Origin of the sequence: Amycolatopsis acidicola (assembly GCF_007713735.2) — a bacterium.
GTDB lineage: Bacteria > Actinomycetota > Actinomycetes > Mycobacteriales > Pseudonocardiaceae > Amycolatopsis_E > Amycolatopsis_E acidicola.
Map to the genome: position 1 here is coordinate 1 of NZ_VMNW02000045.1, position 56043 is coordinate 56043.

Below are 56043 nucleotides of genomic sequence, written 5' to 3' on the forward strand. Positions count from 1 at the left end.
GGGGCGGCTCGCTTCGCGTTGCCGGGTGGCGGTTGGTGTCGTGGTCGGTGGGGTGGCTTGCGTTGCGTTGCGTTGCCGGGTGGCGGTTTGGTCCGTGGTGGGGTGGCTTGCGTTGCGTTGCGTTGCTGGGCGGTGGTCGAGGGTGGGGAAGCCGCCACCCATCCCGCCCGGCATGCTCATCCGTGCGGTCATCGCGCAAGTAGTTGACTTATCACCGACACAAGTCGGTAACTAACAAACCACCCGTCAACCAAGTGTCTCTTCACCGGGAACACACGGGTTTTCCGCCCCGCTGGGCCAAGATCTTTTCCCGAACTGCCGGTATCCGGGGGTGACTCACCGTCGTAAACCCACTACCAGTTTTCTTGATCTGTGTCCATTCCCACGCGCGCTGTACACCTGGAGTTTCCATTTCGTAATGTTCACGGCGCTTTCGCGGTGACCTGCGATCTACCCCGAGGATCAGCGACCGCAAGCCACCGCGAAAACCCCGTTCACGGGTCCCCCGGCCCGCGAACAGGGGCGGTGTGAGTTCGAAAAGGAGCCCCACCCCCGTGGGACGTCACAGCAAGAGCAGCAAGACCAAAACCGTTCTCAAGCGGACCGGCGCGACCGCGGCACTCGCGGGCGCGGCGATCGGCGGTATCGGCATTGCCGGCGCGGGCACGGCCAGCGCTTTCCCCGGGCAGTCCGGCATCGTCAAGTGCGAGAGCGGCGGCAACCCCACCGCGGTCAACAACACGGCCGCGGGCCAGCGCGCCGGACGGCCCGCCGGCCTGTTCCAGATCGTGACGAAGACCTGGCTCGCCAACGGCGGTGGCGCCTACGCCCCGACCGCGGACAAGGCCACCCCGGCCGAGCAGCAGATCGTCGCGGACCGGATCTACGCCAAGCAGGGTTCGGCGCCGTGGGAATGCGGCACCGGCTCCGGCCCGTCGAAGTGGTCCTACTTCGGCGGCGCGACCGGTGGCGGCTCGGCCGACTCCGGATCCGGCGCGAAGGCCAAGGTGAAGGTCGAGGCCAAGGCACAGCCGAAGACCGAGACCAAGAAGTCCACCACCACGCAGTCCGGCACGTCGAAGTCGAACCCGAACGGCGACTACACCGTCGTCGCGGGGGACACGCTCTCGAGCATCGCGAAGAAGGCCGGCGTGTCCGGCGGCTGGCAGCACCTGCAGCAGCTGAACTCGCAGTACATCCCCAACGCGGACCTGATCCTGGTCGGGCAGAAGATCGCCACCAAGTGACCCGCTGAAGGACCGCCTGCCGCGTCCGCATCGCATTCCCCCCAGGCGGCGCGGGCGCGGCAGGCGAGCCGTCGGCGGACCCCCGGCCGGCGGTGCGCTCGGGCATCCGCCCGGGACCGGCGGCGGCGAAAGGACGGGGTGGGCCGGGCCCGCTCGGCGGGAGCTGCGGCCCGCCCACTCCGTTGCCGCTGCGCCGGTTCTCCCACCCCGTTATCGTCGATCCCGGACCACAAGGGCGTGGATGGGAGCGTGCGTCATGACCGCGACGGAGCACTACACGGTCGTCTCACTGGGAGCGCTCGCCGCCGAGTTGCTCGAACAGGCCCGCACGCAGCACGCGCGGCGAACGGCCCGGACGGTCGTTTCGAGCACCTCCATGCGCGCCACGGTCATCGCGCTCGCGGAGGGCGCCCAGCTCGCCGAGCACGACGCCCCGGCGGCCGCCACCGTGCACGTGCTCACCGGCCGCGTGCGCCTGCACACCGAGGACCGCGAGTGGATGCTCGAGGGCGGCGAACTGGTGCAGGTCCCGCCGCAGCGTCATGGCCTCGACGCGCTGACCGACGCCACGGTCCTGCTCACGGTTGCCTTGCGCTGACTAGGAAAACCGGGCACGCAGCTCGTGCTTGACCACCTTGCCCGAGGCGTTGCGCGGCAAGGCGTCCACCACTTCGAGCGCGGTCGGCCGTTTGTACGAAGCGAGTTTGTCCCGGCACCACGCCGTCAGCTCGTCCAGCGTCGGCGCGCTCCCGGCGGGCACGACCACGGCGAGCGGGGTTTCGCCCCAGCGCTCGTGCTTGATCCCGATCACGGCCACGTCGCCGACGCCGGGATGGTCCGCGAGCACGTTCTCGACCTCGGCGCAGTAGATGTTCTCGCCGCCCGAAATGATCATGTCCTTCTTGCGGTCGACGACGTACACGAACCCCTCGTCGTCCACCCGCACCAGATCTCCGGAGTGGAACCAGCCGCCTTCGAACGCCTCCGCGGTCGCTTCCGGGTTGTTCCAGTAGCCGGACATCGTGCCCGGGCCGCGGTAGACGATTTCGCCGATTTCGCCCGGCGGCAGGTCGCGCATCGTTTCGTCGACCACGCGCGCGGCGACCGTGGGGACCGGTTTGCCCACGGAACCGATCTTGCGTTCCGCGTCCGTGCCCTCCAGGACGCACGTGACGGGGGACATCTCGGTCTGCCCGAAGAGCGCGACGATCGCCGCCCCGGGAAACGTGGACCCCATGCGCCGCAACAGATCCACGGTCGCCGGGGCGGCACCCCACGAAACCGTCCGGAGTGTGCGGGCGCGCTCCCGGGTGGCCGGGTCCGCGCACAGCAGCTGCCACTGCGCGGGGACGAGGAAGGTGCTGGTGACCTGTTCGCTTTCCAGGAGGTCCAGCGTGCCAGGGGCGTCGAAGCTGCCGCTGGGCATGATCACCGTGGTGCCGCCGATGAGCACGAGGGGAGCGACGCCGCCGAGCGCTCCGATGTGGAACAGCGGCGAACCGCAGAGGTACACCTCGTCGTCCCCGTGCAGGCGCCACGCCCTGATCACGGTCAGCGACTGCAGCAGCAGGTTCAGATGGGACAACATCGCGCCCTTGGGGCGTCCCGTCGTGCCCGACGTGTACATGATCAGCGCCGTGTCGGCTTCGGCGATCGTGACCTCGGGCGGGACGGCTCCGGCGGCGATCACGTCCTCGTAGGACTCGCCGGTCACCAGGACGGTCAGCCCGGCGCCGGCCGCCTCGCGCGCCTGATCCTCCAGCCCGGGATCGGTGATCAGCACGGAAGCCCCGCTGTCACCGAGGATGTAGGCGATTTCCGCGGGCGCGAGCCGGAAGTTGACCGGGACCGCGATGGCGCCGAGCGCGTTCGCCGCGATCAGGGTTTCGAGGAACTCGGGCCGGTTGGTCATCAGGATCGCGACCCGGTCGCCCCGGCCGACCCCGCGGCCGCTCAGCCACCCGGCGAGCGCCCGCACCCGCCGGTGCAGCTCGCGCCAGCTGAACGACCGGCCTTCGAAGCGCACGGCCGTGGCATCGGGGCGGGTGAAGGCGTGCCGGGTGAGGTGGTCACACCAGTGTGCGCCGTCCATCGGTGTCCTCCGTGCTCGCGTTATACTTAGCGCTCGCTAATCTATGGTCGCTCGGCGGGAAGGTCAACGGCCGCTGCGCTACCGTGCGCCGGTGAACTCCTGGAACTCCGCGGGCAGGCGGCTCGCCCTCTCGGTCGTGGTGGGCGCGCTGGCCGGCGTGCTCGTCGGGGTACTGGCGGACGTGCCGCTGGGTGTGCTCGCCGGCATCGCCGCCGCGGAGGCGGTCTTCGTGGTGACCGGCTGGATCCTGTTGTGGCCGATGGACGCCGGCGCCACCCGGCGCAACACCCGGCGCGAGGACTTCCGGCCAGTGGCCGACGAGATCGCCGTGGTCGCGGCCGCGCTGTGCGGCCTGATCGCCATCGTGGTGCTGATGATCCGCGGCGATTCGGACATCGGGGACGCGGTCGCGCTCGCGGGCGTGTTCATGGCGTGGGCGGCGCTGCACCTGATGTACGCCACGCGGTACGCGCACCTGTACTACCTGGGGAAGGCGGGCGGGATCGACTTCAACTCCGAGGAAGAGCCCACGTACCGCGATTTCTTCTACTTCAGCTACAACCTCGGCATGACCTACCAGGTCTCCGACACCGCCGTCGCGAGCTCGACGATCCGCGCCGTGGTGCTGCGGCACACGCTGCTGTCGTACCTGTTCGGCACGAGCGTCCTGGCCACGACGATCAACCTCGTCGCGGGCGCCGTCACCGGCTGAGCATTCAGTCGTCGCGCACGATCCGCAGTTTCGGGGGCGACGGGTCGACCAGGAGGCGCACTTTGGCGGCGTCCGGGTCGCCGAGCGCGTCGTAGATGGTGAGCGCCCGGCGCCAGTGCGCGGTGGCGTGCTCGGTGTCGCCGCGGTCGGCGAAGGTGTGCCCGATGCCGGTCAGGCACCGCGCCACGGTGCGCTGGTCGTCGAGCATCTTCGCGACATCGAGCGCCTCGCCGAAGCGCTGCACCGCTTGGTCGTGGTCACCGGCGTCGCGGTGGATGTCGCCGAGGCTCAGCAGCGTGAAGCGGCGGCCCGCGTCGTCGGCGTGCTCCTGGATCGCCAGCGCCCGTTCGAGATGGCCGATCGCCTGCCCCGGCCGCTCGGCGCGGCGGGCGGTGTCGCCGAGGTTGTTCAGGCAGATGCCTTCGCCGAGGACATCGCCCGTCGCGCGGAACAACCCGAGCGCCTCGGTGAAGCACGCCTCCGCGTCGCCGAGCCTGTCGACGTCGACGTAGACCACGCCGAGGTTGTTGAGGTTCCAGGCTTTCCCGCCCGTGTTGTCCCCGCCCGCCAGCAGTTCCTGCGCCCGCCGGTGGCATTCGATCGCGTCGTCGAACCGGCGCAGGTCGCTGAAGGCGACGCCCAGCCCGCGCAGGATCGCCGCTTCGCCTTGCTCGTCCCGCAGCTCTTTCGCGGCGCGCAACGCCGTCTCGTGCGTGCCGATCCAGTCCGTCCAGTAACTGCGCACGTAGTAGAACGTCAGCAAAGTCGCCGCGAGCCGCCAGGCCACCGGGCGCAGGCCCGGCTCGCCGGCGGCGGCCTCGATGACCGCGCGGAGGTTCGCGCGTTCGTCCTCGTACCAAGCCAAAGCGCCCGCGTAGTCGGCGAACCCGGGCACGACGACACCCTCGGCGAGCGGGCCGAGCGTGATCTGCCGGGGCGACGTCGGCGCGAGCCTGCTTCGCGCGGCGTCGGCGGCGTGCAGGTACCAGCCGCACAGTCGCTCCAATGCGGACAGTCGCTCGTCCGGGGTCGTCTGTTCGGTGGCGTAGAGCCGGACGAGGTCGTGCAGCCGGTACCGCCCGGCCGACGCCTCCATGACGAGGTGCTCGTCGGCGAGAATTTCCAGCAACTGCCGGGTTTCCGTGACGTCGGCCGGGTCCAGCGCGGTCACCGAGTCCGCCCCGAACTCCACGCCGGGATGCACGGCGAGCAGCCGGAAAAGCCGTTGCGGCCGTTGCGGTAGCGCGCGGTAGGACAGGTCGAACACCGCGCGGAAATCCTGGCGCACGGACAGCTGGTCCAGCCGTTCCCCGCGGGCCGCGTCGAGCCGGTCGACGAGGTCCGCAACGGTCCACTGTGGACGACTACGGAGCCGTCGGGCGGCGATGGCCAGCGCGATCGGCAGGTGGTCGCACAGCGCGGCGAGGCGTGCCACGTGCTCCGGTTCGCCGCTGATCCGGTCCTCGTCCGCGATCCTCGCGAGCAGGTCCCTGGCCTCGCCCGTGCTGAAAACCGTGAGCCGCAGCGGAGTCACACCGTCCAAACCGGACAGCGCGCGCCTGCTGGTGATCAGCACGAAGCAGTCCGGCGTGCCCGGCAACAAGGGCCGGACTTGCTCCTCGCTGACGGCGTTGTCCAGCAGTACCAGCGCCCGCTTCCCGGCGAGGCGTTCACGGTAGAGCGCGGCGCGTTCGTCGAGCCCGGACGGGACGTCGGAGCCCGGAACGCCGAGCAGGTGCAGGAAACCGGCCAGCGCGGTGCTCGCGTCGACCGGGGGAGCGGCGGGGTCGAACCCGCGCAGATCGGTCCAGAGCTGGATTTCGTCGAACAGGCCGCGCCGGACGAGCTGGTGCGCGGCGTGCACGGCGAGCCTCGTCTTGCCGACGCCGGGCATCCCCTCGATCGCGGCGATCCTCGTCCCGGCCTGGCCGGCGAGCGTGTACAGGGCCCGCAGCTCGGCCTCGCGCCCGGTGAAATCGGCGATGTCCCTCGGCAGCTGCCGGTGGGCGCTGACCGGGACCCGCGGGCCGTGCGCTTCGGCGGCCAAGGCGTGCTGCCGCGCCACGGCCTGTCCGCGTTCGCTCAGCCGCGCCAGCTCGGCCTGAAGCTCGGGGCTGACCGGCTGCCCTTCGAGCGGTTCGCCGCGCCAGAGCCGCAAAGCGCGGGCGAGCAGGTCCTCCGCCGCGACGAAATCTCCCGCGCGCAGGGCTTGTTCGCCCTCCGCCGCGAGCCGTTCGAACAGCAGCAGGTCCAGCTCCTCGGGCTGGACGCGCAGGAGGTGGCCGCCGGGCCGGGTTTCGATGCGTGACTCCCCGAGCACGCGGCGCAACGCATCCACGGCTCGTTCCCCGCCGTCGGGAAGGCGTGTCACCTCGTTCGCCCGCATCAGCAACGCGGCCAGCGCGGCCCGTTGCCGTTGACCGTCCACTTCGATCGCCCGCTCGCCTTCGCGCACTTCGAGCGGCCCCAGGAGCGCGAAGTACATTCGCCGGAGTGTAGTGACGCCAGGGGTGTCCCGTGGTCGTTTCGGCGCCACTCTCACCCTCGCCGCTGTGGCCGCCGCCACGCCCCGATTTACACAGTCTGCCTGTACAATTTACACAGTTAGGCTGTACAACTAAGTGCGTGGACGAGATCGAACGGGTCGCCGCCGGCCTCGATGACCTGGTGACCGCCTTCGTGCCCTGGGCACGGCGACTGCGCGCGGAACTGAGCCCGACAGCGGCTTCGGTGCTCAACAAGCTGTGCCGCGAGGGCCCCGCGCGGGTGATCGACCTCGCCGCCGCGGCGGGGATCACCCAGCAGTCGATGACCACCCTCCTCGTCCAGCTGGGGGAGCAGGGCGTGGTGCGGCGGGAGCCGGACCCGGACGACGGGCGCGCGGTGCGCATCTCCGTGACGCCCGAGGGGGAGCGGCTGGTGGCCCGGCGCCGCGCCGGCCGCACGGAGGCTTTCGCGCCACTGCTGGCGGAACTGTCCGCTGATGAGCTCAGTGATCTCGCCGGCGTCCTGCCGGCGTTGAACCAGCTGACCGAAGCGCTGCGACGGTCGCGATCCGGAGTGGAGGTGTCCCGGTGAGTTCATCCGGATCCGGGATTTTCAGGCAGCCGAAGGCGGTGCTGGCCGTCGCGTTCGCCTGCGTGGTCAGCTTCATGGGCATCGGGCTGGTCGACCCGATCCTGCCCGCGCTGTCCGAGCAGCTGCACGCGACGCCGAGCCAGGTGAGCCTGCTGTTCACCAGCTACCTCGTGGTGACCGCGGTGGCGATGCTGGTCACCGGCTGGGTCTCCAGCCGGATCGGTCCGAAGTGGACACTCATCGCCGGGCTCGTGCTCATCGTCGTCTTCGCCGCGGCGGCCGGGTTCTCCGGCTCGATCGGCGGGATCGTCGGGTTCCGCGCGGGCTGGGGACTGGGCAACGCGCTGTTCATCGCGACCTCGCTCGCGGTCATCGTCGCGTCCGCCACCGGCGGGTTCGCCGGCGCGATCGTGCTGTACGAGGCGGCGCTCGGGCTCGGTATCGCGGCCGGGCCGCTGCTGGGCGGCCTGCTCGGGGAGGTCAGCTGGCGCGGGCCGTTCTTCGGCGTCGCCGCGCTGATGGCCATCGCCCTGCTGGCCACGGTGACGCTCGTGCAGGAGGCGCCCAAGCCCGCCAAGAAGATTTCGCTCGGGGCGCCGCTGGCCGCGTTGCGGCACCGCAGCCTGCTCACGATGAGCGTGACCGCGCTGCTGTACAACTGGGGCTTCTTCACGATGCTCGGCTACGCGCCCTATCCGATGGACCTCAGCGCGATCCAGCTCGGCTTCGTGTTCTTCGGCTGGGGCCTGCTGGTGGCGTTCTTCGCGGTGGTCGGCGCGCCGCGGCTGCAGGCCCGCTTCGGCACCGCGCCCTCGCTCTACGGCGCGCTCGGGTTCTTCGCGTTGCTGTTGCTGCTGATCGGGTTGTTCACCGGCAGCCGCTGGACGCTGATCGTCTGCGTCGTGGCGTCGGGCATCGTCGTCGGGATCAACAACACCCTGACCACGCAGGCGGTCATGCTGGTTTCGCCGGTCGAGCGTTCGGTCGCTTCGGCGGCGTACGGCTTCGTCCGGTTCATCGGCGGCGGGCTCGCGCCGTTCTTCGCGGGCAAGATGGTGGACGCCTGGAACATCCACGTCCCGTTCGTCGTCGGCGCGGTCGCCGTCGTGCTCGGGATCGGCGTGCTCGCGACCGGGCACCGGTTGCTCAGCCGCGCGGACGCGGCACAGGCGAAGGAATCCGCGGAGGAGGAGATTCCCGGTGAAGTGGCCGACGAGTTCGGCGGCGCGCCGGGAGCGATCGACGACGAACTACGGCTGGAACACGGCCGGCACGCGAGCGGAGCCTGACCCGGAACCCGGGTCCGCCGCCCGTCAGCGATCGGTGCGGCGGACCCGGTCCGGGCCGGGTCCGCGCGTGTCCAGGGTGAGAAAGCCTTGCCCGGCAAGGTATTCCAGGTGGGCCACGGTTTCGGAGACCGCGCTCAGCCGCATCGCGCCGATCTCCGGCCACGGGCGCGACCAGGTCAGGTTCGTGGCCACGTCCCACGGCGTCGGCTCGCCGAGCTGGGCCAGCACGCCGAGGATTTCCATACAGCGGCGGTCGTGGTGCTCACGCAGCTGCTTGCTGCGCAGGCCGAGCCCGCGGAAGCGGTACTCGTGCGCGGGAAACGCGTCGTGGTCGTCGAAATCCGCCGTGCGGTCGAGAGAATCGAGGAATTGCGCCAGCGGCGGCACTTCCGCGTCCGGCCGCGCGCCGATCGCCGGGGTGATCCGGGGCAGCACGTGGTCGCCGGTGAGCAGCACCTGCGCGTCGGGCTCCTGCAGGCACAGGTGTCCCGGCGTGTGCCCGGGCGTCCACACGGCCCGCAACCGCCTGCCGTGCACCGGAATCAGGTCACCGTCTTCCAGCAGCACGTCCGGCTCGGCCATTTCGCCGGGCGAGCGCGGGCCGCTGGAGAGCATCTTCAGCAGGTCATCGAGATCGGGCTCCGGCGTGCCGCAGCGGCGCAGCCAGGTGGTGAGCTCCGCGAACGGGTCGCCGTGCTCGTGCTGGCGGTGGGGCAGGGTTTCGCGCTCGGCGGGGTGCATGCCGATCCAGGCGCCGGTCCGCTCGCGCAGGCGGCCGGAAAGCCCGTGGTGGTCCGGGTGGACGTGCGTGGCCACGATCCCGGCGACGTCGCCGATGGACGCCCCGGCCGCGGCGAGGCCGGCGTGCAGCGCCGCCCAGCCTTCGTCGGTGTCCCAGCCCGGATCGACGACCACGAGGCCCTCGTCCGCGGGCACGAGGTAGGAAAGCGTGTAGCGCAGCGGGTTGTCCGGGATGGGAACGGGCACCGACCACAGCCCGCCCGCGAGGCGCTCCACCGGGGGCAGCTCCTTGCGGCGCCAGGCCTCCTGCTGGTCCGTGCCCAGTACTTCGATGCCCGGTCCGGCCGACATGGGTCCGTACCCCCTCCGCTTTTTCCTGAACAGGTTTCGTCCAGTAATGACTCCACCCTATGCTAGCCGCGTGGCGTTCAGCAATGATCTCGGTCACGAGGCCCCCGCGGCCGGGCGGCCCCGGGACCCTGAGGTGGACCGCCGGATCCTGAGCGCGGCCGCGGAGGTTTTCGGCGAGGACGGGTGGGGCCGGTTCACCGTCGACTCCGTCGCGCGGCGCGCGGGCGTCGGCAAGGCGTCGATCTACCTGCGCTGGCCCGGCAAGAAGGAACTGCTGGCCAGCGCGCTGGAATCCCGGATCACCGTGGTCGGCGACATCGACACCGGGGCCGTGCGTGACGACCTCGTCCAGCTCGCCGAGCAGATCCTGGCCTCGTACTCCGGCGGCTCGGGGCCCGCGACGATCCGGCTGCTGACCGAGGCCGGCCGGGTGCCCGGCGTCGGCGAGCGCGTCGCGGAATTCCGGCAGGCGCAGGTGCTCGCGGGCCGCGCGATCGTCAAACGGGGGATTTCCCGGGGCGAGCTGAAACGCGGGACCAGCGTGACCCTGCTGCTCGACGCCATCTGCGGCGGCTGCCTCAACCACGCGCTGACGACACCGGCCGACTCGCGCGAGCAGGCGGGGGAGGCGAAGTACGCGCGGAAGCTGGTCGACTTCGTCCTCGGCCCCGTGCTCGCCGGGTGAGGTTGTCCCTTACCGCACCCTTTTTCGGTGGTGTCAGGCCGGATCGGCCAGGATGCCGTTCACGTAGGTGCCCGGGTGGGTGGCGCTGTCCTGGCGCAGCACCGGGAGGTTCGAGGGCCACTGCGCGGTCAGCGCGGTGGTTTCGCCGGGCGGGATGGTCTTGACCGTGGTCGGCGTCCAGTTCTTGGACCCGTTGCTGCCCTCGGAGCCGTCGGTGTCCTTGAGGACGGTGATGCCGGCGGACGCGGTGCCGCCGGGCGTGACCACGTTGTATTTCACGCCGTTGTCGACGCGGGTCAGGTGGTAGGTGTCGCCGTTCGGGTCGTCCGGGCCGACCAGGTCCACTCCCGGAACCCCGTAGAGCCCGCAGTCGCGCGAGGAGTTGTTCTTGTACGTCAGCGGAACCTCGTACTGGCCCGGGTACTGCTGCGATTCCTTCGGCGTACCCAGCGAAACCGAAAGGTCGCCGGTGGTGCAGCGCGGCGTGCTGTCCGTCTGCGCGGCCTGTGCCGTCGTGGTGCTCTTCGACGCCGGGGTGGACTCCGTCGCCGCGAGCGAGCCGGACGCGGCCGTGGACTGCTCCGCGGCCGACGTGGTCGCGGACGCCGGTGCCGCCGAACCGGTGGAGCTCCCGCACGCGCCGAGGGCGCAGGCGCCGGCCACCGCCGCGACGCCGACGGTGAACCGGGTGATCATGCTGTGTGCCATGGAGTTTCCCCTTCCCCCGTGTCCGTTGTGGACGGACACCCTCGTTGCCCCGTGAGAAAGCAACGTATTTGGTCTGCACAAGGGGAGACGGTCACGGAACTGGCGGGTGCAGCGGACGTGGCGCAGGTCACACGAAGTCGGGGCGATCGCGTGCGGAAGCAAAGGGGTTCAGAGCCATCCTTCGAGTGTTCTCACGAAGGTTTCGAAGTCGTCGTTGTGCACGACGTGGCCGGTGCCGGGCGCGACGCGCACAACGAAACCCTCGGCGCGCAATTGTCCGGCGAGGGTTTCGCCGACCATCGGCTGGAGGTCGCCGCGGACGACCAGCGACGGAACCGGTGCCGTTCGCGCGCCGGGATATTCGCGAACCAGTCCGAGGGTTTCCGGGTCCCACCGGGAGAGCGCCGCGTGTTTCTCCCGGACGGCCTCCGCCGGCCACGCCGGATGGAAAGCCGTGAGCTGGTCGAGCGTCCAGCCTTGCTGCGCACGAAGAAAAGCGGCCACCTCCTCGCCGGGCGGCGTGCCCCACGGCGGATCCACGTAAACCGCGCGGGCGGGCCGGAGCGCTCCCACAGCGGCGGCCAGGACGAGACCGCCCAGCGAATGCCCGATCGCCAGTGCGGGATTCGCCGGCACGGCCGCGGTCACTGCCTCCGCCATCCCGCGCAACGTGTATTCGCCGCGGGCGCTTCGGCCGTGGCCGGGGAGATCCGGCGCGAGTACGCGGTAACCCCGCTCCGCCAACGCAGGCCCGAGACGCCACCACGAACCGGAGTCCGTCGTCATCCCGTGCACGAGGACAGCCACTCGCTCGCCGTCGCCCCATTCCCTGAGGTACAGACTCATCGGGCCTCCCGCCACATCCCGTACAGCGTAGGGGCCGTCGCGGCCCGGGTCTCGCTCGTGACACGGAAACCGGCGCCGGTGCCGCGGAAGCCCGGGTGGGTGCCCAGGATCGCCTGGTAACCACGCGGTTCGTGAGGCCGCGCCGCGTCGATCTCCACGGCGAGGTCCCATTGCGGGCGCCCGCGCCCACCCAGCGCGGCGCCGCCAGCGTGCCCCGGCCCGGCACCCTGCCCCGCCACTCCGCCAACGCGGGCGGCCAACACGCCGAGCCTGGCTTGCGGCCCGGCGTGTTGGCCGTTCCTGGGCGTGTGTTGGCCCGTTGCGGGCGTGTGTTGGCCCTTCCCGTGAGTGTGTTGGCCGAGCCGGACGCGGCGGGGGTCAACGGCTTTCCGTCGCGTAGTCGCGGAACGTGCGGACGGCGGGGAGCAGCGGCCGGTCCGCGGACCAGACCAGTCCGATCTCACGGAAGGCTGGCGGCTCGAGGGAAATCTCCACCGTGCCGGGGTTGGGCAGCGGCTCGGACTCGGGCAGGATCGCCACCCCGAGCCGGGCCGCGACCATGCCGCGCAGCGTGTCCGCTTCCTCGCCCTCGAACGAAATCCGCGGCGTGCAGCCCGCGTCGGCGAGGAGGCCGTCGATGATCCGGCGGAGCCCGAACCCCGTCTTCAGCGACACGAACTCCCACTCCGCCAGCTTCGCGAGCCGCACGCGTTTCCGGGCGGCGAGGGGATGTCCCGCCGGGACGACGGCCACCAGCCGCTGTTTCGCGAGCGCGCGGGTTTCCAGGCCGGGGTCGTCAGCGGGCAACGGCGAGGTGAGCACCAGATCCGTTTCGCCGTCCCGCAATCGCTGCACGATCTCCTCGCTCGCGCCCTGCACGAGGGTGAACCGCACGCCAGGGTGCGCGGCGCGGAACCCGGCCAGCAGTTCGGGCACCCGCACGCCGCCCATCGTGTGCAGGAACGCCAGCGAGACGTGCCCCTGCTCGGGATCGGCCTCCGCCAAGGCCGCGCGGTAACCGAGCCGGAGCTCGTTCGCGGCCCGCCGTCCGGACTCCGCCAGCTGCTGCCCGGCCGGGCTGAGCCGGATACCCCGGCCCGCGCGGTGGACCACCGGCGTGCCGAGCCGCGCGCCCATCTCGTTCAGCCAGCGGCTCGCGGTGGGCTGGGGTACCCCGGCCAGCGCCGCCGCGCGCGTGAGGTTGCTCTCTTCGGCCAGCGCGTCCAGCAGCGCCACGCGGGGAGCCAGCCACGTGATGTTCGTGGTCAGCGCGTCGTCCATCGCATTCATCCACCAGTGACTCGATCAAGCCTGTTCTGCGTATTGGACGAATGATAAGCCGCTGCTTACGGTCGGTGCACGTGACAGCGATTCAGACGGCGGTGGAACGGCACCTGCGCGGCACGCCCGGGTTCCGGCGCATCAACCTGGCGCTCTTCGCGGGCGGGCTGGCCACCTTCACCACGCTCTACTGCGTGCAGGCGCTGCTGCCCGCGCTGAGCACCGACTTCGGCCTGAGCCCCGCGGAAGCGAGCCTCGCCGTGTCACTCGGCACGGCCGGGCTCGCGGTCGGCGTGATCCCGCTGACCGCGCTGTCCGGGGTGATCGGGCGGACCCCGATGATGACCGCCTCGCTGTTCGCCGCCGCCGTGCTCGGGATCGCGCAGGCGTTCAGCCCCTCGTTCGCGGTGATGCTCGTCCTGCGGGCGCTGCAGGGGCTCGCGCTCGCCGGGCTGCAGGCGACCGCGATGTCCTATCTGGCCGAAGAGATCGACCGCCGTTCGCTCGGCTACGCGATGGGGCTCTACATCGCGGGCAACGGGATCGGCGGGATGGCGGGCCGGATCATCGCGAGCTTCGTGCTGGACGTGTCGAACTGGCGGTGGGCGCTGGCCGTCGTCGGGCTGGTCGCGCTCGGCTGCGCCGTCGTGTTCCGGGTGAGCATCGTGCCCTCGGCGTTCTTCGTGCCCAGCCCGCCGCGCCTGAAGCACCTGGCGGGCGCGGTCGGCCGCGCGTTCACCGACCACGGTCTGGTGCGGCTGTTCGCCTGCGGCTTCCTGTTGATGGGCTGCTTCGTGACCGTCTACAACTACCTGGGCTTCCGGCTGCTGGACGCGCCGTTCGGGCTGTCCTCGGCGGTGGTCGGGATGATCTTCGTCGTGTACCTGGCGGGCTCGGTCTCCTCGACCGTCGCGGGCCGGCTCGTGGATGTCCTGGGGCGCCCCAGGATGCTGCCCGTCACGGCCGCGCTGACGCTGGCCGGGATCGCGCTGATGATCCCGTCGAACCTCGTGCTCGTCGTGCTCGGCCTGATCATCACCACCGTGGGTTTCTTCGCCGCGCATTCCGTGGCCAGTGGCTGGGTCGGTCCGCGCGCGGCGACGCTGGGCGTGCAGGGGCCCGCGGTGTACTTGTTCTGCTACTACCTGGGCTCGAGCGTGGGCGGCTCGGTGGGCGGGATCGCCTACGGCGAGGCCGGCTGGCACGGCGTGTCGCTCTACACGGGAGCACTCGTGGTGGTGGTGCTGATCGTGGCGCTCACCCTGCGGAAGCTGCCCCAGGCGAAACCCCGCTGACCTCCTGGGCCGTGCGGGTGATCACAGAGTTTCCGCCGAAATGATCTCGTTTGCCGAGGCCATCCCATTGAACAAACATCAATGGGAAGACCTGTTAGCCGGAAAGGGTTGTTTTTTTCCAAACCCGTTGTCAGAATTCGCGGCCATGAGTTACCAGCCTCCCGGCCAGTACGACCGGTACCCGCCTCAAGGGTCCGGCATGCAGCAGGAACGGCGGGATCAGCCCGGCTACGGACGGCGCCCCGAACGTGGCGCGGAAACCCTTGCGAATATCATTCACGTCGTCGTCGGCCTGGTCATTCTCGTGTTCGCGCTGCACGTGCTGTTCGTGGTGCTGCAGGCCAACCACGGCAACGGGTTCGTGCACGGGATCTACGTGACGGCGAAGGCGCTGGTGCTCGGCCTCGGTGACGTGTTCACCCCGGACGACGCGGTTCTCGGCGTCGTGATGAACTACGCGCTGGCCGCCCTGATCTACGCCATCGTAGGGCACCTGATCGTCCGCGCGCTGCGCCGTCGCTGAACCGGGAAGAATCCATGGCGAGACATCGGCTCGACGAGAACGAAAACGACGAGAAATGGGGTGGCCCGGTGCTCGCGGAAGCGCCGGCGCCCTCGGGTTCGCGACGCGCGCGGGAGCGGGAGACCGAGCCGCTTCGGTTGCCGGACAAGGAAAAGAAGGAACAGTCGCGGTGACCATGGAAGTTCTCGTCGCGGGCGCGGTGCTCGTCGGATCCGGTTTCCTCGTGCGCGCGCTGCTGGTGTTGCGGCGCTACATTCTCGGACTGCGCGAAGCGGTCCGGGAAATGGCCAGGATCAATGTGGAGCTCGCCTGCGATCTGTTCGACAAAGGGCATTTCACGGCAGCCGCGGAACACGAATCACTCGCGGCGGGCCTGGAGAATCTCGCGGAAACGGGGAAATAGCGCGCGAAACGCGGTATGCACCCCGTTCATACCGCGTCATGCGAAACAGGTGATTGCCCGCGGGTGCCTCCGGTCATTTCACTGAGGGCATGACCGGATCCCCTCCCGCCACCGATCTCGACCTGTTCGCCGACGACGTGCTCGTCGACCCGTACCCGTCCTATGCCGACTTGTGCGAGCTCGGCGGCGTCGTCCACCTCCCGTCGAACGACGTCTACGCGCTGACCAGGTACGACACCATCCGCGCCGCGCTGAGGGACTGGGAAAGCTTCTCCTCGGCCGGGGCGATCGGCTTCAACCCGGCCGTCAACGAAGCGCTCGAAGGCACCTCCCTCGCCTCCGACCCGCCGGTGCACACGCGGCTGCGCGCCACCCTCACGGCCAACCTCTCGCCGCGGGCGTTGCGCGGACTCAAGGACGGCATCGACGCCAAGGCCGACAATCTGGTCGAAAAGCTTGCCGCCCAAGGTTCCTTCGACGCGATCGACGCCCTCGCCCGCGCCTTCCCGCTCGAAGTCGTCGCGGATCTCATCGGGTTCACCGGGCACGTCCGCGACAACATGCTCCGCTGGGGGCAGGCCGCGATGCAGGTCATCGGCCCGATGAACCAGCGAACCGCGGAGAGCTTCCCGATCGCGGGGGAGCTCTACGGCTGGTGCTCCGAGGTCACCGCCGAGGACCTCGCGCCGGACTCGGTCGGGCGCGGGATCTTCGAGGCCGAGGCCCGCGGCGACATCCCGTCCGGTACCGCAGGCCACATCATCCACCAGTACCTCGGTGCCGGGGTCGACACCACGATCGCCGCGATCGGGAACCTCGTCGCCCTGTTCGCCGCCCACCCCGGACAGCTCTCGCTGGTGCGGGCCGACCCGTCACTGGTGCCCGCCGCGTTCAACGAAGTGCTCCGCTACTGGGCCCCGGTCCACGCCTGGGGCCGCCGGACGACCCGCGACGTCGACATCGACGGCGCGGTGGTCCCGGCGGGATCGCGGATCGCGCTCCTGTTCGGCGCGGGGAACCGGGATCCGCGCCACTACGAGAATCCCGGCGAATTCCTGGTGCGGCGCAATCCCGTCGACCACCTGTCCTTCGGCTACGGCCCGCACGGCTGCGCCGGCCAGGGCTTGGCCCGCCTGGAGGCGCACGCGGTGATCCAGGCGTTGTCCCGCCACGTCGGGCGGCTCGTCGTCGGCCCCGAGGTTCGGGTGCCGAGCAACATCACCCGGAGCATCGACGCGCTCCCCGTCCTGGAAGTGGTTCCCGCATGAAGATCGTCCTCGACCGTCCCCGCTGCGAAGGGCACGGGCTCTGCGAAGAGGCCGCGCCCCTGCTGCTGCACCTCGACGACGACGGCGAACTGGTCCTCGACCGGGAGGAGATCGGCGACGCCGAAGTCCCGCAGGCCACCGCCGCGGTCCGGGTCTGCCCGGTCGCCGCCCTGCGGCTCGCATGAGCGGGATCGGCCGGATCGTCGTCGTCGGCAACGGCATCGCCGGGCTCACCGCCGCGGATTCGTTGCGGGACAACAGTTATGACGGTGAGCTGACCATTGTCGGACTTCCGCCGCGCGGCACGGCCGTGGCGCTGAACCACCGGATCGCGATGCCCCGGCTGCGGTGGCTGAGCCGGGCGGCCGCGTAAGGTCGGCGTGGTGAGCGACGAGGGTTCCGAGCTGGACCGGCTGGCAGCGGTCAACCTCAACCTGCTGGTGCCCCTGCTCGCGGTGCTGGAGGAGCGGTCGGTCACCAGGGCCGCCGAGCGGGTCGGCCTCTCCCAGCCCGCGATGAGCCACGCGCTGAGCCGGATGCGGCGGCTGCTGAACGACGATCTCCTTGTGCGGCAACGAAATGGCGTCACGCTGACTCCGCGCGCGATGGAGCTCGCCGCGCCGCTGCGGGAAGCCCTGCGGCAGGCCGCCGACGTGATCCGGTTCCCCGGGTTCGACCCGGCGGCCGACCGCCGCGTCATCACCATCGCGCTCACCACGAGCACGGCGTTCGTCCTCGGCGGCAAGCTCGCGCGGCTCGTGGCGGAGCGCGCTCCGAACGCGACACTGCGCCTGCGCACCATCACCGTGCCGACCGAAGCCACCTTCACCGAGCACGGCGTCGACGTCGTCCTGGTGTCGGAGGCCTTCGCGACACAGCACCCGCGCGAGCGCCTGTACGACGACCGCTGCGTGGTGGTGGCCTCCGCGGACACGCCGCCCGAGGCGACCCCGCTCGACCTGGTGACTACGCAGCCGCACATCGTGGTGGACACCGAACGCCGCGTCTTCCCGTATTCGGTGCTCGACGAAAGGGGAATCGGCTACCGGGTGGGCATGTGGATCTCGGACTTCCTGCTGGTGCCTTACCTGATCGGCCGCTCGGGCGGGGTGGGCCTGCTGCGCTACCGGGTCGCCGCCGAACTGCGGACGCTGCTGGACCTGCGGATCGAGGAGTTCCCGTTTCCCTTGCCCAGCCTGGGAATCGACATGGTCTGGAACCCGCGTCTGCACGACCACCGCTTCATCGAATGGCTGCGGCAGCTCCTCTTCGACGCCGCACGCCCGTGAAGATCACGGGCGCGAGCGCCCACCACACCGCCCCGCGCAGCCAACTCACCACCCCGCGCGGCCAACACGTCGACGGGAGCGGCCAACACGTCGACGGGAGCGGCCAACACGCGGGCTGGTCCGTCCCGCGGGCGTGTTGGCCGCCCGCGTTGGCGTGTTGGCCCTTGCCGCGGGCGTGTTTGCTGTTCGCGTGCGTGTGTTGGGCGCCCCGGGCGCCCCGGGCGGCTGGGCGGCCGGCGCGGGGCCCGGAAAGGGGAGTGGTCACCGGCGGCCGATGGAGCCCACCCAGCTTTCGGTGAGGACGTCGAGCATTTCTTCGCGCTCCACGCCCCAGTGACCGGGCGTCCAGTGGCGGGCGACGTGGTCCAGTTCGGTGATCGCGAGGACACTGCGGAAATGCCGGGTGCCCGGCGGAAACCGGCCCGCACGATTGAGGCCGTCTTCGACGTCGCCGATGGCTTCGTCGAGCCATTCGCTCAGCAGCGCGCGGATCCGCGGGTCCACGGCCGCGGCTTCGAACGCGGCCGTGGTGTAGGGGCGGATCGCGTCCCAGCGCCGGGAAATCGCGGCGAGCCACGCGCGGATCCGTTTCCGTGAACCGTCTTCGACGACGGCGACCAGTTCGTTCGCGGTCGAGCCGTGATCGGCGGAGGGCACCCGGTCCAGTGCGTCGTTGAGCCGTTCCGCGATGAGCGCCTTCATCAGCTCGACCTTCGAGGGGAAGTACGCGTAGAAGGTGACCCGCGTGGTCCCCGCCGCCGACGCGATGTCGTCGACCGTGGTCGCCGCGTAGCCCTTCGACACGAACAACTCCACGCCCGAGTCGAGCAGGAGCTTCCGCGTCATCTCCTTCTGAGCCTCGCGAAGCGTCGCCATGACCGTCAGCGTAGCGCGCTGGTCACTGAAAATACATGCCGACAGAACTCTTGACATGATGTTAAGCGAAGTGACATCGTGCCCGATCATCAGGCCGCCCGGCCTCTTCGGCAGAAAAGAGTCCGCAATGACGCAGACCCCTCCGCGCAAGCAGGGTTACACCGCCACGGTGGTGGCCGGCTGCTTCGCCGTACTCCTCGCGCAAGTCGCGTATTCGTTGCCCGGCGCCCTCAATGGCACCTTCCAGCAGGAGTTCGGGGCCACCGGGGCCCAGCTCACCTGGGTCACGGCCGCGTTCGCGATCCCGATGGTCGTCTTCGAGCTGACGACCGGTGTGCTCGGCGATCTGTTCGGCCGCAAGCGTCTACTCCAGGCCGGGGCGCTGCTGACCGTCGCCGGGTCGGTCGTCTGCTACTTCGCCCCGGTGATCCAGGTCCTGTGGGCGGGCCAGGTCGTCGCCGGTCTCGGCGCGGCGATCCTTTACCCGACTTCGCTCGCGATGCTGGCCGCGGTGAGCCCGTCGCAGGAGGCGCGCTCCAAGGCCATCGCCGTCTGGGCCGGTTTCCTCTCGATCGGCGCGGCGATCTCCCCGCTGATGGGCGGCTGGCTCGCCGCCGACGCGAGCTGGCGGACCTCCTACCTCGTGGTCGTCGTGGCCGCGGTCGTGTCGATCGTGCTCACCCAGTTCTCCGCCGACTCCTCGGCGCCGGAGGGCCGCAAGCTGGACATCCCGGGTCAGGTGACGCTCGCGCTCGGGCTCATCGCGCTGCTGTTCGCCGCCACCCAGGGGTCCGAGGCGGGCTTCGGCAGGCCCGAGATCATCGGCGCGTTCGCCGCGGCCGCGATCCTGCTCGCCGCGTTCGTCGTGATCGAGCTGCGCAGCCGGGTTCCGTTGCTGCACCTGAAGATCTTCGCCAACCGCGCCTACGCCGTCGTCGCGCTGGCGACCGTCGTCGGCATGTTCGCCTTCCTCGCCACCTGCTACTCGATGAGCATCTGGCTGGGCGCGATCCAGCACCAGAGCGCGCTCAAGGTCGGCATCCTGTTCGTCTGCATCCAGGGTCCCGCCTTCGCGCTGGTGCCCGTGGTTTCCCACTTCATCCGGCACTTCTCGCCGCGCTGGGTGCTCACGGCCGGGTTCGCGCTCATCGCCGTCAGCGGGATCTGGTGCTCCACCTTCGACATCGGCGACCCGAGCTGGACACGGTTCATCCCGCCGATGCTCGCGCTCGGCGTCGGCTTCGCGCTGACCGTCGGTTCGGTCACCGCGGTCGCGATCAACACCGTCCCGCTGAAGCTCGCCGGCATGGCCAGCGCCACCACGAACCTGTTGCGGGACTTCGGTTTCGCCCTCGGCCCGGTGCTCATCGCCGCGCTCGCGGTCAGCAAGGCGAACAGTGACCTGACCGCGGGCCTCGGCACCGCGCTCGGCGGGCTGAAGGCGCCGTACACCGACATCGCGGGCGGAATCGCGCACGAGGGCGGCGCGATGGCGATCAACTCCATGCCGGTGGTGCCCGGCGCCGGCCCGGACCTCCCGGCCGTCCCGATGCCGGAAGCCCTGCACGCGCTGGCTTTCGAGTCGCTCGGCAGCGCCTACAACATCGCGTTCCTGGTGGCCGGGTCGTGTGCCGCCGTGGCCGCGGTCCTGACGCTGGCGGGGCTCTTCCGGTCGAAGGCCGCGGACGTCGAGGAGCCGGTGACCGAGTTTACACATGCGCAACTCGCTTAACGTGATGTAAAGTGAACGAAAGGAAAGGGAGTGACTCAATGAAGAGCGTCAACACCGTGCTCGGCCCCGTCCCCGCGGCGGAGCTGGGCACAGTCGCCGTCCACGAGGCCCTGCTGTCGGTCCTCCCTGGCGCGGAGCACGCGTTCGACCTCGAGATCGACCGCGCCGCGATCTTCGAGACGCTGGCCGCGAAGCTGGCCGACTTCCGTGATCAGGGCGGGCAGACGATCGTCGACACCACCGGCATGTTCCACGGCCGGGACGTGCTGCTGCTGGAGGCGCTTTCGCGCTCGACGGGCGTGCACATCGTCGCCTCGACGGGGATGGGGCCGGAGGAATTGCTGGGCGGGTATTTCCTTACGCCGCAGACGAATCCGCCGACCCCGTGGCCCGCCGAGAAGTTCGCGGACCTGTTCACGAAGGAGATCACCGAGGGCATGGTGGTGCCGCGGGTGGAGCGCCGCGGCGCCGCGGGCGTCGTGGTCACCGCCGCCACCAGACAGGGCATGACGGCCACCGACGAGAGTCTGGCGCGGGGCGCGGCGAGGACGGCTTCGGCCACGGGCGTGCCGGTCTCGATCCGTTACGGGGCCGACGTACTCCACGACCTCGGCGTCGTGCTGGACGAGGGGCTCCCGGCCGATCGTGTCGCGGTCGCCGGACTCGACCGCAAGGACGCCGCCGGCGCGCAGCTGGAAGTCGCCCATCGCGGGGCCTACGTCGTCCTCGACCACGTGGGCACCGAGGACGACGAGCACATCACCGACGCCGAGCGGGTTTCCCTCGTCCTCGACCTGATCAAGGCAGGCCACGCGGACCGGATCCTGTTGTCCGCCAACGCGACCGGCGAGGCAGTCGGCCATCCGGGCAACGACCTGCCGTACGGGTTCGTCCTGGCGAAGTTCGTGCCCCTGCTCGCGGCGCAGGGCGCCACCGACGAGGACGTCCAGCGGATCCTCGTGGACAACCCGCGCGAACTGCTGACCCTGCACGGAAAGTGAGCCATCGAATGTCCAAAGTGAACACTGTCCTCGGTGCGATCCCGGCCGAGGAGCTGGGTGTGGTGGCCGTCCACGAGCACATCGGGTACGGCATGCCCGGGTCCGAACTGGACACGAAGTGGTGGGCCTCGCCCGAGGAGCGCTACGCCGAAACCGTGCCGAAGCTGCGCAAGTTCCACGAGTACGGCGGCGGCACCTTCGTCGACGTGACCGGCATCTGCAACGGCCGCGACGTGGACTACTACAAGTCGCTGTCCGCGAAGACCGGCGTGCACATCGTCGCCTGCACCGGTTTCGTCGGCGGGGACACGGCTTTGCCGTTCTTCGCGCGGGCTTCCGTCGAGTACCTGGCGGAGCATTTCGTGCACGAGATCACCGAGGGTATCGGCCGCACCGGCAGCCGCGCGGGCGTGATCAAGGTCGGGGTGAGCCGCGGCGGCCGCATGACGGAGCTGGACAAGCGCATCTACCGCGCCGCCGCCCGCGCCGCGCTGACCACCGGTGTGCCGATCCTGACGCACCTGGCCATCGACGCCGAGAACGCGATCGCGATCTTCAACGAGGAGGGCCTCCCGCTGGATCGCGTGTTGTTCGGGCACGCCGACGACGGCGTCAATGCCGAGAAGACGCGTGACACCTGGATCGCGAAGCAGGGCGGCCGCGTCGGCTTCGACACCTTCGGCTACGAGACCGAACTCGAGGACCCGCCGTTCTGGGCCCGCCCCCGCAAGGAGCGCCTCGACCACTTCCTCCGCTTCATCCTCACCGAGGGCTTCCTCGGCCAGGCACTCGCTTCGGCCGACGCCAACTGCAGCCCGCTGGGCTGGCCGGGCGTCAAGGGCCACACGGTGAACTACATCTTCGAAGACCTCATCCCGGATCTGCGCGCCGCCGGAGTGGACGAAGCGACCATCCGGACCCTGTTCGTCGAGAACCCCGCGGACTTCCTGACCATCCGGAACTGAACGAGAGAGACCCATGCAGACTTCCACGTTGCAGGACCTGGACATCGCCGTCGTCGGCGCGGGATACGGCGGCGCCGCCGCGGCCAAGGCGCTGACGCTGCTCGGCGCGAACGTCCAGGTCTACGAGCAGGCCACCCGGATCCGCGAGGTCGGCGCCGGGATCGGGCTGCGCCCGCCGACCCTGGAGCTGTTCCGCGCCTGGGGGATCTTCGACGACATGGCGGCGGTCAGCTCGCCCAGCGACTACTTCGAGATCCTCGACGCCACCGGCGGCCGCATCATGATCGAGGAATGGCCGGGGATCAACGACTACGCGCTGCCGAACAAAACCCGGCTGATCCACCGCGGCGACTTCATCGAGACCTTCCTGAAGGTGCTGCCTGCCGAGCGCGTGCACCTCGGGCACAAGATGGAGACGATCACCGACCACGGCGACAAGGCGACGGTGCGCTTCGCGAACGGCGTGGAGGTGACCGCCGACCTCGTGATCGGCGCGGACGGCATCCGTTCCCTCGTGCGGCAGCAGTTGTTCGCCGACCGCGAGCCGGTCTACTCGGGCGAGCACGCCTACCGCATCGTGATCCCGGCCGACGACGCGTACGGGCTGGTCGTCGACGACAACCTCCGGATGTACCTCGACGACAAGGGCACGAAGGTCTACTTTCTCCCGCTGCGCCACCGCAACCAGCTCTCCTACGACATCACGGCGCTGTCCGAAGACGCGTCGTGGTCGCCGGAGATCACCAAGGAGCAGCTGGTCGAGCTGATGGGCGGCTTCGACCAGCGGCTCGTCGACATCACCCGCAACCTCGACATGAGCCGGCTCAACTGCCGCGCGGTGTTCGACATCGACCCGGTCGACGTATGGCATTCGGATGCGGTCACGCTGCTCGGCGACGCCGCGCACGCGATGCTGCACCACCAGGGCCAGGGCGCGAACCAGGCGATCCAGGACGCGGGCGGGCTCGCGGACGCCTTGCGGGAAGCCGATTCCGTGCGGGAGGCGCTCGCGTTGTTCCAGGAGAAGCGCAAGCCGGTCACCGACGAGCTGCAGCGCATCTCACGTCAGTCATGGGACGCGGAGAAGGTCGACGACGTGTTCCCTGGCCAGAAGCCCGCGACCGTGGGGGTGAAGCCGTGACCCTGCACCCGAAGATCGCCGAGGCGCTCGCCTCCATGCCGGCGCCGCCGCCCGGCCCACCGGATCCGCAGGTCCTGCGCGCCGCCGAAGAAGCCGAAGTCGTGCTGCCGGAGGAACGGCTTCCGCTGTCCAAAGTGGAGGATGTCAAGGCCGGCGACGTTCCGGTGCGCGTCTACACGCCGGAAGAGGCCGACGGCGTGCTGGTCTACTTCCACGGCGGCGCGTTCTTCCTCGGTGGCCTGGAAACGCACGACCACGTCGCGCGTTCGCTGGCGAAGGAGACCGGTCGTCAGGTGGTCTCGGTCGGCTACCGGCGGGCGCCCGAAGCGGCTTACCCGGCCGGGCTCCAGGACTGCTACGCGGCAGTGCGCTGGGCGGTGGAAAACCTTGCGGTGGAAGGGAAAACGCTTGCCCTCGCGGGGGACAGCTCGGGTGGCACGTTCGCCGCCGCCGTCGCCGCGATGGCCCACGACGACGGCTTCGACCGCATCACCCATCAGATCCTGTACTACCCCTCGCTGGATCTCGACTTCGACGTCGACCGCTACGCGTCGCTGCGGGAGAACGCCGAAGGGTACGGCCTGGAGACGGCCGGTTTGAAGCCCTTCAACGCCTTCTACCTCCAGAGCGGGGCCGACCCGGCGGACCCGCTCGTCTCGCCGATGAAGCGCAAGGACCTCACCGGCCTGCCTCCCGCGCTGATCGTCACGGCCGAGCACGACCCGCTGCGCGACGAGGGCGAGCTGTACGGCCTGCGGTTGAAGGACGCGGGCGTGGACGTGACGGTCAGCCGGTACGAGGGCGCCGGGCACGGGTTCGTCCAGCACTTCTCCTGGATCCCGGAGTACCACCGGGTCTTCGGGGAGACCCGCGAGTTCCTGAACCGGCGTTGAGAGGAGAGACCGAAGTGGACGTTCATCCGCTGTTCTCGCCGTGGGGCCGGTTCGGGCTCTACAGCTTCTTCATCGACGCCCCGGAACCGGCCATTGTGGACACCGGCATCGCGTCCTCGCCCGCCGAAGGCATGGCGCCCGCGCTCGAAGCGATCGGGCGCCGGATCGAGGACGTGCGCTGGATCCTGCTGACCCACGGCCACATCGACCACGTCGGCGGCGCGCACGCGTTGTGGGAGCTGACCGGCAGGCGGGCGCAGGTCGTGATCCACGAGGCCGACGCGCCGCTGCTGCGCTCGCGCCGGGCGCACGTGGAGAACTACCTCGACGTGCGGCAGCAGTACCTGAACGACCCCGAGGGTGAGGCGAAGCAGACCGCCGCGGCGAACGCCGTCATCTCCGGTGAGCTGGAGCCGACCGTGCTCGTCAAGGGTGGCGAAAAGCTTTCCCTCGGCGGGGATGTCACGGTGTCGGTGCACGCGATCCCCGGCCACACCGCGGGTTCCGTCGCCTACGCCGTGGACGGTCACGTGTTCACCGGCGACGCGGTGCAGGTGCACGGCGCAGCCAACGGCTTCCCCGGGTACGAGGATCCGTTGGCGTATCGGGAAAGCCTGCGGTATCTGCGGGACGAAGTCCGCCCGGAACACCTGTACCTCGGGCATCCCTACCGGCGCGCGGATGGCGTGGCGTACGGCGTCGAGCTCGACAATGAGCAGGCGAGGGAAGCGCTGGAGCAGAGCCTCGAAATCGAGGCACGCGTGAGCGAGGCCGCGCGGCGTTGCCTCAAGAACGGCTTGCAGGACACGGATTCCCCGTACTCGCCGTTCGCCCCGGTGGCCGAAGAGGTCGGCTACACCGGCGATCCGACGCTCGAGCCGTCCCCGTTCTTCACGACGCTGCACGGCTACCGGACAAGGAGCACAGATGACTGAGTTCGAACTGGACGCGGGCGGGCGGAAGATCGCCGTCCGCAAGGATCTCCGGGTGCCGATGCGCGACGGCGTCACCCTCGTCGCCGACAGCTACAGCGGCGTCGAGGACAAGCCGCGGCCCGCGCTCGTGGCGCTGAGCCCGTACGGCAAGGAGTTGCAAGCGCTTGCGCTGACCACGCCGCCGCAGCGGAGGCCAAGCCCGATGTGGGACGGCTGCATCGAAGCGGGCGACATCGCGCGCGTGGTCGAGGAGGACTACGTCCACGTCATCGGTGACCTGCGTGGTTCCGGTGGGTCCGAGGGCGAGCACATCGGCAACTACAACGCCGGGGGAGTCTCGCTCGGGCAAGACGCGTACGACTTCATCGAGTGGGTCGCCGCGCAGCCCTGGTGCGACGGGAACGTCGGCATGATCGGCATCTCCTACTACGGCTCGATGCAGGTGCTGGCCGCGGCCGAACGCCCGCCGCACCTCAAGGCGATCTTCGTCAGCGGCGGGCACTACGACTTCTACGAGACCACGTACCACGGCGGCATCATGTGGTTCATGCCGCGCGCGGCGCGCGAAGGGCGTGGCGGGGACTCGGGCTGGGCGTTCACCGACCGGGTCAAGTCGCGGATGCTGGAGGCCTACTCGCCCGAGGAGATCAAGGCGCGGGTCGAGAAACGCCTGCGGGACCCTGATGTCGCGGCGTGGCCGAACCTCGTGCACGTGCTGCACTACCCGAAGCACCACGAGGCGTGGTTCGACATCATCACGAACGAAGTCGACGGGGAGTGGTACGAGGAGCGCAACCCCGTGACGCTGGCGCCGAACATCGAAATCCCGGTGTGGCTGCAGATCGACCAGGGCCGCGGCTGGACGATGGACGGCACGATCGAGCTGTTCGATTCCCTGCGGGGGCCGAAGAAACTGGACATCGGCCCGTACCCGCCGATGCAGTCGCGGCCCTTCGTCGAAGAGCACGACAAGATGTTCCGGTGGTACGACTACTGGCTCAAGGGCATCGACAACGGGGTCATGGACGAGCCCGCGGTGAGCGTGTTCGTCGAGGGCAGCCGTGAGCGGGTGACCGGGGATCACTGGCCGCCCAAGGAAGTGGAGTACCGGTCGCTGTACCTCCGGCCGCGGCGCAAGCTGTCGTTCGAGCCGGAGCCGATGGGCGCGGAGTACGCCGCCCCGGACGGCTTCTACCAGGCGCCGCTGACGGTCACCGACAAGGTCGAGATCCTCAGCTGGAGCACGGAACCGTTCGAGGAAGCCACGGAGCTGGCCGGCACCGGCGCGGCGCACCTGTTCGCGGAGATCGACCAGGACGACACGAACTTCATCCTGCGCCTGTGGGACTCCGCCCCGGACGGCAAACGGCAGCTCATTACCACCGGCTACCTCAAGGCCTCGCACCGGGAGCTGGACGAGCGCACCACGGAAGGCAATCCGTACCACCCGCACACGCGTGCCGTGCCGGTGGAGCCGGGGAAGATCGAGGAGTACGTGCTGCGTGTGTATCCGTTCGCCGCCAGTTTCCGGCCGGGGCACCGGCTGGTGGTGGAGCTGTCGAACGACGAGCCGCTGGCGGACGCGCACAACGCGCTGCTGCCGCCGGACGCCTTCCACCTGCCCGTGGGGCGCCCCGTCACACACAAGATCTACCGCGACGCGACACACCCTTCACGGCTGGTGCTGCCCTTCACCCGTTAAGCGGCGGCTCAGTGCCGCGGCCTCCTCGTCGACCATGCTCTTGATCTTGCCGGCGCCGAGTCTGCCGAGGAGGCCGCCGACCGGCCCGGTCATGGTGAAACTGAGCCGGACGGTGCAGGACCGCGGGCCCTCCGGGGTGATCACGTGGTCGGCGGCCTGGCGCACCCCGCCGCGGGCGCTGCCCCAGCGGAACCTGTGCCCCGGCTCGAAGACGTCGACGGTGTAGCGCACAGGGTTGCGGCCGGGCTGCTTGAGCGTGACATTTTGCCCTGCCTCGGTGATCGGGCCGGCGGCGTGGACGGATTCGACCGTGGGCGTCCAGCCGGGCCACTGCCGCACGTCGGTCAGCAGCTCCCAGACGGCGGTGGCGGCGACCGGGAGCGAGAAGGATGTGGTGTAGTGCACGAGTCCTCCGTTGACCATCTGGTCTAACTGGGGATAGTAGACCACATGGTCAACGGAGGACGGTAGAGTCTTTTCATGGCAACGAGTCCCCGGGGTGCCCAGGCGCGGCGGCGGCTGGCCGGATCCGCGCTCGATCACCTGCTCGCCGACGGCAGCCCTGACCAGAGCCTCCGGGCGTTCGCGACAGCGCTGGACGTGAGCCATTCCCTGCTGCTGTACCACTTCTCGTCGGCCGCCGGGCTGCTCGCCGAGGTACACCGCCTCGGGGAGCAGCGGCAGCGGGACCATTTGACGGCGCTGCGCGTCCGGTCGCCGGACCCGCGGGCGGTGATGAACGCGATGTGGAAGCACCTCGCCGCGCCGGAGATGTGGCCGCTGTACCGCGTCGGTTTCGCGCTCCAGCTCCGGGACGATGTGTCGACCCCGGACGAGGAACGCGCGGCGTGGGCCGAGGTCCTCATCCCGGTGCTCCGCGATCTGGGCTTCACCCCAGCCCACGCCCGGGACGAGGCGCTCCTGTGGGTCGCCACCTGCCGCGGGTTGCTGTGGGAGCTGGTGACCGGCGCCGACGAGAAGTCCGTACACCGCGCCGCGCGGCGGTTTTTCGCGCACTACCGCTGACGGACCGGTGTCACACGGGCAGCTTCGGCCAGAGGTCGGCGCCACCGGCCGCCCCGGGGGTCAGACGAAGATCGACAGCACCAGCACCCCGGCGAGCCCGATCACCGACTGCAGCGAAAGCATCAGGCTCCAGGTGCGGAAGGTCTGCTTGACCGACAGCTGGAAGTACTCCTTGAACAGCCAGAACCCGGAGTCGTTGACGTGCGAGAGCATCACCGAACCGGAAGCCGTCGCCAGCACCAGCAGTTCGGGCGAGATCGAGGGGTTCGCCATCGCGAGCGGGGCGACGATCCCGGCCGCGGTGACCGTGGCGACGGTGGCCGAGCCGAGGCAGATTCGCAGCAGCGCGGCGATCACCCAGGCCAGCACCAGCGCCGGAATGTGCCACCCCTGCGCGAAGTCCACGATCACGTCGCTGACGCCGGTCTTGGACAGCATCTCCGCGAGACCACCACCGGCGCCGACGATCAGCAGCACCGGCCCGACCGTCTTCAGCCCCGAACCGGCCACGCCCTGCACCGCGCCGATCGACATGCCCGATGCCTTGCCGAGCCCGATCAGCGCCACCACGACCGACAGGACCAGCGCGACGACCGGGTCGTCACAGAACGAGAACACGGTGTGCGCGAAGGAACCGTCGGCGGTGTTGTCCACTCCCAGCGCGCCGATCACGAGCAGCACCGGCGGCAGCAGTACGACACCCAGCGACAGCCACAGCGGCGGCTGCCGGTCCGACTTCTGTTCGGCCCCCGCGGCCGGGCCCGCGTTCAGGTCCGGCGCCGGCCCGAACCAGCGGCTGGCCACCTTCGTCAGCAGCGGGCCGCAGATCAGGATCGTCGGCACGGCCACGATGAGGCCGAGCGCCAGCGTCAACCCGAAACTGGCGTGGTAGGCGCTGACCGCCGCGGTGGGCGAGGGGTGCGGCGGCAGCAGGCCGTGCGCGGTGTAGATCCCGGCGGCCAGCGGCATCCCGACGAACAACAGGTGGCTGCCCGTGCGCCGGGCGAGCGCGTAAGCCAGCGGCACCAGCATCACGAAGCTGACGTCGAAGATGTTCGGCAGCCCGATGATCAGCGCCGCCACCGCGATACTGATCGGGATCCACTTCGCCGGCCGGTTCCCCACGAAGGCGTCCGCGATCCGGTTCGCGCCGCCGGTGCCGGTGATGATCGCGCCCAGCAACGAGCCGAGCCCGATCACCGGCGCGGTATCGGAAAGCGTGTCCCCGAAACCCGATTCGAAGGCGTCGACCGTGCCGCCGACCCCGAGCCCGCTGGCGAAGCCGAGCAGGACCGCGCCCAGCAGCAGCGCCAGGAACGGGTTCATCTTGAACTTCGCGATCGCGACGACGACCAGGACGATCGCGACCGCGGCGAAGATCAGGTGCAGTTCGTTCGCGCTCATCGGGCCTCACCCCGGAACAGCGCGGCGGCGGTCTCGTCGTAGCCGGTCACGTCGCCGAAGCCGAGCACGTGCCCGGCCGGGACCTCGCGCACCAGGCGGGCGCCACCGAGCAGGTAGAAGGGCAGGGTGTCGTCCTGTTTCGCTTGCCGCACCAGGGGATCCACCCCGTCGACCTCGTGGTGATGGCCCTCGACGGCGAACGCGTCCCCGGCGCGGAAGGCGCGGGCGGTGCGTCCGGCGAGGACTGAATGCCTTGCGGGAGCAGGGACTTCGGAGCCGTGCACCGCAGCCGCGATCGTCAACGGTGTCTCCACGCCCATCAGGTGGTACGGCCAGAACACGCAGGCATACCGGCCGTCCCGGCTGACCACGTGCCCCTTGCCCGCGAGCATCCGCCAGGTCTCCGCGTCGCCCGTGCGGACGACGGCGAACACCCCGCCCGCGAAGCTCGCTTCGCCGGGCAGTCGCAGCGCGGAGAAGACGTCGAGCGAGCGAGGCGTCCCGATCAGGCCGCCGTGCTCGCGTTCGGCGTAGATGTCGGCGAGTTCGGCCGGGCGGGCGACGGGGTAGTGCATCTCCTCGGCGTCCACCGGCGCCCCGGTGTACAGGGAAACGACGGTCATTTCGCAGTAGTCAGCGGCGGCGCGAAGCTTCAGCGGCGCCACGAGCTCGGCGCGCGCGGCCAGCGTGTCACGCGGGTTTTCGCCCAGCCGCAGCAGATCCGCCATGCCGGGGGCGTCGATCGTGCTGTCGAGCTGGGTCACGGTGCCGGCCGCGGGGTCGAAGACCAGGTCGTACTCGCTGGACTTCCCGAGCGCGACGATCTCCAGCCCGACCCGCTCGACCCACGACACGAGGCGGACGAGGTTCGCGGGCTGGTCGCCGTCACCCGGCAGATACCGGACACCCGCCGCGGCCGCGGTCTCGGCCAGCGCGACACCGGCGACCGTCTCGACCTCCTTGCTCACCATCACGACGTGGCAGCCGTGGGCGATCGCGGCACGGGCGTACCCGACCCCGGCGCCGACCCGGCCGGTCGCCTCGACGAGAACGTCCACTTCGGACCAATCGACCGCGGATCCGTCCGCCACGACGGGAATCCCGGGGAGGCCGAGCTCGGCGAGCATCGCGCGCACGCCCTCGGTATCGGGGTCGACGAGCACGGCCGGGGTCATGTCACCGACGGATTTCAGCTGGGCCAGCAGCGTGCGGCCGTAGCCGCCGCGCGCCCCGGTCAAGGCGACCCTGATCGGGCCGCCGCGGTTCGTTGCTTCGTGCTGGATCACCATCGGTCCTCGCTGTGCTCGTCCTGTACCCACACTGTAACATCGACTGTACAAATTCAGATAAGATATTCACATATCATCACATGCCGCAGGTCAGGAGGAAGTAGTGCCCGAGATCGGGGTCCTCGCCGACGACTTCACCGGCGCGACCGACATCGCGACCGCGTACGCGTCCCGCGGCTACCGGCCGGTCGTGCTGACCGATCCGGCGGGGGAGGCGGGGGCGGACGCCGACGTCGTCGTGGCCGCGTTGAAGACGCGCACGGCGCCGGTCGAGGAGGCCGTCGCTGTGTCGCTGGCGGCGTTCGACCGGCTGCGCGCGCTGGGTTGCGAGCGGTTCGTGTTCAAGTACTGCTCGACGTTCGACTCCACCGACCGCGGCAACATCGGCCCGGTGCTCGACGCGCTCGTGGACCGCACCGGCGCGCGCCACGTCGTGGTCGTGCCCGCGTTCCCGGCCAACGGGCGGACGGTCTACCAGGGGCAGCTCTTCGTCGGCGACCAGCTGCTGGAGAACTCGCCGATGCGCCACCACCCGCTCACCCCGATGACGCGGTCCCGGCTCGCGGAGATCCTCCGGCCGCAGACCCGCCAGAGCGTCGGCGAGATCCACCTCGACGTCGTCCGCGCCGGGAAGCTGCGCGAGGCCATCGACGCGGCCGCCGAGCGTTACCTCGTACTGGACGTGATCACCGACGAAGATCTCGTGGCCATCGCCGAAGCCACTGCGGGCGACGTGCTCGTGTCGGGCGGAGCGGGCCTCGCGCTGGGTGCGCCTGCTGGAGGGAGCGACCCGGCACAGGCCTGGGAAGCGCCTGCGGGAAGGCGATTGGTGGTGTGCGGCAGCGCATCCGCCCGCACCAGGGAACAGGTCGCGTACGCGGCGGCGCACGGGCAGCCGATGCTTCGGCTCGATGTGCCCGGGCTCGCCGAACGGCCGGAAGAAGTCGTTCAGTCCAGTTTGGACTGGTTCGAGCGGCAGGATCCCGCGAGCGCGCCGGTGATCTACTCGGTCGGCGAGCCCGGCGATGTGCGATCGGGCCCGGAAACCGCCGCGCGGACGGAAAAAGCGCTCGCCGCGATCGTGTCCGGGGCGGTGCGTCGTGGAGTCACTCGGTGCATCGTCGCGGGTGGCGAGACTTCGGGCGCCGTGGTCGGGCGGCTCGGGATCGCCGCGCTGCGCATCGGAAGCCCGATCGCGCCGGGCGTGTGCTGGGCCGAAGGTGTTACGGGGGAAGGGGATCGCGTGGCACTCGCCCTGAAATCGGGAAACTTCGGCGAGCCAGGGATGTTCGCCACGGCCTGGGAGGTGCTCCGGTGATCGATCAGCTCGTCGAGGCCGGGCGCCGGCTCGCCGCCGCCGGGATCAGCCCTGGTACGAGCGGGAACCTCAGCGTGCGCGACGGGGACCGGATGCTGATCACCGGCACGGGCGCGGACCTGGGCAGGCTGAGCGAAGCGGACGTCGCCGAGGTCGGGATGGACGGGGGCCGGCTCGGCGGGCCGCGACCGTCCAAAGAGGTCTCCGTGCACCTCGCGATGTACGAGCGGAATCCCGGGCATACCGCCACGGTGCACGTCCATTCGCCGCACGCGGTCGCCGTCGCCTGCCTGCCGCCGTGGTCCGAGGCGAGCGCGCTGCCGCCGCTCACGCCGTACTTCGTGATGCGCGTCGGGCAGACTCCGCTGATCCCGTACCGCGCGCCGGGCGACCCTGAGCTCGGCACGCTGATCGCCGGGCACCCGCTGGCGTTCCGCGCGGCGCTGCTCGCGAACCACGGGCAGGTCACCAGCGGCACCGGCCTCGACGACGCGCTGACCGCCGCCGTCGAACTCGAGGAGACCTGCCGGATCGCCCTGCTCACCGACGGCAGGGCGCCGCGCACGCTGGACGCCGCCGCGATCGCGGAGCTGACGCGGCGGAACGGCACCAGCTGGGACACGCCCGCTCGATAGACTGTGCGACGAGGAGGTCGGAGATGGCAGAGGCACCGCCGCTGATCCCGGAGCAGCGGCGGGATCTGATCCTGGGGCAGCTGCGCCGGGATTCCGTGCTCAGCTACCGGCAGCTGGCGAAGCTCGTCGGCGTCAGCCACATGACGATCCGGCGTGACGTCGCGGAGCTGGAGCGGCAGGGCAAGGTCGTGGCGACGCAGGGTGGCGCGAAGATCGTGGCGCGGGTGGCCACGGAGCCGCCGCGCACCGAGAAGGCCGCCGCGGACGTGTGGCAGAAGGACGCGATGGCCCGGTACGCGGCGGGCCTGGTGCGCGAGTCGATGACCATCTACCTCGACGCCGGGACCACGCTGCAGGCGATGCGGCCGTACCTGCAGGATTTCGGCGATCTCACGGTGGTGACCAACGACCTCGTGATCGCTTCGTCGTATCTGGACCACCCGGCGATCGAGATCATCACGCTCGGCGGCCGGGTCGAGAAGCGGAACTCCTCGACCGTCGGCCGGATCCCGGCGCTGGCGCTGCGCGAGCTGTCGCTGGACATCGCCTTCCTGACCAGCAGCTCGTGGGACCTGCGGCGCGGGGTGACCATCCCGGCGGAGTCGAAGGTGGAGCCCAAGAAGGCCGCCGTCGCCGCCGCGACCACGCCCGTGCTGGTCGCCGCGAGCTCGAAGTACGGCACCTTCGGCAGGTACCGGATCCTCGGCCTGGACGACCTGGACCTCATCATCACCGACGACGGCCTCCCGGCCGACGACGCGGCGGAAATCCAGGCACGGTGCGGGGTTTCCGTCGAGCGCACCTCGGCGGCGGAGGAGTCGTAAGGACTCTCCCCGGTCCCGTGACCGCCGGTCGCCGCCCGGCGGTCGGTGGGCCCGCGCGACGCTCGCCGGTCGGTGGGCCCGCGCGCGCTCGCCATGTTGGCCGCTCCCGCGCGCGTGTTGGCCGCTCCCGTCGGTGTGTTTGCGGTTCCCGGCGGAATGTTTGCCGTTTCCGTCCGTGTGTCTGCTGTTCCCGGCTCGCATCCGCGACCGCCCGGGCCACCACATCGTCCACGGCAGCCAACACACTCGCGGGGGCGGCCAACGCATCGACGGGGGCGGCAAACACGCGCGCGGGGGCGGCCAACGCATCGACGGGGGCGGCAAACACGGCCGGACGGCGAACTTTCCACGCGGTTCCCCCGTTTTTCGTTGCCGCCCAACGGAATTCGTGCCAGTCCGCATTCCCCCGGAAGCGGGGTTCCGGTGCTGAACCTTGTGTAATACTTGCTTGTGCTGATCAAGGACGCGCCCGCCGCGCGCCGAAGACGGAGACGAAGATCGTGGCTGCTGCTGGTGCCCTTGGCGTTGGTGGCAGCGGGATGCTCGGCGTGGCTGGGGCTGAACTTCGACATCCGTTACGTGTTCGGCGGTCTGCGCGCGGGCCCGGGATCCGTGTTCGACACCTTCGTGCACCGGCCGCTCGCGTACCGGCTCGTGGCGTGGGTGCTGGATCTGGGGCCGTCGCTGGTGACCCCGGGAAACCGGTCGGGCCTGGTCGCGGAGGCACTCGTCCGCGTGGAGGCGCTGCTGTGGGTCACGGCGGTGTGCGTGGGGTTGCGGGCGGGGCTGCGGCGCTACCGGCCGGGCCGGTTGCCGGTGCTGGTATCGGTGGCCGTGTGGTGCGCGTTCGCGTTGTGCCCGAACTGGACTTTCCTCGAACCTGACTGGGCGGGCGCGTTATGGGCGACCGCGGCGATCGGCGCCGCGTTGACGCCCAAGCGCCTGTCCGTCGCCGGCCCGGTCGCGGGCTTGCTGGTTTTGCTTTGCGTGGCCACGAAACTGACGACAGCGCCGTACGCCCTGATGGCCGGCGGCGTGGTGTGGCTGCTGGACCGCCGCCGCGCGTATGTCGTGACCGGCTGGTCGGCGGGGCTCGTTTCGGTGTGGCTGCTGGGAACCTGGCTCTTCCTGCCGCTGGAATGGCAGTGGCTGCACGACATGTCCGCGCTGGTGCCGACCTCGCCGCTACGGCTGGGGCTCGGCGGGATGGACTGGCGCGGGTTCGTCGGGTCGGCCGCGAACGTGCTCGTCGTTTCGCCGGTGATCCTGGTGATCCCGGCGGCGACGGTGGTGCTGGCGCGCGTCGTGGCGCGGCCGCGGTGGCTGGTGTGCGGGGTGGCGGCGGCGGTCGTGCTGGCGACGGTGCCGGTGATCGGGCAGGGCGAGTGGTACCTGTACCAGTGGGTCGCGCTGCTGGTGTTCGCGGCCGGGCTCGGCGCGGCGGCGATCGCGCTGGCCCCGGAGCGGACGGCGGCGGTCCTGATCCCGGCGGTCGCGGGTGGGCTGGTGTCGGCGTTCGGGCTGACGCGGTCGATGGAATGGCGGGCTTCGCACCTTCCGCATCTCGTGGGGGAGTGCGTACTCGCCGCGGCTTTGGGCGTTGCCGCGGCTTTCCTGCGCCCAACGACGCGGGGATGGCTCGCCGGGGCGATGGCGGCGCTGGTGGTGACCTTCGGGGCGGCGAACCTCCCGTCGGCCGCGTACAGCGTGACGATGGCGCACGCCGAGGACACCAACGTCTCGGAGTTCCGGGACTCGGCCGGTCTGCGCGGCGCTTTCGATGCCCTGCGCGCCCGGATCGGTTCGGGCGCCACGGTTCTGTACTTCGCGCCCGGCGAGATCAACTACCTCGTGGCGAGCCCGACGGACTGCCGGTACCCGTCCCCGGTGTGGTTGCAGCGGTCCGCCTTCCTGCCCTACGTCACGGATTTCGCCAGCTACCACGACAATGTGTCCTGTTTGGACACCGCGGAGGACTACCTGATGGTGGCCGAGTACTGGTTCGACCTGCCCGGCCAGCAGGACGCCGTGCAGGCGCGGGTCGACGAGCTCTACGACTGCGACCGGTCCTGGCGCGCCACCGAAAACATCTACATCTGCCCCCGCCGGACGTGATGCGCTGCGAACGGTCACGCGGTCTGCGACAGTCGGAGGATGAGCGCGCGCGTGATCGCCGTGGCCGTCGACTGCCACGAGCCGGAAACCCTGGCGGAGTTCTGGAAAGCGGCCCTGGGCTACCCGGAAACCGAACGCTGGCAGGACAGTCACGGCGTCACGTACGTGGAACTCAAGGCACCGGGCCAGGCTTCTCTGCTGTTCCAGCCGGTCCCGGAGGCGAAAACGGTGAAGAACCGGCTCCACCTCGACCTCGCGCCCGGCACCGGCGGGCAGCGGGAAGAAGTGGAACGGCTCGCGGCCCTCGGCGCGGAACTGGTCGAAGACCCGCACGACGACCCGTGGATCGTCCTCCGCGACCCCGAAGGCAACGAGTTCTGCGTGCTGCCGCCCCGCTAGGCCGAGCCGGGCGCGCTCAGGTCGAAAGCTTGAACCGCCGCACCTTGCCCACGCTGGTGCGCGGCAGCTCGTCGATGAGGTGCCATTCGCGTGGCCGGGCGGCGGGCGTGAGGTTCCGCGCGGCCCATTCCGCCAGTTCTCCGGTGCCCGGCGGGTTCGCGCCGTCCCTGGCGACGACGTAGGCGACCGGGACAACGTCGCGCACCGGGTCGGGCTGGGCGACGACGGCGGCTTCCAGCACGCCCGGTGCCTGGGCGACGGCCGCCTCGACCTCGGTCAGGCTGACGTTCTCGCCGGAGACCTTGATGACGTCGTCGACCCGGCCGACGAACCGCAGCACGCCTTCCGCGTCGGCGGAAACGAGGTCGCCGGTGGCGAACCAGGTGCCGTCGCCGGTGTGCTCGAAGGCGCGCGCGGTGGTGACCTCGTCGTCGAGGTAGCCGGAGAACAGGTCGACCCCGGGGGTGCCGAGCACGTGCAGGTTCCCCGGCTCGCCGGGCGCCGCGGGTTCGCCGGTGGCGGGGTCGTCGAGCCGGATGCGGCGGCCGGGCATCGCCTCGCCGATCACGTTGTGCGTAGGCGGTTCGCCGGTGTCGCGGCACACGATCGCCACCGTCTCGGTCATGCCGTAGAGCTGGCGCGGCCGGACGCCGGTGAGCTTCGTGAACTGCTTGTAGTGGCCGGCGCCGAGACTTTGGGCGAACCACACGTGTTCCAGCCGCAGCGGCGGTTCGGCGGGGGAGCAGCGCGCGAGGATCATCCGGATCGGCGCGGCGAACAGGCTGGCGTGCGTGACGCCGAGTTCGCGCGCGTGCGGAACCCAGCCGGAGGCGCTGAAAGTGGCGCTGAGCGCGACGCTCGCCCCGACCGCGATCGCCGGCGCGAAGCAGTAGTACTGGGCGTTGGCGTGGAACAACGGGAGCGTGACGTGCCAGCGGTGCCGGGGTTCCAACGCCGCCGCGTCGGCCATGCGCTCGGCGACGTCGGCGTAGTTGGCCTGCGTCAGCACGACTCCCTTGGGCTGCGACGTCGTGCCCGACGTGAACATGACAGCCAGCCGGTCCGAAGGCAGCACCGTAGCCGGTGCGGTGACGGGCTCTCCGGAGAGCGGGCCGCCGGGCGCGACATCGCTGCTGTCCTCGGAAAGTTCGACGACAGGCGTGTCCCCGGCGCCCTCGCGGTACGCGCTCGCGCGCGCGGCCGCGCAGAGGCCGACGACCGGCCGCACCCGCTGGACCTGGCTCGCGATGTCCCGCGCGGACGACGCCGGATCGACCGGGACCATCCACGCGCCCAGCCGCGCGGCGGCGAGCCAGAGCGCCACGAACGCCGGGCTGTTGCGCAACACCAGGTGCACGGGCGAACCCGCCCGCGCACCCTGTGCGGCGAGCGCGCCGGCGGCCCGCGCGACGACGGCGTCGAACTCGCCGTACGTCCACTCGGTCACGACGCCGGATTCGGCGCGGAACACCAGGAACGGCGCGTCACCGTGAGCGACGACTGCGGTGTCCCAGACGCGCTGGAACGTGTGGGCTTCCATGACATCCGAGTGTCAGGGGCCCGGCGATGGCGGTCAATGGCTGCGCGCGGGCCGTTCGGCGAACACGAAGACCGCGGCCGCGCACGCGAACAACAGCACGGCGCAGAACAGCATCGCGTTGCTCAGCCCGGACAGGAAACCGCTCGCGCCGGATCCGGCCGAATGGACCAGTACGCCGAGCAGCGCCACACCCAGTGAGCTGCCGATCTTCCGGCTGGTGTTGTGCACCGCGGAGGCCGTCCCGCTGAAGTCGGCGGAAACGCTGGACACGGCGGCGTTGCTCATCGGCGAGCTCATCAGCGCGACCCCGGCGCCGAACAGCGCGAGCCGCCATTCCAGTTGCGGCAGCGCGGCCCCGTGGGGGAGCAGGAACAGGGCCAGGCACCCGATCCCGGACACGATCAGCCCCCACGTGAGCACCGGGTAGGTGCCGAACCGGGCGGCGAGCCGTCCCGCGACCGGCGCCAGCCCGGCCATGCACACGGTCATCGGCAGGAACAGCAGCCCGGCCACCAGCGCCGAACGGTGCTGGTACGTCTGGAGGTAGAGGTTGTAGAAGAAGATGATCCCGGTCTGGGTGAGGAAGTAGACCAGCCCGGCGGCGTTCGCGGTAGAGAACCCGCATACGCGCCACAGGTGCAGCGGCATCAGCGGACGCCCGCCGCGGCGCGCGATCCTGGCCTGCAGCAAGCAGAACAGCACCGCGCCGAGTACCGCCACCACGAGCGCGACGATCACCTGGGGCGAGCCCCAGCCGTAGTCGCTCACCTCGATCAGCCCGTAGGCGAGCGCGATCAGCCACACCGCGCTCAGCACCGTGCCGGGGAGGTCGAAAGCCGCGGGCCGCTCGGGGCGCCCGTGCCGTGTGCCGGGTACGCCGCGGTAGCCCAGCACGAGTGCGGCAAGGGCGAGCACGAGCGAAAGCACGAACGCCGCACGCCAATCGGCGATCGCGATCAACACCCCGCCGAGCACCGGCCCGGCCGCGACGCCGAGGCTGGACACCCCGGCCCAGATGCCCACGGCGCGGGCGCGCGCGGCCGGTTCCGGGTATTCGTGCACCAGGATCGAGAGCGTCTGCGGGAGCATCACGGCGACGCCGATCGCCTGGATCACCCGCGCGACGAGCAGCACGGCCAGCACCGGCGCGAGCGCGCACAGCAGTGACCCGACCGCGAAAACCGCCACGCCGCCGAGGAAAGCGGCGCGGCGGCCGATCCGGTTCCCCAGCGCGCCGCCGGGGAGCAGCAGGGCCGCGTAGCCGAGGGTGTAGATGTCGCCGACCCACTGGAGCCCGCTCAGCGAGGAAGCACCCATCGCCGCGCCGATCTGCGGCGTGATGATGTGCATCATCGAGGTGTTCAGCATCGACAGCATCAGGCCGAGGCACAGGGCGGTGAGCACCCGCCCCGTGCCAGGCCCGGCTGTCGCTCCGGTCGTTTCCGGCCTGCCCGTCAGGTCCCCCGGGTGCGCCATTGCCCCTCCCGCTTGCCCAAAATTGTCAAACAAAATCTGAGGCAAGCTAACAGTCAGGCTGGACAGGGATCAAGAAGATCGCGGATATGAACAGAAAAGCGGTCGGTAGATCCTTTTTGTCCACTCTAGATTGTAAGACAATGTGGCGCCGTCGGCGCCCTAGGGTGGTGTCCCGAACGACGTGGACGGTTTGCGCGCGCGGGCTGCCTGCCGGGCATGCCCGGCAGGCGGGTTAGGTTTTCCCCATGAGCGTGACTCTCACGGCGAAGGGCCTGGCCGCCGGGCATGGGGACCGGGTGCTCTTCTCCGGGCTGGACATGGTTGTCGCGCCTGGGGAAGTGGTGGGGCTGGTCGGCGTGAACGGCGCCGGGAAGTCCACGCTGCTGCGGATCCTCGCGGGGCTCGACAGGCCCGAAGCAGGCGAGATCCGGGTCAACTCGCCGAACGCGACGATCGGTTACCTGCCGCAGGAGCCGGAGCGCAGGCCGGGGGAGTCCGTGCGCGCGTTCCTCGCCCGCCGGACCGGGGTTGCCGCCGCGCAGGCCGAGTTGGACGAGGTGACCGAAGCGCTGACGGCGGGCGTCGAAGGCGCCGACGACCGTTACGCCACAGCGCTCGACCGCTGGCTCGTCCTCGGTGGCGCGGATCTGGACGAACGCGCCGAGGAGGTCGCCGCGGAACTCGGCCTCGCGGTCGGGTTGGAGCAGGCCATGACGTCCTTGTCCGGCGGGCAGGCCGCGCGCGCCGGGCTGGCGTCGTTGCTGCTCAGCCGGTACGACGTGTTCCTCCTCGACGAGCCGACCAACGACCTCGACCTCGACGGACTCGCCCGGCTGGAGCGGTTCGTCACCGGGCTGCGGGCGGCGACCGTGCTCGTCAGCCACGACCGCGAGTTCCTCGCCCGCACCGTCGATGCCGTGCTGGAGCTGGATCTCCCGCAGCAGCAGGTCCGCTTGTACGGCGGTGGATACGAGTCCTATCTGGAGGAACGCGAGATCGCCCGGCGGCACGCGCGCGCCGAGTACGAGGACTACGCGAAGACGCGCGAGGGGCTGGAGGCGCGGGCCCGGACACAGCGCGCGTGGATGGAGAAGGGCGTCAAGAACGCCCGGCGCAAGGCCACCGACAACGACAAGGTGGGCCGCAAATTCCGGGCCGAGGCAACGGAAAAGCAGGCCTCGAAGGCGCGGCAGACCGACCGGATGATCGAGCGGCTGGACGTCGTGGAGGAGCCCCGCAAGGAGTGGGAGCTGCGGATGGAGATCGCGGCGGCGCCGAGGGCGGGCGCGGTCGTGGCGACGCTGCGGGGCGCGGTCGTCCGGCGCGACGGGTTCACGCTCGGCCCGGCCGACCTGCAGATCGACTGGGCCGACAAGGTCGCCATCACCGGCCCGAACGGCGCCGGGAAGACGACCCTGCTCGCCGCCATGCTCGGCCGGATCCCGCTCGACGAGGGTGCCGCCGCGCTCGGCCCGGGCGTGGTCGTCGGCGAGGTGGACCAGGCACGCCGGCTGTTCCTCGGCGACGTCCCGCTGGCGGACGCTTTCGCCCGCGAGGTCCCGGAATTCGCCGACGCCGACGTTCGGACGCTGCTCGCGAAGTTCGGCCTCAAGGCGGCGCACGTCCTCCGGCCCGCGGCAACGCTCTCCCCGGGCGAACGGACCCGGGCGGCGCTGGCGTTGCTGCAGGCGCGGGGCGTGAACCTGCTCGTGCTCGACGAACCGACCAACCACCTCGACCTGCCCGCGATCGAACAGCTCGAGTCCGCTTTGGACACCTACCCCGGCACGCTCCTGCTGGTCACCCACGACCGCCGCATGCTCGACGCCGTGCACGTGAACCGCCGCCTGGAGGTCGACGGCGGGAAGGTCACCGAAGCGTGAGGTAATCCGCGAACAGCTCGTCCACGGTGGGCTCCCGCGTGATCAGATGTTGTTGCGCCGCATAGCGGATCCCGATCTCCAGTGAGGCGCGCACGGAGTCGGTGAGGCCGTGGCCGATCCGGTGCGGGCCCGCCTCGCCCGAGGTTTTCGCGTCGATTTCGGCGGCGAAGGCGTCGTACACGCCGCGCACGGCTTCGGGGTCGTTGCGCAGGACGTCGGTGCGCACGGTCAGCAGGTGGTTGATCGGCACCGTCCCGTGCCGCTGGGACCAGGCCTGCGCGGCGGCTTTCGCGTCCGGCAGCAGTTGTTCCACCGGTGCGCCTTCGGGGACCGCGCGCGGGCCGATCACGAGCGCCGAGATGTCGCCCGCCTGCAGGAGATCGACCAGCTTGCCGCTCGAGCGCTCGACGTTGGCGGGTTCGGCGTACTCGCTCACGTGCGGTTCTTCGGTGGTGACCCAGGTGATCGCGTCGCAGTCCACCCCGTACTCTTCCGCGAGCACGCCGCGCACCCACAGCCCGGTGGTCTGGGTGTAGGAACGGACGCCGACGCGCTTGCCTTCGAGGTCCTTCGGGTTCCGCACGTCGTTCCCGGTGAGCCGGAAGAGCGAGCCGTGGTGGAAGTTCCCGTGCAGCACCACCGGCAGGAAGCTGAGCTCCTTGCCCGCCTCCCACGCCTGCAGCCCGGTGGCCAGCGCCAGCTCACTGAAGTCGAACCGCAGCTCCCGCACCATCGGCGCGAACGCCTTGTGGATCGGGTCGATCTCCGCGAACTCCAGCCGGGCCCCGGCCGGCGGGTGCTCGCCGCTCTTGACCGGTGTCGTGTGCGGATAGTCGCGGACCGCGGCGCGGTAGGTCTTCACTGGTCACCAGCTCTTTCGGATTGTCCAACAAGTTGACCGCAAGCTAACACCTGGCCAGGGGCGTCGTCCAGTGGATTGTTAGACAAGATGCACCGGTCAAACCGGATAGACCGCCTGAACGCGCAGGTCAGCAAAGAGGGCCTTGCTGATTGTCGAACTATCCTGTTACGGTGGCGGAGCAACTTTGTTAGACAATCTGGAAGCCCGGTCAAGGGAGACTGCGATGCCCAGTGAGCTCGACCCCGCCACGGACGCCCTCCGGCTCGACAATGTCACGCTGGATTTCCCGGGTAGTCCGCGGCCCGCGATCGAGAACGTGTCGCTCCGCGTGGCCCGCCGCAAGTTCGTCGCGGTGATCGGGCCCAGCGGCTGCGGCAAGAGCACGATCCTGAACCTCGCGGCCGGCCTGCTGACGCCGACCGAGGGGGAGGTGTACTTCGACGGCGAGCCGATCACCGCGGTCAACTCGTCGGCGGCGTACGTCACCCAGGCGGCGAACCTGCTGCCCTGGCTGACGGTACGGGCGAACATCGGCCTGGCGCTGAAATTCCGCGACGTGCCCAAGAGCGAACGGGCCGAGAAGATCGCGCACTGGGTCAAGGTCGTCGGGCTCACCGGGTTCGAGGACAGCTACCCGCGTGAGCTCTCCGGCGGGATGCAGAAGCGGGTGTCGATCGCCAGGGCGCTGATCTACGACCCGTCCATCGTGCTGATGGACGAGCCGTTCGGCCCGCTGGACGCGATCACCCGGCTGCGCCTGCAACAGGATCTGCTGAACCTGTGGGAGGAGCAGAGCGGCACGCTCGTGTTCGTCACCCACGACCTGAACGAGGCGATCTACCTGGCGGACGAGGTCGTCGTGATGTCCAAGGGGCCGGGCACGGTCCGGCAGGTGCTGCCGGTGCCCTTCGAGCGCCCCCGCCACATCGGTTCGCTCATCGAGTCCCCCGAGTTCTCGGAGCTCTACAACGAGCTCTGGAGCCTGTTCAAGGCCGAACTCGACCTGTCAGAAGCCGCCTGAACCAGCGAGGACCCCCGCTTTGATCAAGATCACCGAAGACATCGCCGTTCCCAGCCCGCCCGACCGCGTCTGGGAGGTGATCTCCGACCCCAAGGAGGTCGTCGCCTGCATCGGCGGCGCCGAGCTCGGCGAGTCGCACGAGGACGGCTCCTTCGACGGCACGCTGGTGGTGAAGTTCGGCGCGGTGCGGGTGAAGTTCGGTGCCCGCGTGTCGCTGGACCTCGACGAGCCCGCCCGCGAAGGACGCCTTTCCGCGCGTGGCAAGGACGGGCAGGGCGCGACCAGGTTCAAGGCCGAGGCCACGTTCGGGGTGAGCGACGACGGCAACGGCGGCTCCAAGGTGAGCATGAACGGCGAGATCACGTTGTCCGGCAAGCTCGCGTCGCTGATCGAAGCCGGGGCCGGGGCCGTCGTCTCCCGGATGACCAAGGAGTTCACGGCCGAACTGATCCGCCGCTGCGGCGGGGAGCCCGAGCCGGCACCGGCGCGCAAGTCCTTCTGGGCGCGCGTGCGGGACTGGTGGCGGCGGATCGTCCACAAGGGACAGAACGAGCAGGAAGGAGTGCGCAGTGGCAAGGCTCAATAGCATCATCCGCGCACTGGAGTCGGGTCAGCACGCGTTCGCGGCGTTCGCCGCGCCCGAACCCGCGGCGGCACTGGACTTCGCGAACACCGACTACGACGGGCTCGTCTTCGAGGCCGAGCACAAGGCCTGGGACGCCACGGTCCTGCGGGACAGCCTGCAGTACCTGCTCGACCGGCGCCGGATCTTCGAGGGCGACACCCTCGCGCCGTCGCCCACCCCGCTGATCCGGGTTCCCGTCAACGGCGCGGAATACGGGCAGTGGCACGCGAAGCAGGCGCTCGACCTCGGCGCGTTCGGCGTCGTGTGGCCGCACGTCACCACCGTCGAAGAGGCGCGCAACGCCGTCGCCGCCTGCCGCTACCCGCGGCTGCCGGGCGAGAAGCTGTACGAGCCCGCGGGTGTCCGCGGTGACGCGCCGACGGCCGCCGCCCGCTACTGGGGCATCTCGAACCAGGAGTACTACCGGAAGGCCGACGTCTGGCCGCTCGACCCGGACGGCGAAATCCTCGTCGTGCTCATGATCGAGGACCAGCGCGGTATCGAGAACCTGCCCGACATCCTGAAGCAGGTTCCCGGCATCGGCATGGTGCTGATCGGCGAAGGCGACCTCAGCCAGGAGCTGGGTGTGCCGCGGCAGCTCGACCACCCGAAGATGGTCGACGCGCGGCGCCGGATCGTCGGGATCTGCAAGGAAAACGACGTCGTCGTCGGCCACCCGCACGTGACCGCGAACAACGTGGAACAGGTCCTCGAAGACGGCTACCGCTTCCTGATGTCCGCGCCCGTGCGCACCTTCCCCGGCCTCGAGAAGGGCCGCAAGCTCACCGGCCGTTCCTAGAGTCTGTTGGAGAAACCCGCAATGATCATCGACTGTCACGGTCACTTCACCACGGCGCCGCCGGCGCTCGGCAAATGGCGCGAGCGCCAGATCAAGGCCTACGAGTCCTCCGGTTTCCGTGTGCTGCCCAACGAGCTGCGCATCGAGGACGAGGAGATCGTCGCCGCCATCGAGGGCGGGCAGCTGAAGCTGCAGACCGAACGCGGCACCGACGTCACGATCTTCTCGCCGGGCGCGGGGAAGATGGCCCACCACTACGGCGACGCGACGACCAGCCTGCACTGGTCCCAGGTCGCCAACGACCTCATCGCGCGGGTGTGCAAGTTGTTTCCCGGCCGTTTCATCGGCGGCTGCCAGCTTCCGCAGTCGCCGGGTGAGGGGCTGGAGACGTCGATCCGCAACTCGGTCGAGGAGCTCGAGCGCTGCGTGACCGAGCTGGACTTCGTCGGCTGCCTGCTCAACCCGGACCCCTCCGACGGCTACTGGCAGGCGCCGCCGCTGACCGACAAGGTCTACTACCCGCTGTACGAAAAGCTGGTCGAGCTGGACGTGCCCGCGATGGTGCACGTGGCGATGTCGCGCAACGACGCCATCCAGGGCACCTGCGCGCACTACCTCAACGGCGACACCTCCGTCTTCATGCAGCTGTGCGAGTCGGACTTGTTCTCCGACTTCCCGACGCTGCGCCTGGTGATCCCGCACGGCGGCGGCGCGGTGCCCTACCACTGGGGCCGCTACCGCGGGATGATGCTCGACCGCGGCCGCCCGCCGCTCGAAGAAGCGTTGCTGCGCAACGTTTTCTTCGACACCTGCGTCTACCACAAGCGCGGCCTGGAGCTGCTCACCGACATCGTCGGAGCGGGGAACATCCTGTTCGCCTCCGAGATGATCGGCGCCGTCCGGAGCGTGGACCCCGAGACCGGGCGCCGCTTCGACGACGTGAAGGCCACCCTCGACACCATCGAACTCGCCGACGAAGACCGCGCGGCGATCTACGGCGGCAACGCGCTGAAGGTGTTCCCCCGCCTGGAAGGCGTGCTGCGCAAGAACAAGCAGGAGGTCGCGCTGTGAAGGTCTACGAAGCGCTGGCAAGGGCGTTCGCCGCGGAGGGCGTCACCGACGTCTTCGGCATGATGGGCGACGCCAACATGCACTGGATGAACGCGCTCGCCGGGCACGGCGTGAAGCTGTACGAGGTTCGGCACGAGGGCGCCGGCCTGAGCATGGCGCACGGCCACGCCCGCGCCACCGGCCAGCCGGGCGTCGTCACCACCACCAGCGGTCCGGGCACCGCGCAGCTGGCCACGTCGATGATCGTCGCCAGCCGGGCCCGCGTCCCGCTCGTCGCGTTCTGCGGCGAGACTTCGCTGGGGGACACCGGCGCCGTGCAGTACCTCGACCAGCGCCGCTTCGCCGCCGCGATCGAGGCCGAGTTCCTCCAGGTGACCAAGGCGGACACGGCCGAGGAGGTCGTGCAGAAGGCGTTCTACATCGCCCGCACCGAGTCCAAGCCGGTGCTCGTGAGCGCCCCGTTCGACGTGCAGCTGCAGGACTTCGAGGACATGGTGGACTACACCCCGTCCACCGAGCTGATCCGCGCCCCGAAGCTGCTGCCGCACCCGGAGCTCGTCGAGCAGGCCTGCGAGATCATCGCGGGCAGCAAGCGCCCGGTGATCATCGCCGGCCGCGGTGCCCGCCGCGCGGGCGCGGCCGAGCAGATCCTCGAGCTGCAGCGCCGGACCGGCGCCGTGCTCGCGTGCACCCTGCAGGCGAAGAACTGGCTGTACGGCGAAACCGACTACCACGTCGGGATCGCGGGCCTGTTCGGCAGCAAGGTCGCGATGGAGATCCTGCAGGAGGCCGACTGCGTGATCGCGGTGGGCGCGAGCCTGAACCACTACACGATCGAGAGCGGTTATCTCTTCCCTGAAGCCAAGTTCGTTCAGATCGACACCGCGCCGCACGTGGTGATGGGCAACGGCCAGGTGGCCGACAGCTACCTCCAGGCCGACGCCGTCGCCGGGCTCACCGGGCTCATCAGCGGGCTGGACAGCCGCGGCGTGCGGATCGAAGGCTTCCACACGCCCGAAATCCACGCCAAGCTCAGCGCCCCGCTGGTCGACCCCGCGGAGTTCCGCAGCGGCAACGGGCTGCTCGACCCGCGCGAGGCGATCTCCGTGATCGACGCCGAGCTGCCGGGTGAGATCGGCCTCGTGCTCGGCAGCGGGCACCAGACCGACTTCGGCACCATGCTGTTCCAGCGCTCCCGCGAGATCACCTCGAACTACGGGATGTTCGGCGCCATCGGGCAGGCCCCGCTGCTGACCATCGGCACCGCGGTCGCCACCGGCAAGCCGACGTTCGTGGTCGAGGGCGACGCGAGCTTCCTGATGCACCTGTCCGAGTTCGACACCGCGGTCCGCTACGGGCTGCCGGTGCTCGTCGTGGTGATGAACGACGAAGGGCTCGGCGCGGAGTACCACAAGGCGGCGGCCAAGGGCCTGAACCCGGAGCTCGCGGTGATCCCGACACCGGAGCTGGGCACGGTGGCGCAGGCACTCGGCGGTGGCGGCGCGACCGTGCGCACCACCGACGAGCTGCGCGCCGCGCTGGCCGAGTACGTCCGCGCGCCGCGGCCGACGGTGATCGACGTCCGCATCACGCGCGAGGTGCTCAGCGTTCCCTACCGGAGGATCCAGTACGGCGAGGACGTCTGACATGGGGCTGCGAGATCGCGGCAGCCCCCCGACGAGAGCGCCCGAGGTATGGACTCCGCAGCTGCTCGCGAAGGTCGAGTGGCGGGTGCTGTCCACGGCCGTCCCGTTCCGTGGACTGTCCACAACGGACGGTCCGCTGCCTGGCCTGTTCCCGCTGGAGCGGACCGGCGTCGACGTTACCGGGCTCCGCCGCGCGGCGGAGGACTACCTCGGCGCGCTGACCGCGAAGGAGCGCGCCGAGGGCCGGTTCGTCATGCACGACGTGTCGTGGCGGTACTGGGCCAACGGGGCCCGGTACTTCCTGCGGCACGGCCTGTGCCTGGAGGAGCTGGACGAGCGCAAGCGTGAGCTGGCGCTGGAGATCCTGCGCCGCAGCCTGAGCGACGCCGGGTTCCAGCAGGTGCTCGACATGATGCGGCTCAACCTGACCATCGGCGAGCTGCGCGGCGAGACCGACACGCTCAACGAATGGCTCTACTGGTTCAGCATCTACGGCGAGCCGGAGAAGGGCAGGCCGTGGGGCTGGCAGCTCGACGGGCACCACGTGAACGTCAACTGCGTGTTCGTCGGGGACCAGATGGTGCTCACCCCGACGTTCCTCGGGGCGGAGCCGGTCACCGCCGAGGGCGGGAAGTACGCGGGCACCACCGTGTTCCGGCGCGAGGAAGCCTTGGGGCAGCAGCTTTTCGCCAGCCTCGACGACGTCCAGCGCAAACAGGCCGTGATCGGCGACGTGCTGCCGGAGGACCTCTTCGTCGGCGCGTTCCGGGACAACTTCGAGCTCAACTACGAGGGCGTCCCGTTCGCCGGCCTGAACGAGGAGCAGCACCGGACCGCGCTGGAACTGGTGGACCTGTATGTGGGACGGGCGAATCCCGGCCACGCGCGGGTGCGCCGGGACGAGGTCCTCGCCCACGCGGACGAGACGCATTTCGCGTGGGTGGGCGACGCGGACGGGGTCTTCTACTACCGCGTGCACAGCCCGGTGATCCTCATCGAGTTCGAGCACCAGGCGGGCGTGATGTACGACAACGACACCCCCACGCGCCGCCACATCCACACCATCGTCCGCACGCCGAACGGTAACGACTACGGCGCCGATCTGCTGCGGCAGCACCACGAACGGCACCACGGAGGGAGCAGGAAATGAAGATCGTGCTGGGCAGGGACGACCTCGCCGCGGTGGCCGTCGGCGCGGGCAAGGACGCGGGCGCCGCGGCCGAGCGCGTCGAGGTGAAGCCGGTGAACAAGGCTTCGCGCGCCTTCATGAACGACAACGCCTACGACATCTGCGAAATCCCGCTGGTGACCCTGTTGCAGGCGGCCGCCTACGACAAGCCGGTGTCGCTGCTGCCGGTCACCACGCTCGGCCGGTTCCAGCACCAGACATTGGTGACCCTCGGCGAGCAGGGGGTCGAACGCGTCAAGGGCAGCACCGTCGGCCAGCGCTCATGGAGCCAGACGACCGGGGTGTGGCTGCGCGGGTTCCTCACGGAGCAGTACGGGATCGCGCTGTCCGATGTGGAATGGCGCACCTACGAGGACGGGCACGTCGACGAGTACACCGACCCGTCGTGGGTCAAGCGGGCGCCGGAAGGCGTGAAGCTGCAGGCCGAGTTCCTCGCGGGCGAGGTCGCCTACGGGATCATGGGCAACGAGCTGCCGGACGACGACCGGATCCGCACGGCCGTCCCGGACGCGCTCGACGCGGCCGAGAAGTGGGCCTCCGCCAAGGGTTTCGCCCCGGTGAACCACGTGGTCGGCGTGAGCGTGGAGTCGGCGAAGCAGAACGCGAAGCAGGTGCTCGCGGTGTATGACGCGCTCGCCGAGGCCGCCGCGGCGAAAGGCCCCGCGCCCGCGCCGGTCGACCTGAACCCGGTGGGCTTCGCCGCGCTGCGCGGCCCGTTCACCGCCGCCGCGAACTACGCCTTCGAGCAGGAGGTGCTGCCCCGCCGCGTCGAGTTCGACGAGCTGGTGGAGCGCACCTGCGCCGCGCTGGGCGTGTCCGCGTCGCGGCTCGGGGCCTGAATCACAAGAAATTCTTTCGAAAGGCAGACAATGACTAAGCTCTCGGTGGTACTAGGGGAGTACGCGCACGGGAAGCCGTTGCTGGACGGCGACGTCGCGATCGACGGTTACGAGGTCAACCCGGTCGAGGTGAAGCCGGTCATCGGCGCGTACCGCCGGATGATCCGCGACCTCGAGTTCGACGTGTGCGAGCTCGCCCCGACCTCGTACCTGATGGCGCTGCAGGCGGGGGTGCGGCTCACCGCGATCCCGGTCTTCCTCAACCGCCGCTTCCACCACGCCGATGTCCAGTGCGGTACGGCTTCGGGCATCCGGTTCCCCGGTGACCTCAAGGGCAAGCGGATCGGCGTCCGGGCGTACACGGTGACCACCGGCGTGTGGGTGCGCGGCATCCTGCGCGACGAGTACGGCCTCGACATCGACTCCGTCACCTGGGTCGTGGACGACGACGACCACATCGAAGGCCGCGCGCCCTCGAACGTCGAGCGCGTCACCGACGGCCGTTCGCTCGGCGAGCACCTCCGCAGCGGCGACATCGACGCGGCCTTCAGCGGCAACGCCGGCACCGGCCGCGCGGGCGCCCCGCGCGCCGGCTGGGCGGCGCCAGCCGAGCAGCCCGCGGGCGAGGACGGCCCGTACCCGCTGTTCCCCGACCACGACGTGCTCGCCGCGGACTGGTTCCTGCGCACCGGGATCTACCCGCTGCACTCGGTCATCGCGGTCCGCAGCGAACTGGTGGAGGCAGACCCCTCGCTGCCGACGAAGCTGTACGCCGCTTTCGCCGAGAGCAAGAAGCGCCAGGTCGCGGCCGACCCGGAGTGGACGGCGCTGCCGCGTCTGGCCAAGCAGGCCAAGCAGGTCGACGGGGACCCGATCCCGTACGGCATCACGTCCAACGACGCCAGCCTGCGCGCGCTCGTGAAGTTCTCGCGGGACCAGGGCCTGCTCGACGCGGACTTCGACGGCGAGCCCGCCGCGCTGTTCGCCGCCGGCGACTACCCGGACGCCTGAAAAGGAGACCTCCATGGAAATCATCGACACCCACTGCCACGTCATCTCCGCCGACGAGGCCCGCTACCCGCGCGCCCCGATCGGCGGGAAGCAGTCCGGCTGGGCGAGCACCCGGCCGGTCACCGCGGACGGCATGGCCGAGGCGATGGACAAGGCAGGCATCAGCAAGTCGGTGCTGGTGCAGGCCACCACGGCGTACGGCTACGACAACTCCTACGTCGTGGACAGCAAGGCGCAGCGGCCGGAAAAGTTCATCGCGGTCGGCACGTTCGACCCGCTGCCCGCCGACGCGGCCGACAACCTCGTCAAGCTGACCGGTGAGGGCGGCCTGTCCGGCGTCCGGCTGTTCACCACCGGCAGCACGGTCGCCACCCAGGGCGAGTGGTTCGCCGCCCCGGAGACCTTTCCCTTCTGGGAGAAGGCGACCGAGCTCGGCGTGACGGTGTGCCTGCAGATGCGGCTCGGCCCGGCCACCGCGCAGCTCGTCGCGCTGCTGGAGCGGTTCCCGTCGGTCAACGTGCTGCTCGACCACATGGGCTACCCGGACATCGCGGCCTCGCCCGCGGACGCCGCCGCGGAGGTGGCGAAGCTGGCCGTCCACCCCGGACTGAACCTGAAGCTGACCCACCGCAGCCTCGAACCGCTGCACGAGGTCGGCGACCGGGCGAACGAGTTCCTCGAGCCGGTGATCGCCGCTTTCGGCGCGAACCGGATCGCCTGGGGCTCCAACCTTCCCGCCGCCGAGCAGTCCCTGCCCGAGCTGGTCGAGCTGGCCACCGGCGTGCTCGCCGGGGTGCCCGAGACCGATCGCGCGGAGATCTTCGCCGGTACCGCGAAGCGCCTCTACCCGGACCTCGCCGGATAGCGTCGTGGACGAGAACGACAGGGGTTCCGCGACCCGCTACGGCCAGGTGTACGAGGAACTGCGCGTGCTGCTGCTGTCCGGCACGTTCGAACCCAACACCCGGCTGACCGAGGCCGACCTGACCCGGATGTTCGCCGTCTCGCGCGGCACCATCCGGTCGGTGCTGGTGCGCCTGGCCCAGGAGGGCTACGTCACCGCCGAGGTCAACCGGGGTGTCCGCACGAGGAGCTTCACGGTGGAAGAAGCGGCGGACATCCTGGAGGCGCGGGAAACCCTGGAGTCGGCGCTGGCCGGCAAGGCCGCCGAGCGCGCGACCGACGAGGAGATCGCCGAGCTGCGCCACACGCTCGACGAGATGGAAGCGGCGCAGAAACGCGGGGACCAGGCCGCGTACTCGCGCGGCAACCGGACGTTCCACCAGCAGGTGAAGCACGCCTCGCACCAGACGACACTGGCGCGCGCGTACGACACCCTGCTGTACCCGCTGGTGATGCGGCAGTACCGCAACCTCAGCGCGCAGCACCCGCGATCCGGTTCGCTGCAGGAACACCAGGCGATCTTCCTCGCCATCGTCACACGGAACCCCGACGCCGCCGTGGCGGCCATGCGCCACCACGTCGGGTCGGCCCGCCGCGCCCTGCTGCTCGACGACCAAGTGGTCAACGCGGCCCAAGGAACAGTGGAGAGGAGTTTGCGTAGCGGTGCGGGTGGCGGCCCCTCCCGTCGCCCGCCACCACCCTCAACGGGCGCGCTGCGCGCGGCTAGCCACATTCAAGGCGGCCCCTGACTGTGGGATCGCCTCCTCATGAATGCCCGCCTGCCAGCGCACGGCCCACCGCAAGCGGCTCCGCCGCTGTGAAAAGAAGAACCGACAGTCCCGGAAGGAACCCATGCGCACCCCAGTGGAAACCGAATCCGGCCTGCTGCGAGGCATTCCGGGCCGGAACCCCGCCGTCACGGTGTTCCGCGGCGTGCCCTACGCGGCGCCGCCCGTCGGCGAGCTGCGCTGGCGCGCGCCGCAGCCGCCCGCGCCGTGGGCCGGGGTGCGCGAGGCCGTCCACTTCGGACCGATGTGCCCGCAGTCCCCGCAGGACGCCGCCGCGGCCGGGATCGACCTCCCGCAGTCGGAGGACTGCCTGCACCTCAACGTCTGGACCCCGGCGAACTCGGCTTCGGAAAAGCTGCCGGTGCTGGTGTGGATCTACGGCGGCGGTTTCCGCGGCGGCACCGGGGCGAACCCCCGGTTCGACGGGGAGCACCTGGCGGGCAAGGGCATCGTCGTCGTCACCTTCAACTACCGGCTGGGGGTGTTCGGGTTCCTTGCCACGCCTGAGCTGAGCGCGGAGTCCGGGCACCACGCCTCCGGCAACTACGGGCTGCTCGACGACATCGCGGCGCTGAAATGGGTGCAGCGCAACATCTCCGCGTTCGGTGGCGACCCCGGCCGGGTCACCGTCGCCGGCCAGTCGGCCGGCGCGGGCTCGGTGAACTTCCTGGCGATGTCCCCGCTCGCGCGCGGCCTGTTCCACCGCGCCATCGCGCAGAGCCACACCCGCCACCCCGGCGACCCGGAGCTGCGGTACCTGGCCACGTCGTACCGCACGCTCGCGGACGCCGAGCAGGCCGGGGAAAGGTTCGTCCGCGCGCACGGCGGCGGCTCGCTGGCCGAGCTGCGGGAATTGCCGTGGCGCAAGCTGATCGACGGGCACGCGGGCCTCGATGAGGCGGTCGAGACCGGCAGCCCGGCCAAGCCTCCGCTGTTCCGCCCGGTCGTCGACGGGTGGGTGATTCCGCACGGCTACGCCGACACCTACGCGCTCGGCGAGCAGAACGACGTCGCCTACCTGACGGGGAACAACCTCGACGAGAGCGGCGCGGTCCCGGCCGAAACGTTCGAGGATTACCGGCAGGCCAAAGGATTGCGCCCCGGGGCGCCGCCGGTGCACGTGACGCTCGACGCGTACGTCCGCGCGGCGCACGAGAAGTTCGGGCCGATGGCGGAGGAGTTCCTGATGCTCTATCCCGCGACGAACGACGACGAGGCCGCCGCCGCCTCGGCGACCGCGGTGCGGGACAACTCGCGGGTCTCGACTTTCCTGTGGGGCACCGAATGGACGCGCCACGCGACGAAACCGGTGTACACGTATTTCTGGACGCACGCCTCGCCCGCGCACAGCGACGGCGTCCGGCGTGCCTCCCACAGCTCGGAAATCGACTACGTGTTCGGGAACCTCGACCGGGACCGGGCACAGTGGACCGACGAGGACCGCGAGGTGGCGGAGAAAATGTCCTCGTACTGGGCCAACTTCGTCATCGCCGGTGACCCGAACGGCCCCGGGCTGGCCGAATGGCCCGCCTACTCGCCCGACGTGCCCGCGGTGATGGAAGTGGGCGCGGGCTTCGGGCCGGTCCCGCTCACCGAGGCGGGGCGAACCGGCTTCTGGCAGAGATTCTTCCGGACTCAGAAGGAGTGGTGAGTTCAGTTGGGAAACAGGCAACGGCGCCCAGGATCCCGGAAGGGGCTGCGGGCCGGTGCGCTCGCGGCCGCGCTGGCCCTGTGCTCGGGTTTGCTCGCCGCGTGCGGTTCGAGTGAGGCGGACGGGCTCACGGAGGTCACCGTGGGGGTCGGCGGCAACGTCTTCGACACCCCGATGCGGGTCGCCGCGGAGAAGAACTTCTTCCGCGCGCAGGGGCTGGACGTCAAGTTCATCTCGCTGACCGCGTCGATCGGCGCGGCCGCGCTGCAGTCGGATTCCGTGCAGTTCCTCAACGACAGCCCCAACGACTTCCTCACCGCGGTCAGCCGCAAGATCCCGGAGATCGCGGTTTCCATGGACGGCGGCGGGAACCCGCTCGGGCTGATCGTGAGCACGAAGTTCGCCGCCGAGCACGGGCTGACTTCGCAGAGCCCGCCGGAGGCGGTGGCGAAGGCGCTGGTGGGCTCCACCGGTGGCGCGAGTTCGGCCACCACCAAGGGACAGGCCGGGCTGCTGATGCAGGAGTACGGCGTGGACCCGGCCTCGGTGCACTACGTCGCGCTGCCCAGCCCGGCCGCGGACAAGGCTTCGCTGGCCAACAACCAGATCGACTGGTTCGTCACCTCCGAGCCCATCCCGCTGGAGGTGCAGGACGACGGCGACGGGGTCGTGGTCGCGAGCCCGGACAGCGTGCCGGCGTGGTCGCTCCCGCGCAGCGGTTACGGCCAGGTCGTGGTGGTGCGGCAGAGTTTCGCCGACGAGAACTCCGATGTGGTGCGGCGGTTCGTCACCGCGGTGGAGCAGGGCAGTGCTTACGCCCGCACGCACGAAACCGAAGCTGTGAACATCATGAAGAAGACGCTCACCGGCGTGCCCGACGACGTGCTGCTGGCCAGCCTCCGTCTCGTCGACTGGCCGGAGAAGGACACGATGAGCGCCGAGGGATGGAACACCAGCATGACTTTCCTCGGCAAACTGGGCTCTTTGCCCAAGAACACGAAGCTGCCGCAGAGCAGCTGGACCAACCAGTATCTGCCGCAATGACGCCAGCACGGACTGGAAGGACGAAACGATGGTGACAGCGACCGGCGTGAAGGCCCCGGCGAAGGCCGAGGGCGCGACAGCACGGAAGAAGCAGGGCTGGGGGAGCGGCCGGATCGTCGCCGCGCGCGTCGGCGTGATCGTGGTCGTGCTCGCGTTGTGGCAGGTGCTGAGCGGGCCCCTCATCCCCGAGTACGCGATCAGCAAACCCACCGAGGTCGCGGTTTCGCTGTGGAAGGTGCTCACCAGCCCGACCGGCTGGACCGACATCTGGGCCACCACGGTGGAAATCGCGGTCGGCTTCGGGCTCGGGGTGCTGATCGGCACCGTGCTCGGCCTGCTGCTCGGCACGTTCCCGGTCGCGGGCCGCGTGCTGGAGCCGCTGATCGCCGCGATCAACGGCATCCCGAAGATCGCGCTGGCGCCGTTGTTCCTGCTGTTCTTCGGGATCGGCGCGTGGTCGAAGATCACCATCGCCGCGACCGGCGTGGCGTTCGTGGTCTTCTACAACCTGTATCTCGGGTTGCGGGAGCGGCAGCGTGAGCTGGTGCAGGTGGTCGAGGTGATGGGCGGGCGCGCCCACCACGTGCTGGCCTACGTGACCATCCCGACGCTGGCGTCGCCGTTCTTCGCGGCGCTGAAGGCAGGCGGGCCGCTGGCGATCCTGGGTGTGATCGGCGGTGAGTTCATCGCGTCCTCGGAGGGCGTCGGGCACGAGCTGTTCAACTCGGCGATGGCGCTGGACGCGTCGGCGGAGTTCGCCGGGCTGATCGTGCTGGTCGTGATGACGCTGGTCCTCAATGGACTGCTGACCCAGCTGGACAAGTACGCGCTGAAGCGGCTCGGCCTCGTTCCCCGGAAGAAGGCCGCGCGCACCCGCGCCTGAGAAAACTCGAGGAGACAGCGGTGTCCACTCTGGACGATCGCCGGGCGAAACGCGCCGTTTTCGGTGCCGCGTTCGGCTTCTTCGTCGACATGTTCGACGTGTACCTCCCCACCGTCGCGCTCGTCCCGGCCATGGACTACTTCACGCCCGAGGACATGCCGGTGAACGCGAAGGCCGTGGCCGCGGCGCTGATCTTCGTGTCCACGCTGCTCGGCAGGCCGCTCGGTTCGGCCATCTTCGGCTGGTTCGCCGACCGCGTCGGGCGGCGGCGCGTGACGCTCATTTCGGTGACGGGCTGCGCCGTATGCACCGCGCTGATCGCTGCCCTGCCCGGGTATTCGTCGCTCGGCATCACGAGTGTGGTGCTGCTGATCCTGCTCCGGCTCGTCGACGGCGTGTTCCTCGGCGGTGAGTACACCGGGGCGACGCCGCTGGCGATGGAGGCGGCGCCCCGGGAGCGGCGCGGCTGGTACGGCGGCATGGTCGGTGCCGGTTCGGCGCTGGCCAACTGCGTGATCGCGCTGGTGACGCTGGTGGTGCTGCAGTTCTCGCCGGAGGGCGGGCCGGACGCGCCGTACTCGGTGTGGGGCTGGCGGATCCCGTTCCTGCTGGGGGCCGTGCTGTGCGTGGTCTTCCTCGTCTACTACTCGCGCTCGGTCGAGGAGTCGGAGACGTGGAAGTCGGTGCGCAAGGTGAAGAACCCGTTGCGGGAGGTCGTTTTCGGCCGCCAGCGGAAGGTCTTCGCGCAG

At 70.1% G+C, this 56043-nt stretch carries 56 protein-coding genes (1 of these 56 only partly in view); 42 read left to right on the forward strand and 14 right to left on the reverse strand.

The genetic code is table 11. The features are described from left to right. Positions 1-554 precede the first annotated feature (554 nt). Both FPZ12_RS26210 and FPZ12_RS26215 read left to right on the forward strand, forming a co-directional pair. Positions 555-1247 carry a LysM peptidoglycan-binding domain-containing protein gene (locus FPZ12_RS26210; RefSeq protein ID WP_144762415.1) on the forward strand — a complete coding sequence of 231 codons (693 nt, stop codon included), beginning with the start codon at positions 555-557 and terminating at the stop codon, positions 1245-1247. A 256-nt stretch (positions 1248-1503) separates the two neighbouring features. After that, positions 1504-1845: a cupin domain-containing protein gene (locus FPZ12_RS26215; protein ID WP_144762418.1), complete on the forward strand. Its 342-nt coding sequence runs from the start codon at positions 1504-1506 to the stop codon at positions 1843-1845. Here FPZ12_RS26215 and FPZ12_RS26220 read toward each other — a convergent pair whose 3' ends face one another. Continuing rightward, the gene (locus FPZ12_RS26220) at positions 1846-3339 is read right to left on the reverse strand and encodes a long-chain-fatty-acid--CoA ligase (RefSeq protein WP_144762421.1); all 1494 of its coding nucleotides are present in this window, start codon (positions 3337-3339) and stop codon (positions 1846-1848) included. It abuts the gene before it with no gap. A 91-nt stretch (positions 3340-3430) separates the two neighbouring features. On the opposite strand from FPZ12_RS26220, the gene FPZ12_RS26225 reads away from it, so the two are divergent. Then, on the forward strand, positions 3431-4051 hold the full coding sequence (locus FPZ12_RS26225; protein ID WP_208026012.1) for a DUF1345 domain-containing protein: 621 nt from the start codon (positions 3431-3433) through the stop codon (positions 4049-4051). Positions 4052-4055: 4 nt separating this feature from the next. On the opposite strand, the gene FPZ12_RS26230 is transcribed toward FPZ12_RS26225, so the two are convergent. Continuing rightward, positions 4056-6536 (reverse strand): ATP-binding protein, encoded by a 2481-nt coding sequence (locus FPZ12_RS26230; RefSeq protein ID WP_150980504.1) that lies wholly within the window; start codon positions 6534-6536, stop codon positions 4056-4058. A 140-nt stretch (positions 6537-6676) separates the two neighbouring features. Here FPZ12_RS26230 and FPZ12_RS26235 point away from each other — a divergent pair, with 140 nt between their 5' ends. Both FPZ12_RS26235 and FPZ12_RS26240 read left to right on the forward strand, forming a co-directional pair. Further along, positions 6677-7129, forward strand: a complete 453-nt coding sequence (locus FPZ12_RS26235; protein WP_166462909.1) for a MarR family winged helix-turn-helix transcriptional regulator — start codon at positions 6677-6679, stop codon at positions 7127-7129. Then, positions 7126-8418: an MFS transporter gene (locus tag FPZ12_RS26240; RefSeq protein WP_144748477.1), complete on the forward strand. Its 1293-nt coding sequence runs from the start codon at positions 7126-7128 to the stop codon at positions 8416-8418. Before FPZ12_RS26235 ends, FPZ12_RS26240 begins: the two co-directional genes overlap by 4 nt. A gap of 24 nt (positions 8419-8442) precedes the next feature. Here the strand turns inward: FPZ12_RS26240 and FPZ12_RS26245 are convergent, their stop codons facing one another. Next, positions 8443-9510 (reverse strand): MBL fold metallo-hydrolase, encoded by a 1068-nt coding sequence (locus tag FPZ12_RS26245; protein ID WP_144748476.1) that lies wholly within the window; start codon positions 9508-9510, stop codon positions 8443-8445. Between the two features lie 70 nt (positions 9511-9580). Between FPZ12_RS26245 and FPZ12_RS26250 the strand changes: the two genes are divergently transcribed. Further along, positions 9581-10195, forward strand: coding sequence for a TetR/AcrR family transcriptional regulator (locus FPZ12_RS26250; RefSeq protein ID WP_243770035.1), 615 nt, complete (start codon positions 9581-9583; stop codon positions 10193-10195). Between the two features lie 33 nt (positions 10196-10228). On the opposite strand, the gene FPZ12_RS26255 is transcribed toward FPZ12_RS26250, so the two are convergent. The 4 genes from FPZ12_RS26255 to FPZ12_RS26270 form a co-directional block, all read right to left on the reverse strand. Next, on the reverse strand, positions 10229-10903 hold the full coding sequence (locus FPZ12_RS26255) for a DUF4232 domain-containing protein (RefSeq protein WP_243770036.1): 675 nt from the start codon (positions 10901-10903) through the stop codon (positions 10229-10231). Between the two features lie 168 nt (positions 10904-11071). After that, positions 11072-11749, reverse strand: coding sequence for an alpha/beta fold hydrolase (locus tag FPZ12_RS26260; RefSeq protein WP_144748474.1), 678 nt, complete (start codon positions 11747-11749; stop codon positions 11072-11074). Next, on the reverse strand, positions 11746-12009 hold the full coding sequence (locus FPZ12_RS26265) for a hypothetical protein (protein ID WP_144748473.1): 264 nt from the start codon (positions 12007-12009) through the stop codon (positions 11746-11748). Before FPZ12_RS26265 ends, FPZ12_RS26260 begins: the two co-directional genes overlap by 4 nt. Before the next feature lie 118 nt (positions 12010-12127). Beyond that, the gene (locus FPZ12_RS26270; protein ID WP_144748472.1) at positions 12128-13030 is read right to left on the reverse strand and encodes a LysR family transcriptional regulator; all 903 of its coding nucleotides are present in this window, start codon (positions 13028-13030) and stop codon (positions 12128-12130) included. 80 nt (positions 13031-13110) lie between these two features. Between FPZ12_RS26270 and FPZ12_RS26275 the strand changes: the two genes are divergently transcribed. The 8 genes from FPZ12_RS26275 to FPZ12_RS26305 all read left to right on the forward strand — a co-directional run bounded on the left by FPZ12_RS26275 (position 13111) and on the right by FPZ12_RS26305 (position 17808). Continuing rightward, complete coding sequence (locus tag FPZ12_RS26275) at positions 13111-14325, forward strand: MFS transporter (protein ID WP_243770037.1); 1215 nt, start codon at positions 13111-13113, stop codon at positions 14323-14325. A gap of 145 nt (positions 14326-14470) precedes the next feature. Beyond that, positions 14471-14848 (forward strand): hypothetical protein, encoded by a 378-nt coding sequence (locus FPZ12_RS26280; RefSeq protein WP_243770038.1) that lies wholly within the window; start codon positions 14471-14473, stop codon positions 14846-14848. A gap of 14 nt (positions 14849-14862) precedes the next feature. After that, a complete protein-coding gene (locus tag FPZ12_RS45700) occupies positions 14863-15021 on the forward strand; it encodes a hypothetical protein (protein WP_166462910.1) in 159 nt (52 codons plus the stop codon). Continuing rightward, positions 15018-15251 (forward strand): hypothetical protein, encoded by a 234-nt coding sequence (locus FPZ12_RS26285; RefSeq protein WP_144748470.1) that lies wholly within the window; start codon positions 15018-15020, stop codon positions 15249-15251. The genes FPZ12_RS45700 and FPZ12_RS26285 overlap by 4 nt, the downstream gene beginning before the upstream one ends. Positions 15252-15340: 89 nt before the next feature. Further along, positions 15341-16519: a cytochrome P450 gene (locus FPZ12_RS26290; RefSeq protein ID WP_144748469.1), complete on the forward strand. Its 1179-nt coding sequence runs from the start codon at positions 15341-15343 to the stop codon at positions 16517-16519. After that, on the forward strand, positions 16516-16704 hold the full coding sequence (locus FPZ12_RS26295; RefSeq protein ID WP_144748468.1) for a ferredoxin: 189 nt from the start codon (positions 16516-16518) through the stop codon (positions 16702-16704). The genes FPZ12_RS26290 and FPZ12_RS26295 overlap by 4 nt, the downstream gene beginning before the upstream one ends. Then, the gene (locus FPZ12_RS26300) at positions 16701-16892 is read left to right on the forward strand and encodes a hypothetical protein (protein ID WP_144748467.1); all 192 of its coding nucleotides are present in this window, start codon (positions 16701-16703) and stop codon (positions 16890-16892) included. Before FPZ12_RS26295 ends, FPZ12_RS26300 begins: the two co-directional genes overlap by 4 nt. Before the next feature lie 10 nt (positions 16893-16902). Further along, positions 16903-17808 (forward strand): LysR family transcriptional regulator, encoded by a 906-nt coding sequence (locus FPZ12_RS26305; RefSeq protein WP_243770039.1) that lies wholly within the window; start codon positions 16903-16905, stop codon positions 17806-17808. 261 nt (positions 17809-18069) lie between these two features. Here FPZ12_RS26305 and FPZ12_RS26310 read toward each other — a convergent pair whose 3' ends face one another. After that, positions 18070-18684, reverse strand: coding sequence for a TetR/AcrR family transcriptional regulator (locus FPZ12_RS26310; protein ID WP_144748465.1), 615 nt, complete (start codon positions 18682-18684; stop codon positions 18070-18072). A 127-nt stretch (positions 18685-18811) separates the two neighbouring features. Between FPZ12_RS26310 and FPZ12_RS26315 the strand changes: the two genes are divergently transcribed. From FPZ12_RS26315 to FPZ12_RS26345, 7 genes are read left to right on the forward strand one after another with little or no spacing between them, the layout of a single operon-like run. Then, entirely contained in the window at positions 18812-20416 is a 1605-nt protein-coding gene (locus FPZ12_RS26315) for an MFS transporter (RefSeq protein WP_144748464.1), read from the forward strand. 38 nt (positions 20417-20454) lie between these two features. Further along, positions 20455-21417: a phosphotriesterase family protein gene (locus FPZ12_RS26320; protein WP_144748463.1), complete on the forward strand. Its 963-nt coding sequence runs from the start codon at positions 20455-20457 to the stop codon at positions 21415-21417. Positions 21418-21425: 8 nt separating this feature from the next. Next, positions 21426-22382 carry a phosphotriesterase family protein gene (locus tag FPZ12_RS26325; protein ID WP_144748462.1) on the forward strand — a complete coding sequence of 319 codons (957 nt, stop codon included), beginning with the start codon at positions 21426-21428 and terminating at the stop codon, positions 22380-22382. 13 nt (positions 22383-22395) lie between these two features. Further along, positions 22396-23523: an FAD-dependent oxidoreductase gene (locus tag FPZ12_RS26330; RefSeq protein WP_144748461.1), complete on the forward strand. Its 1128-nt coding sequence runs from the start codon at positions 22396-22398 to the stop codon at positions 23521-23523. Continuing rightward, on the forward strand, positions 23520-24416 hold the full coding sequence (locus tag FPZ12_RS26335; protein ID WP_144748460.1) for an alpha/beta hydrolase: 897 nt from the start codon (positions 23520-23522) through the stop codon (positions 24414-24416). The genes FPZ12_RS26330 and FPZ12_RS26335 overlap by 4 nt, the downstream gene beginning before the upstream one ends. 14 nt (positions 24417-24430) lie before the next feature. Beyond that, positions 24431-25351 carry an MBL fold metallo-hydrolase gene (locus FPZ12_RS26340; protein WP_144748459.1) on the forward strand — a complete coding sequence of 307 codons (921 nt, stop codon included), beginning with the start codon at positions 24431-24433 and terminating at the stop codon, positions 25349-25351. Beyond that, on the forward strand, positions 25344-27053 hold the full coding sequence (locus FPZ12_RS26345; RefSeq protein ID WP_144748458.1) for a CocE/NonD family hydrolase: 1710 nt from the start codon (positions 25344-25346) through the stop codon (positions 27051-27053). Before FPZ12_RS26340 ends, FPZ12_RS26345 begins: the two co-directional genes overlap by 8 nt. Here the strand turns inward: FPZ12_RS26345 and FPZ12_RS45705 are convergent. After that, positions 27024-27458 carry an SRPBCC family protein gene (locus FPZ12_RS45705; RefSeq protein ID WP_166462911.1) on the reverse strand — a complete coding sequence of 145 codons (435 nt, stop codon included), beginning with the start codon at positions 27456-27458 and terminating at the stop codon, positions 27024-27026. The two genes, FPZ12_RS26345 and FPZ12_RS45705, sit on opposite strands and share 30 nt — an antisense overlap. 75 nt (positions 27459-27533) lie before the next feature. Between FPZ12_RS45705 and FPZ12_RS45710 the strand changes: the two genes are divergently transcribed. Then, positions 27534-28079 carry a TetR/AcrR family transcriptional regulator gene (locus FPZ12_RS45710; RefSeq protein WP_166462912.1) on the forward strand — a complete coding sequence of 182 codons (546 nt, stop codon included), beginning with the start codon at positions 27534-27536 and terminating at the stop codon, positions 28077-28079. A 60-nt stretch (positions 28080-28139) separates the two neighbouring features. Here FPZ12_RS45710 and FPZ12_RS26360 read toward each other — a convergent pair whose 3' ends face one another. Then, on the reverse strand, positions 28140-29483 hold the full coding sequence (locus FPZ12_RS26360; RefSeq protein WP_144748455.1) for a GntP family permease: 1344 nt from the start codon (positions 29481-29483) through the stop codon (positions 28140-28142). Further along, entirely contained in the window at positions 29480-30772 is a 1293-nt protein-coding gene (locus tag FPZ12_RS26365) for a homoserine dehydrogenase (RefSeq protein ID WP_144748454.1), read from the reverse strand. The genes FPZ12_RS26360 and FPZ12_RS26365 overlap by 4 nt, the downstream gene beginning before the upstream one ends. A 103-nt stretch (positions 30773-30875) precedes the next feature. Here FPZ12_RS26365 and otnK point away from each other — a divergent pair, with 103 nt between their 5' ends. The 5 genes from otnK to FPZ12_RS26390 all read left to right on the forward strand — a co-directional run bounded on the left by otnK (position 30876) and on the right by FPZ12_RS26390 (position 36063). Further along, positions 30876-32090 carry a 3-oxo-tetronate kinase gene (otnK, locus tag FPZ12_RS26370; RefSeq protein WP_144748453.1) on the forward strand — a complete coding sequence of 405 codons (1215 nt, stop codon included), beginning with the start codon at positions 30876-30878 and terminating at the stop codon, positions 32088-32090. After that, positions 32087-32725 carry a class II aldolase/adducin family protein gene (locus FPZ12_RS26375; protein ID WP_144748452.1) on the forward strand — a complete coding sequence of 213 codons (639 nt, stop codon included), beginning with the start codon at positions 32087-32089 and terminating at the stop codon, positions 32723-32725. The genes otnK and FPZ12_RS26375 overlap by 4 nt, the downstream gene beginning before the upstream one ends. A 23-nt stretch (positions 32726-32748) precedes the next feature. Further along, a complete protein-coding gene (locus FPZ12_RS26380; protein ID WP_144748451.1) occupies positions 32749-33549 on the forward strand; it encodes a DeoR/GlpR family DNA-binding transcription regulator in 801 nt (266 codons plus the stop codon). 450 nt (positions 33550-33999) lie between these two features. Then, a complete protein-coding gene (locus FPZ12_RS26385; RefSeq protein WP_144748450.1) occupies positions 34000-35664 on the forward strand; it encodes a hypothetical protein in 1665 nt (554 codons plus the stop codon). Positions 35665-35703: 39 nt separating this feature from the next. After that, positions 35704-36063, forward strand: coding sequence for a VOC family protein (locus FPZ12_RS26390; protein ID WP_144748449.1), 360 nt, complete (start codon positions 35704-35706; stop codon positions 36061-36063). Between the two features lie 16 nt (positions 36064-36079). Here FPZ12_RS26390 and FPZ12_RS26395 read toward each other — a convergent pair whose 3' ends face one another. Next, complete coding sequence (locus FPZ12_RS26395) at positions 36080-37603, reverse strand: class I adenylate-forming enzyme family protein (protein ID WP_144748448.1); 1524 nt, start codon at positions 37601-37603, stop codon at positions 36080-36082. 33 nt (positions 37604-37636) lie between these two features. Continuing rightward, positions 37637-39079, reverse strand: coding sequence for an MFS transporter (locus tag FPZ12_RS26400; RefSeq protein WP_144748447.1), 1443 nt, complete (start codon positions 39077-39079; stop codon positions 37637-37639). A gap of 245 nt (positions 39080-39324) precedes the next feature. Between FPZ12_RS26400 and FPZ12_RS26405 the strand changes: the two genes are divergently transcribed. Further along, the gene (locus tag FPZ12_RS26405; RefSeq protein WP_144748446.1) at positions 39325-40962 is read left to right on the forward strand and encodes an ABC-F family ATP-binding cassette domain-containing protein; all 1638 of its coding nucleotides are present in this window, start codon (positions 39325-39327) and stop codon (positions 40960-40962) included. On the opposite strand, the gene FPZ12_RS26410 is transcribed toward FPZ12_RS26405, so the two are convergent. Beyond that, positions 40949-41824, reverse strand: coding sequence for a substrate-binding domain-containing protein (locus FPZ12_RS26410; protein ID WP_144748445.1), 876 nt, complete (start codon positions 41822-41824; stop codon positions 40949-40951). The genes FPZ12_RS26405 and FPZ12_RS26410 overlap by 14 nt on opposite strands. A gap of 223 nt (positions 41825-42047) precedes the next feature. Here FPZ12_RS26410 and FPZ12_RS26415 point away from each other — a divergent pair, with 223 nt between their 5' ends. The 14 genes from FPZ12_RS26415 to FPZ12_RS26480 form a co-directional block, all read left to right on the forward strand. Further along, a complete protein-coding gene (locus FPZ12_RS26415; protein WP_144748444.1) occupies positions 42048-42845 on the forward strand; it encodes an ABC transporter ATP-binding protein in 798 nt (265 codons plus the stop codon). Positions 42846-42864: 19 nt separating this feature from the next. Further along, on the forward strand, positions 42865-43431 hold the full coding sequence (locus tag FPZ12_RS26420) for an SRPBCC family protein (RefSeq protein ID WP_144748443.1): 567 nt from the start codon (positions 42865-42867) through the stop codon (positions 43429-43431). Next, complete coding sequence (locus tag FPZ12_RS26425) at positions 43415-44269, forward strand: HpcH/HpaI aldolase family protein (protein ID WP_144748442.1); 855 nt, start codon at positions 43415-43417, stop codon at positions 44267-44269. The genes FPZ12_RS26420 and FPZ12_RS26425 overlap by 17 nt, the downstream gene beginning before the upstream one ends. A gap of 21 nt (positions 44270-44290) precedes the next feature. Then, positions 44291-45340 (forward strand): amidohydrolase family protein, encoded by a 1050-nt coding sequence (locus tag FPZ12_RS26430; protein ID WP_144748441.1) that lies wholly within the window; start codon positions 44291-44293, stop codon positions 45338-45340. Beyond that, the gene (locus FPZ12_RS26435; protein WP_144748440.1) at positions 45337-46986 is read left to right on the forward strand and encodes a thiamine pyrophosphate-binding protein; all 1650 of its coding nucleotides are present in this window, start codon (positions 45337-45339) and stop codon (positions 46984-46986) included. Before FPZ12_RS26430 ends, FPZ12_RS26435 begins: the two co-directional genes overlap by 4 nt. A gap of 1 nt (position 46987) precedes the next feature. Beyond that, the gene (locus FPZ12_RS26440; protein WP_144748439.1) at positions 46988-48136 is read left to right on the forward strand and encodes a DUF3500 domain-containing protein; all 1149 of its coding nucleotides are present in this window, start codon (positions 46988-46990) and stop codon (positions 48134-48136) included. Further along, on the forward strand, positions 48133-49014 hold the full coding sequence (locus FPZ12_RS45715; RefSeq protein WP_166462913.1) for a hypothetical protein: 882 nt from the start codon (positions 48133-48135) through the stop codon (positions 49012-49014). The genes FPZ12_RS26440 and FPZ12_RS45715 overlap by 4 nt, the downstream gene beginning before the upstream one ends. 30 nt (positions 49015-49044) lie before the next feature. Beyond that, entirely contained in the window at positions 49045-50025 is a 981-nt protein-coding gene (locus FPZ12_RS26450) for a substrate-binding domain-containing protein (protein WP_144748438.1), read from the forward strand. A 13-nt stretch (positions 50026-50038) separates the two neighbouring features. Continuing rightward, a complete protein-coding gene (locus FPZ12_RS26455; protein ID WP_144748437.1) occupies positions 50039-50890 on the forward strand; it encodes an amidohydrolase family protein in 852 nt (283 codons plus the stop codon). A gap of 4 nt (positions 50891-50894) precedes the next feature. Then, positions 50895-51677, forward strand: a complete 783-nt coding sequence (locus tag FPZ12_RS26460) for a GntR family transcriptional regulator (protein ID WP_144748436.1) — start codon at positions 50895-50897, stop codon at positions 51675-51677. A 103-nt stretch (positions 51678-51780) separates the two neighbouring features. Further along, entirely contained in the window at positions 51781-53367 is a 1587-nt protein-coding gene (locus FPZ12_RS26465; RefSeq protein WP_144748435.1) for a carboxylesterase/lipase family protein, read from the forward strand. A 6-nt stretch (positions 53368-53373) separates the two neighbouring features. Further along, the gene (locus FPZ12_RS26470) at positions 53374-54411 is read left to right on the forward strand and encodes an ABC transporter substrate-binding protein (protein WP_208026014.1); all 1038 of its coding nucleotides are present in this window, start codon (positions 53374-53376) and stop codon (positions 54409-54411) included. Positions 54412-54439: 28 nt separating this feature from the next. Then, positions 54440-55294: an ABC transporter permease gene (locus tag FPZ12_RS26475; RefSeq protein ID WP_144748434.1), complete on the forward strand. Its 855-nt coding sequence runs from the start codon at positions 54440-54442 to the stop codon at positions 55292-55294. Between the two features lie 20 nt (positions 55295-55314). Beyond that, positions 55315-56043, forward strand: partial view of an MFS transporter gene (locus FPZ12_RS26480; protein ID WP_144748433.1) — the 5' portion only. It continues 600 nt past the right edge of the window; the window shows 729 of its 1329 coding nt (coding positions 1-729); its start codon is at positions 55315-55317; its stop codon lies off the right edge, out of view.

Excerpts from the sequence above, each read along its gene's own strand:
- FPZ12_RS26440 (WP_144748439.1), top strand. The coding sequence starts at position 46,988 with ATGGGGCTGCGAGATCGCGGCAGCCCCCCGACGAGAGCGCCCGAGGTA.
- FPZ12_RS26215 (WP_144762418.1), top strand. The coding sequence starts at position 1,504 with ATGACCGCGACGGAGCACTACACGGTCGTCTCACTGGGAGCGCTCGCC.
- FPZ12_RS26475 (WP_144748434.1), top strand. The coding sequence starts at position 54,440 with ATGGTGACAGCGACCGGCGTGAAGGCCCCGGCGAAGGCCGAGGGCGCG.
- FPZ12_RS26430 (WP_144748441.1), top strand. The coding sequence starts at position 44,291 with ATGATCATCGACTGTCACGGTCACTTCACCACGGCGCCGCCGGCGCTC.
- FPZ12_RS45715 (WP_166462913.1), top strand. The coding sequence starts at position 48,133 with ATGAAGATCGTGCTGGGCAGGGACGACCTCGCCGCGGTGGCCGTCGGC.
- FPZ12_RS26345 (WP_144748458.1), top strand. The coding sequence starts at position 25,344 with ATGACTGAGTTCGAACTGGACGCGGGCGGGCGGAAGATCGCCGTCCGC.
- FPZ12_RS26465 (WP_144748435.1), top strand. The coding sequence starts at position 51,781 with ATGCGCACCCCAGTGGAAACCGAATCCGGCCTGCTGCGAGGCATTCCG.
- FPZ12_RS26450 (WP_144748438.1), top strand. The coding sequence starts at position 49,045 with ATGACTAAGCTCTCGGTGGTACTAGGGGAGTACGCGCACGGGAAGCCG.
- FPZ12_RS26245 (WP_144748476.1), bottom strand. The coding sequence starts at position 9,510 with ATGTCGGCCGGACCGGGCATCGAAGTACTGGGCACGGACCAGCAGGAG.
- FPZ12_RS26400 (WP_144748447.1), bottom strand. The coding sequence starts at position 39,079 with ATGGCGCACCCGGGGGACCTGACGGGCAGGCCGGAAACGACCGGAGCG.
- FPZ12_RS26330 (WP_144748461.1), top strand. The coding sequence starts at position 22,396 with ATGCAGACTTCCACGTTGCAGGACCTGGACATCGCCGTCGTCGGCGCG.
- FPZ12_RS26360 (WP_144748455.1), bottom strand. The coding sequence starts at position 29,483 with ATGAGCGCGAACGAACTGCACCTGATCTTCGCCGCGGTCGCGATCGTC.
- FPZ12_RS26325 (WP_144748462.1), top strand. The coding sequence starts at position 21,426 with ATGTCCAAAGTGAACACTGTCCTCGGTGCGATCCCGGCCGAGGAGCTG.
- FPZ12_RS26270 (WP_144748472.1), bottom strand. The coding sequence starts at position 13,030 with ATGGACGACGCGCTGACCACGAACATCACGTGGCTGGCTCCCCGCGTG.
- FPZ12_RS26310 (WP_144748465.1), bottom strand. The coding sequence starts at position 18,684 with ATGGCGACGCTTCGCGAGGCTCAGAAGGAGATGACGCGGAAGCTCCTG.
- FPZ12_RS26320 (WP_144748463.1), top strand. The coding sequence starts at position 20,455 with ATGAAGAGCGTCAACACCGTGCTCGGCCCCGTCCCCGCGGCGGAGCTG.
- FPZ12_RS26255 (WP_243770036.1), bottom strand. The coding sequence starts at position 10,903 with ATGGCACACAGCATGATCACCCGGTTCACCGTCGGCGTCGCGGCGGTG.
- FPZ12_RS26390 (WP_144748449.1), top strand. The coding sequence starts at position 35,704 with ATGAGCGCGCGCGTGATCGCCGTGGCCGTCGACTGCCACGAGCCGGAA.
- FPZ12_RS26365 (WP_144748454.1), bottom strand. The coding sequence starts at position 30,772 with ATGGTGATCCAGCACGAAGCAACGAACCGCGGCGGCCCGATCAGGGTC.
- FPZ12_RS26315 (WP_144748464.1), top strand. The coding sequence starts at position 18,812 with ATGACGCAGACCCCTCCGCGCAAGCAGGGTTACACCGCCACGGTGGTG.
- FPZ12_RS26380 (WP_144748451.1), top strand. The coding sequence starts at position 32,749 with ATGGCAGAGGCACCGCCGCTGATCCCGGAGCAGCGGCGGGATCTGATC.
- FPZ12_RS26455 (WP_144748437.1), top strand. The coding sequence starts at position 50,039 with ATGGAAATCATCGACACCCACTGCCACGTCATCTCCGCCGACGAGGCC.
- FPZ12_RS26295 (WP_144748468.1), top strand. The coding sequence starts at position 16,516 with ATGAAGATCGTCCTCGACCGTCCCCGCTGCGAAGGGCACGGGCTCTGC.
- FPZ12_RS26220 (WP_144762421.1), bottom strand. The coding sequence starts at position 3,339 with ATGGACGGCGCACACTGGTGTGACCACCTCACCCGGCACGCCTTCACC.
- FPZ12_RS45700 (WP_166462910.1), top strand. The coding sequence starts at position 14,863 with ATGGCGAGACATCGGCTCGACGAGAACGAAAACGACGAGAAATGGGGT.
- FPZ12_RS26395 (WP_144748448.1), bottom strand. The coding sequence starts at position 37,603 with ATGGAAGCCCACACGTTCCAGCGCGTCTGGGACACCGCAGTCGTCGCT.
- FPZ12_RS26405 (WP_144748446.1), top strand. The coding sequence starts at position 39,325 with ATGAGCGTGACTCTCACGGCGAAGGGCCTGGCCGCCGGGCATGGGGAC.
- FPZ12_RS26290 (WP_144748469.1), top strand. The coding sequence starts at position 15,341 with ATGACCGGATCCCCTCCCGCCACCGATCTCGACCTGTTCGCCGACGAC.
- FPZ12_RS45710 (WP_166462912.1), top strand. The coding sequence starts at position 27,534 with ATGGCAACGAGTCCCCGGGGTGCCCAGGCGCGGCGGCGGCTGGCCGGA.
- FPZ12_RS26230 (WP_150980504.1), bottom strand. The coding sequence starts at position 6,536 with ATGTACTTCGCGCTCCTGGGGCCGCTCGAAGTGCGCGAAGGCGAGCGG.
- FPZ12_RS26280 (WP_243770038.1), top strand. The coding sequence starts at position 14,471 with ATGAGTTACCAGCCTCCCGGCCAGTACGACCGGTACCCGCCTCAAGGG.
- FPZ12_RS26260 (WP_144748474.1), bottom strand. The coding sequence starts at position 11,749 with ATGAGTCTGTACCTCAGGGAATGGGGCGACGGCGAGCGAGTGGCTGTC.
- FPZ12_RS26415 (WP_144748444.1), top strand. The coding sequence starts at position 42,048 with ATGCCCAGTGAGCTCGACCCCGCCACGGACGCCCTCCGGCTCGACAAT.
- FPZ12_RS26300 (WP_144748467.1), top strand. The coding sequence starts at position 16,701 with ATGAGCGGGATCGGCCGGATCGTCGTCGTCGGCAACGGCATCGCCGGG.